Annotated in this window: 52 protein-coding genes, 1 tRNA gene and 5 pseudogenes (1 of these 58 only partly in view); 26 read left to right on the top strand and 32 right to left on the bottom strand. The window is 57.9% G+C overall.

Going from position 1 to position 55,266, the window contains the following annotated elements; translation table 11 throughout:
* A protein-coding gene (locus BSF40_RS25325; RefSeq protein ID WP_095967295.1) for an MFS transporter crosses the window boundary here: on the top strand, nt 1–1,126 show its 3' portion. Its footprint begins 80 nt before the window's first position; only the last 1,126 of its 1,206 coding nucleotides appear in the window; its start codon lies beyond the left edge, outside the window; its stop codon occupies nt 1,124–1,126.
* Nucleotides 1,127–1,585: 459 nt separating this feature from the next.
* On the opposite strand, the pseudogene BSF40_RS25320 reads toward BSF40_RS25325, so the two are convergent.
* Nucleotides 1,586–2,835: pseudogene (locus BSF40_RS25320) on the bottom strand (transposase).
* 96 nt (nt 2,836–2,931) lie between these two features.
* On the opposite strand from BSF40_RS25320, the pseudogene BSF40_RS33200 reads away from it, so the two are divergent.
* Together BSF40_RS33200 and BSF40_RS25310 are read left to right on the top strand one after the other, a co-directional pair.
* A pseudogene (locus BSF40_RS33200) lies at nt 2,932–3,085 on the top strand (2,4-dienoyl-CoA reductase); the annotation flags it as partial.
* 216 nt (nt 3,086–3,301) lie between these two features.
* Complete coding sequence (locus BSF40_RS25310) at nt 3,302–3,490, top strand: AbrB/MazE/SpoVT family DNA-binding domain-containing protein (protein WP_095967369.1); 189 nt, start codon at nt 3,302–3,304, stop codon at nt 3,488–3,490.
* 323 nt (nt 3,491–3,813) lie between these two features.
* Here the strand turns inward: BSF40_RS25310 and BSF40_RS25305 are convergent, their stop codons facing one another.
* From BSF40_RS25305 to BSF40_RS25290, 4 genes are all read right to left on the bottom strand, one after another.
* The gene (locus BSF40_RS25305; RefSeq protein WP_256589594.1) at nt 3,814–4,323 is read right to left on the bottom strand and encodes an antitoxin Xre/MbcA/ParS toxin-binding domain-containing protein; all 510 of its coding nucleotides are present in this window, start codon (nt 4,321–4,323) and stop codon (nt 3,814–3,816) included.
* A 211-nt stretch (nt 4,324–4,534) separates the two neighbouring features.
* Complete coding sequence (locus tag BSF40_RS25300) at nt 4,535–5,119, bottom strand: DUF6088 family protein (RefSeq protein ID WP_095967294.1); 585 nt, start codon at nt 5,117–5,119, stop codon at nt 4,535–4,537.
* 83 nt (nt 5,120–5,202) lie between these two features.
* A complete protein-coding gene (locus BSF40_RS33195) occupies nt 5,203–5,427 on the bottom strand; it encodes a BPSL0761 family protein (protein ID WP_305887522.1) in 225 nt (74 codons plus the stop codon).
* A gap of 72 nt (nt 5,428–5,499) precedes the next feature.
* On the bottom strand, nt 5,500–5,934 hold the full coding sequence (locus BSF40_RS25290) for a hypothetical protein (RefSeq protein WP_095967292.1): 435 nt from the start codon (nt 5,932–5,934) through the stop codon (nt 5,500–5,502).
* Between the two features lie 91 nt (nt 5,935–6,025).
* On the opposite strand from BSF40_RS25290, the gene BSF40_RS25285 reads away from it, so the two are divergent.
* Nucleotides 6,026–6,307, top strand: coding sequence for a helix-turn-helix domain-containing protein (locus BSF40_RS25285; RefSeq protein WP_095967291.1), 282 nt, complete (start codon nt 6,026–6,028; stop codon nt 6,305–6,307).
* A gap of 650 nt (nt 6,308–6,957) precedes the next feature.
* Here BSF40_RS25285 and BSF40_RS25275 read toward each other — a convergent pair.
* From BSF40_RS25275 to BSF40_RS25260, 5 genes and pseudogenes are all read right to left on the bottom strand, one after another.
* Nucleotides 6,958–7,344 (bottom strand): hypothetical protein, encoded by a 387-nt coding sequence (locus BSF40_RS25275; RefSeq protein WP_095967289.1) that lies wholly within the window; start codon nt 7,342–7,344, stop codon nt 6,958–6,960.
* A complete protein-coding gene (locus BSF40_RS32310) occupies nt 7,341–10,274 on the bottom strand; it encodes a hypothetical protein (RefSeq protein ID WP_141249797.1) in 2,934 nt (977 codons plus the stop codon). The genes BSF40_RS25275 and BSF40_RS32310 overlap by 4 nt, the downstream gene beginning before the upstream one ends.
* Nucleotides 10,271–11,797, bottom strand: a complete 1,527-nt coding sequence (locus tag BSF40_RS25270) for a tyrosine-type recombinase/integrase (RefSeq protein WP_172435750.1) — start codon at nt 11,795–11,797, stop codon at nt 10,271–10,273. The genes BSF40_RS32310 and BSF40_RS25270 overlap by 4 nt, the downstream gene beginning before the upstream one ends.
* Nucleotides 11,775–12,995 carry a site-specific integrase gene (locus tag BSF40_RS25265; RefSeq protein ID WP_095967287.1) on the bottom strand — a complete coding sequence of 407 codons (1,221 nt, stop codon included), beginning with the start codon at nt 12,993–12,995 and terminating at the stop codon, nt 11,775–11,777. Before BSF40_RS25265 ends, BSF40_RS25270 begins: the two co-directional genes overlap by 23 nt.
* 506 nt (nt 12,996–13,501) lie before the next feature.
* Nucleotides 13,502–13,720 (bottom strand): annotated as a pseudogene (locus BSF40_RS25260) (NAD(P)/FAD-dependent oxidoreductase); the annotation flags it as partial.
* 54 nt (nt 13,721–13,774) lie between these two features.
* On the opposite strand from BSF40_RS25260, the pseudogene BSF40_RS33190 reads away from it, so the two are divergent.
* Nucleotides 13,775–13,870, top strand: a pseudogene (locus BSF40_RS33190) (metal ABC transporter ATP-binding protein); the annotation flags it as partial.
* 146 nt (nt 13,871–14,016) lie between these two features.
* Here BSF40_RS33190 and BSF40_RS33185 read toward each other — a convergent pair.
* From BSF40_RS33185 to BSF40_RS25230, 7 genes are all read right to left on the bottom strand, one after another.
* Nucleotides 14,017–14,142: a hypothetical protein gene (locus tag BSF40_RS33185; RefSeq protein ID WP_256589592.1), complete on the bottom strand. Its 126-nt coding sequence runs from the start codon at nt 14,140–14,142 to the stop codon at nt 14,017–14,019.
* A gap of 51 nt (nt 14,143–14,193) precedes the next feature.
* Entirely contained in the window at nt 14,194–15,552 is a 1,359-nt protein-coding gene (gene chrA, locus BSF40_RS25255) for a chromate efflux transporter (RefSeq protein WP_095967286.1), read from the bottom strand.
* 83 nt (nt 15,553–15,635) lie between these two features.
* The gene (moaE, locus tag BSF40_RS25250) at nt 15,636–16,085 is read right to left on the bottom strand and encodes a molybdopterin synthase catalytic subunit MoaE (protein WP_095967285.1); all 450 of its coding nucleotides are present in this window, start codon (nt 16,083–16,085) and stop codon (nt 15,636–15,638) included.
* A gap of 3 nt (nt 16,086–16,088) precedes the next feature.
* Nucleotides 16,089–16,340 (bottom strand): molybdopterin converting factor subunit 1, encoded by a 252-nt coding sequence (moaD, locus tag BSF40_RS25245; RefSeq protein WP_095967284.1) that lies wholly within the window; start codon nt 16,338–16,340, stop codon nt 16,089–16,091.
* Nucleotides 16,337–16,843 carry a cyclic pyranopterin monophosphate synthase MoaC gene (gene moaC, locus BSF40_RS25240; RefSeq protein ID WP_095967283.1) on the bottom strand — a complete coding sequence of 169 codons (507 nt, stop codon included), beginning with the start codon at nt 16,841–16,843 and terminating at the stop codon, nt 16,337–16,339. The genes moaD and moaC overlap by 4 nt, the downstream gene beginning before the upstream one ends.
* 43 nt (nt 16,844–16,886) lie before the next feature.
* A complete protein-coding gene (fdhD, locus tag BSF40_RS25235) occupies nt 16,887–17,714 on the bottom strand; it encodes a formate dehydrogenase accessory sulfurtransferase FdhD (RefSeq protein ID WP_095967282.1) in 828 nt (275 codons plus the stop codon).
* 144 nt (nt 17,715–17,858) lie between these two features.
* Complete coding sequence (locus BSF40_RS25230) at nt 17,859–18,749, bottom strand: LysR family transcriptional regulator (RefSeq protein WP_095967281.1); 891 nt, start codon at nt 18,747–18,749, stop codon at nt 17,859–17,861.
* 298 nt (nt 18,750–19,047) lie between these two features.
* Between BSF40_RS25230 and moaB the strand changes: the two genes are divergently transcribed.
* Nucleotides 19,048–19,587 (top strand): molybdenum cofactor biosynthesis protein B, encoded by a 540-nt coding sequence (gene moaB / locus BSF40_RS25225; protein ID WP_095967280.1) that lies wholly within the window; start codon nt 19,048–19,050, stop codon nt 19,585–19,587.
* Complete coding sequence (gene glp, locus BSF40_RS25220) at nt 19,584–20,789, top strand: gephyrin-like molybdotransferase Glp (protein WP_095967279.1); 1,206 nt, start codon at nt 19,584–19,586, stop codon at nt 20,787–20,789. Before moaB ends, glp begins: the two co-directional genes overlap by 4 nt.
* A 698-nt stretch (nt 20,790–21,487) precedes the next feature.
* Here glp and BSF40_RS25215 read toward each other — a convergent pair.
* Both BSF40_RS25215 and moaA read right to left on the bottom strand, forming a co-directional pair.
* The gene (locus BSF40_RS25215) at nt 21,488–22,387 is read right to left on the bottom strand and encodes a bestrophin family protein (protein ID WP_095967278.1); all 900 of its coding nucleotides are present in this window, start codon (nt 22,385–22,387) and stop codon (nt 21,488–21,490) included.
* Nucleotides 22,388–22,392: 5 nt separating this feature from the next.
* Nucleotides 22,393–23,391 (bottom strand): GTP 3',8-cyclase MoaA, encoded by a 999-nt coding sequence (moaA, locus tag BSF40_RS25210; protein ID WP_095967277.1) that lies wholly within the window; start codon nt 23,389–23,391, stop codon nt 22,393–22,395.
* Between the two features lie 693 nt (nt 23,392–24,084).
* Here moaA and BSF40_RS25205 point away from each other — a divergent pair.
* The 4 genes from BSF40_RS25205 to BSF40_RS25190 all read left to right on the top strand — a co-directional run bounded on the left by BSF40_RS25205 (nt 24,085) and on the right by BSF40_RS25190 (nt 29,144).
* Nucleotides 24,085–26,409, top strand: coding sequence for an FdhF/YdeP family oxidoreductase (locus BSF40_RS25205; RefSeq protein ID WP_095967276.1), 2,325 nt, complete (start codon nt 24,085–24,087; stop codon nt 26,407–26,409).
* A 137-nt stretch (nt 26,410–26,546) separates the two neighbouring features.
* On the top strand, nt 26,547–27,968 hold the full coding sequence (locus BSF40_RS25200) for a cytochrome ubiquinol oxidase subunit I (RefSeq protein ID WP_095967275.1): 1,422 nt from the start codon (nt 26,547–26,549) through the stop codon (nt 27,966–27,968).
* 17 nt (nt 27,969–27,985) lie between these two features.
* Nucleotides 27,986–29,002 carry a cytochrome d ubiquinol oxidase subunit II gene (gene cydB / locus BSF40_RS25195; protein WP_015095531.1) on the top strand — a complete coding sequence of 339 codons (1,017 nt, stop codon included), beginning with the start codon at nt 27,986–27,988 and terminating at the stop codon, nt 29,000–29,002.
* Nucleotides 28,989–29,144 (top strand): DUF2474 domain-containing protein, encoded by a 156-nt coding sequence (locus BSF40_RS25190; RefSeq protein WP_095967274.1) that lies wholly within the window; start codon nt 28,989–28,991, stop codon nt 29,142–29,144. The genes cydB and BSF40_RS25190 overlap by 14 nt, the downstream gene beginning before the upstream one ends.
* 292 nt (nt 29,145–29,436) lie before the next feature.
* Here the strand turns inward: BSF40_RS25190 and BSF40_RS25185 are convergent, their stop codons facing one another.
* Nucleotides 29,437–30,288, bottom strand: coding sequence for a CAP domain-containing protein (locus tag BSF40_RS25185; protein ID WP_095967273.1), 852 nt, complete (start codon nt 30,286–30,288; stop codon nt 29,437–29,439).
* Nucleotides 30,289–30,430: 142 nt separating this feature from the next.
* Here BSF40_RS25185 and BSF40_RS25180 point away from each other — a divergent pair, with 142 nt between their 5' ends.
* The 5 genes from BSF40_RS25180 (at nt 30,431) to BSF40_RS25160 (ending at nt 34,852) form a co-directional block, all read left to right on the top strand.
* On the top strand, nt 30,431–31,051 hold the full coding sequence (locus tag BSF40_RS25180; protein ID WP_095967272.1) for a cell wall hydrolase: 621 nt from the start codon (nt 30,431–30,433) through the stop codon (nt 31,049–31,051).
* A gap of 198 nt (nt 31,052–31,249) precedes the next feature.
* The gene (locus BSF40_RS25175; RefSeq protein ID WP_095967271.1) at nt 31,250–32,227 is read left to right on the top strand and encodes an NAD-dependent epimerase; all 978 of its coding nucleotides are present in this window, start codon (nt 31,250–31,252) and stop codon (nt 32,225–32,227) included.
* 49 nt (nt 32,228–32,276) lie between these two features.
* Nucleotides 32,277–33,023 carry a glycosyltransferase family 2 protein gene (locus BSF40_RS25170; protein WP_095967270.1) on the top strand — a complete coding sequence of 249 codons (747 nt, stop codon included), beginning with the start codon at nt 32,277–32,279 and terminating at the stop codon, nt 33,021–33,023.
* Nucleotides 33,020–33,298: a lipid-A-disaccharide synthase N-terminal domain-containing protein gene (locus BSF40_RS25165; protein ID WP_007976061.1), complete on the top strand. Its 279-nt coding sequence runs from the start codon at nt 33,020–33,022 to the stop codon at nt 33,296–33,298. The genes BSF40_RS25170 and BSF40_RS25165 overlap by 4 nt, the downstream gene beginning before the upstream one ends.
* 3 nt (nt 33,299–33,301) lie before the next feature.
* Nucleotides 33,302–34,852, top strand: coding sequence for a glycosyltransferase family 39 protein (locus BSF40_RS25160; protein WP_095967269.1), 1,551 nt, complete (start codon nt 33,302–33,304; stop codon nt 34,850–34,852).
* Between the two features lie 388 nt (nt 34,853–35,240).
* On the opposite strand, the gene BSF40_RS25150 is transcribed toward BSF40_RS25160, so the two are convergent.
* Nucleotides 35,241–36,272, bottom strand: coding sequence for an NAD(P)-dependent alcohol dehydrogenase (locus tag BSF40_RS25150; RefSeq protein WP_095967267.1), 1,032 nt, complete (start codon nt 36,270–36,272; stop codon nt 35,241–35,243).
* 199 nt (nt 36,273–36,471) lie between these two features.
* Between BSF40_RS25150 and BSF40_RS25145 the strand changes: the two genes are divergently transcribed.
* The gene (locus BSF40_RS25145; protein WP_095967266.1) at nt 36,472–36,672 is read left to right on the top strand and encodes a YbdD/YjiX family protein; all 201 of its coding nucleotides are present in this window, start codon (nt 36,472–36,474) and stop codon (nt 36,670–36,672) included.
* A gap of 13 nt (nt 36,673–36,685) precedes the next feature.
* Here BSF40_RS25145 and BSF40_RS25140 read toward each other — a convergent pair whose 3' ends face one another.
* The gene (locus BSF40_RS25140; protein ID WP_095967265.1) at nt 36,686–37,453 is read right to left on the bottom strand and encodes a metallophosphoesterase; all 768 of its coding nucleotides are present in this window, start codon (nt 37,451–37,453) and stop codon (nt 36,686–36,688) included.
* A 738-nt stretch (nt 37,454–38,191) separates the two neighbouring features.
* Here BSF40_RS25140 and BSF40_RS25135 point away from each other — a divergent pair.
* Complete coding sequence (locus BSF40_RS25135) at nt 38,192–38,539, top strand: DUF6124 family protein (RefSeq protein WP_095967264.1); 348 nt, start codon at nt 38,192–38,194, stop codon at nt 38,537–38,539.
* A 156-nt stretch (nt 38,540–38,695) separates the two neighbouring features.
* On the opposite strand, the pseudogene BSF40_RS25130 reads toward BSF40_RS25135, so the two are convergent.
* The 3 genes and pseudogenes from BSF40_RS25130 to BSF40_RS25120 all read right to left on the bottom strand — a co-directional run.
* Nucleotides 38,696–38,869, bottom strand: a pseudogene (locus BSF40_RS25130) (helix-turn-helix transcriptional regulator); the annotation flags it as partial.
* Between the two features lie 59 nt (nt 38,870–38,928).
* Complete coding sequence (locus BSF40_RS25125) at nt 38,929–39,324, bottom strand: VOC family protein (RefSeq protein ID WP_095967263.1); 396 nt, start codon at nt 39,322–39,324, stop codon at nt 38,929–38,931.
* A gap of 23 nt (nt 39,325–39,347) precedes the next feature.
* On the bottom strand, nt 39,348–40,577 hold the full coding sequence (locus BSF40_RS25120) for an MFS transporter (protein ID WP_095967262.1): 1,230 nt from the start codon (nt 40,575–40,577) through the stop codon (nt 39,348–39,350).
* Nucleotides 40,578–40,711: 134 nt separating this feature from the next.
* Between BSF40_RS25120 and BSF40_RS25115 the strand changes: the two genes are divergently transcribed.
* A complete protein-coding gene (locus BSF40_RS25115) occupies nt 40,712–41,485 on the top strand; it encodes a helix-turn-helix domain-containing protein (protein WP_095967367.1) in 774 nt (257 codons plus the stop codon).
* A 41-nt stretch (nt 41,486–41,526) separates the two neighbouring features.
* Here the strand turns inward: BSF40_RS25115 and phnX are convergent, their stop codons facing one another.
* The 4 genes from phnX to psrA all read right to left on the bottom strand — a co-directional run bounded on the left by phnX (nt 41,527) and on the right by psrA (nt 45,884).
* The gene (gene phnX, locus BSF40_RS25110) at nt 41,527–42,354 is read right to left on the bottom strand and encodes a phosphonoacetaldehyde hydrolase (protein ID WP_007980567.1); all 828 of its coding nucleotides are present in this window, start codon (nt 42,352–42,354) and stop codon (nt 41,527–41,529) included.
* Between the two features lie 86 nt (nt 42,355–42,440).
* A complete protein-coding gene (locus BSF40_RS25105) occupies nt 42,441–43,313 on the bottom strand; it encodes a LysR substrate-binding domain-containing protein (protein ID WP_007980564.1) in 873 nt (290 codons plus the stop codon).
* 54 nt (nt 43,314–43,367) lie between these two features.
* On the bottom strand, nt 43,368–44,663 hold the full coding sequence (locus tag BSF40_RS25100) for an MFS transporter (RefSeq protein ID WP_095967261.1): 1,296 nt from the start codon (nt 44,661–44,663) through the stop codon (nt 43,368–43,370).
* A 129-nt stretch (nt 44,664–44,792) separates the two neighbouring features.
* A complete protein-coding gene (gene psrA, locus BSF40_RS25095; RefSeq protein WP_095967260.1) occupies nt 44,793–45,884 on the bottom strand; it encodes an iron-containing alcohol dehydrogenase PsrA in 1,092 nt (363 codons plus the stop codon).
* 284 nt (nt 45,885–46,168) lie between these two features.
* Between psrA and BSF40_RS25090 the strand changes: the two genes are divergently transcribed.
* The 3 genes from BSF40_RS25090 (at nt 46,169) to BSF40_RS25080 (ending at nt 49,778) form a co-directional block, all read left to right on the top strand.
* Nucleotides 46,169–46,792: an NIPSNAP family protein gene (locus tag BSF40_RS25090; protein ID WP_095967259.1), complete on the top strand. Its 624-nt coding sequence runs from the start codon at nt 46,169–46,171 to the stop codon at nt 46,790–46,792.
* A gap of 117 nt (nt 46,793–46,909) precedes the next feature.
* Nucleotides 46,910–47,290 (top strand): RidA family protein, encoded by a 381-nt coding sequence (locus BSF40_RS25085; protein WP_007980523.1) that lies wholly within the window; start codon nt 46,910–46,912, stop codon nt 47,288–47,290.
* 499 nt (nt 47,291–47,789) lie between these two features.
* Nucleotides 47,790–49,778, top strand: a complete 1,989-nt coding sequence (locus BSF40_RS25080) for a U32 family peptidase (RefSeq protein ID WP_095967258.1) — start codon at nt 47,790–47,792, stop codon at nt 49,776–49,778.
* A gap of 162 nt (nt 49,779–49,940) precedes the next feature.
* Here the strand turns inward: BSF40_RS25080 and BSF40_RS25075 are convergent, their stop codons facing one another.
* Nucleotides 49,941–50,369: a hypothetical protein gene (locus BSF40_RS25075; RefSeq protein WP_015095502.1), complete on the bottom strand. Its 429-nt coding sequence runs from the start codon at nt 50,367–50,369 to the stop codon at nt 49,941–49,943.
* Between the two features lie 322 nt (nt 50,370–50,691).
* On the opposite strand from BSF40_RS25075, the gene BSF40_RS25070 reads away from it, so the two are divergent.
* Together BSF40_RS25070 and BSF40_RS25065 are read left to right on the top strand one after the other, a co-directional pair.
* Nucleotides 50,692–50,766 (top strand) — tRNA-Gln (locus BSF40_RS25070).
* Nucleotides 50,767–51,044: 278 nt separating this feature from the next.
* Nucleotides 51,045–51,473: a molybdopterin-binding protein gene (locus BSF40_RS25065; protein ID WP_008021531.1), complete on the top strand. Its 429-nt coding sequence runs from the start codon at nt 51,045–51,047 to the stop codon at nt 51,471–51,473.
* 100 nt (nt 51,474–51,573) lie between these two features.
* On the opposite strand, the gene BSF40_RS25060 is transcribed toward BSF40_RS25065, so the two are convergent.
* Complete coding sequence (locus BSF40_RS25060) at nt 51,574–52,236, bottom strand: glutathione S-transferase family protein (protein WP_095967257.1); 663 nt, start codon at nt 52,234–52,236, stop codon at nt 51,574–51,576.
* A gap of 156 nt (nt 52,237–52,392) precedes the next feature.
* Between BSF40_RS25060 and BSF40_RS25055 the strand changes: the two genes are divergently transcribed.
* Both BSF40_RS25055 and BSF40_RS25050 read left to right on the top strand, forming a co-directional pair.
* Nucleotides 52,393–53,325, top strand: a complete 933-nt coding sequence (locus tag BSF40_RS25055; protein ID WP_095967256.1) for a GlxA family transcriptional regulator — start codon at nt 52,393–52,395, stop codon at nt 53,323–53,325.
* 101 nt (nt 53,326–53,426) lie between these two features.
* Nucleotides 53,427–54,401, top strand: a complete 975-nt coding sequence (locus BSF40_RS25050) for a nitrilase-related carbon-nitrogen hydrolase (protein WP_095967255.1) — start codon at nt 53,427–53,429, stop codon at nt 54,399–54,401.
* Between the two features lie 198 nt (nt 54,402–54,599).
* Here BSF40_RS25050 and BSF40_RS25045 read toward each other — a convergent pair whose 3' ends face one another.
* A complete protein-coding gene (locus BSF40_RS25045) occupies nt 54,600–55,106 on the bottom strand; it encodes a DoxX family protein (RefSeq protein WP_095967254.1) in 507 nt (168 codons plus the stop codon).
* Between the last annotated feature and the right edge of the window lie 160 nt (nt 55,107–55,266).

The raw sequence follows: 55,266 nt of genomic DNA, 5'->3' as shown, positions 1-55,266 counted from the left end.
CAATTTTATCTCGTACATGTGCAGTGGCTTACCGTTGGCGGTATTGCCCGGCTTCGTCCTTAATGACCTTGGACTGACCTCGATATTGGCCGGTGTGGTCATCAGTTCGCAATACCTGGCGACGCTCCTGGCCCGTCCCTTGGCTGGCGCCGTGGCTGATCGCTTGGGTGCCAAATACGCGGTTGTATGCGGACTCATTGGCCTGATGCTAAGCGGCACACTAACGGTGTTCGCCATCGTCCTGCCCACACACCCCTGGTCGACCCTGACGTTGTTACTGCTGGGTAGGCTGGTACTGGGGGCATCCACAGCCATGATCTCTACACCTTGTTGCACCTGGGCGATTGGATTGTGTGGTTCATCCAGTTCGCCACAGGTCATGTCGTGGAACGGAATAGCCGCGTACGGAGGGACGGCGGTGGGCGCGCCCCTAGGCGTGCTGCTCAGCCATTCGCTGGGTCTGTTCAGTGTGGGACTGTGCACCGTTTTGCTGGGTTTGCTTTTTCTGCTGTTAGCAACAGGCAAGCGCCCGGCGCCGATTGTTGCAGGTGTCAGGCTGGCATTTCATCGTGTGTTATTCACGGTCATGCCCAATGGCCTGGTGCTGGTGTGCAGCTCGGTGGGCTTCGGCGGGCTGACGGCGTTCGTGGCGCTGTATTTCGATAGCCAGGGCTGGGACCACGCCGCCTATTGCTTGACTGGTTTTGGCGTGGGCTTCATTTTTGCCCGATTGACTTCGCCCGGATTATTGCAGCTATTTAGGGGCTACAAGGTGGTTGCTGGCTGCCTGCTTGTCCAGACTTTGGGCATGCTGCTGATATGGCTTGCGCCGTCGCCAGCGCTGGCGATTGCGGGTGGCGCGTTGACCGGCGTGGGGGTGTCCTGGGTTTATCCGGGGCTCGGGGTGGAGACCCTGGCGAGCACGCCGACGGCAAACCGCAATTCGGCGCTAAGTGCTCTTTCATTGTTTTTCGATATCGCAGTGGGTATGGCCGGGCCAATCATGGGGTTGATTGCTGTGGGTTTTGGTTATGCCGCCATTTTTCTCTGTGCTGCGCTGATGTCGATGAGTGGGTTTGTGGTAGTGACATACCTGTATTGGCGAGGAACGACGGTACGCAACTAAAGCTCAGGGAGAGGCGTTTCCTGAAGTGTAGGAGTGTTGCGAGGCTAACCTTAGGCGACGCAGTACGAGACAGTTTATCCAGGGCTCGGCGTAAACGCCTTCTAGCACCTGAAATTCCTGTTGATAACATTGTCATCACACCCATAAAAATAAAGGTGACCTGAAACGCTGTTCGTGTGACTGGTTTAGAGGGAGGTGCTGGCTTCGGTCCTTTTTTTGCCGATGGTAAAGTAAGAAGCAAACCTTTATGGCTTTTATCCATTGGTCGGTTGCTGTCTACCGCCAAGGGCTGCAACCGGCCGATTCTGTTGAAAAAGTCGGATTTCAGCTGGCCCGGACTCAGGCACGGCCACCAGCGGAGAACCTCCTCACCACATTGAGTGGTTTCTCGGCCCTTCGTTGACCTTTGCTGCTCGGTTATTGGGTTGGTGTGAGGGGTTTTGCTTGGTGTAGGCGTACCTAGCCCGTGATCGGTGGCCCTTGAGAGGTAAATTTGGCCATCCGACGCAGGTTCTGCACCGCAGCGGCCAGCGTGAACTCATCGGTCGCGCCACTCATGCCACGTAGCCGCAGGCGATCCAGTTTCAGGATGCGCTTGAGGTGGGCAAACAACATTTCGACCTTTTTACGTTCGTGGCGAGAGCGCTGATATGCCGGCGTCGCGGCGATGCGCCGAGCCACATCACGAGCGGATTCATGGACGCTGCGAGCGATCTTGCGCAACGCAGTGTTCGGGCAGCACTTGGCTTTCATCGGACACGTCGTGCAGTCGGTCTGCCGGGATCGGAAGATGATGGTGTTGGCTTTGGTGACGTGTGAGCGCTCGTTCTTGAAGTCTCGCCATTCGCTGTGCAATGGGTTGCCGGCCGGGCAGCGGTATTCCTCAGCCTCTTCATTCCAGTGGAAATCGAGGCGTTCCGGCTTGATGTCGAACTGCGCTTCGACCCGGTCGATCATGGTCTTGGTGCTCTCGACCTCGGCCGTGCGATGAGCCGGTGTGGGTTCCACATCCACGATGACGCCGTGCTCGGTATCGATCAGATAATTCGTGGAGTAAGCGTAGAACGCTGGGCCGCCCGGAGCGGCCGTCCAGCGGGCTTGAGGATCAGTCAGTGACAAACGCTTCGGCAGCGTTTCGGTCAAAGCCTCGTCATGAGTGCCTCAAGGTATTCACGTACGGCGCGACTGCTCAGGGCCAGATCGCTCCAGTTGATCTGTTCGTCACCCGGTACGCCGCGCTGCGGGCTGGCATCCGCCTTGATGATGCTGGCGTCCACGGCAAACCCTTCGCCCTTGACCAGGCCGGCGTCCATACAACGCCTCAGTACCTCGTTGAACAACCCGCGAAACAGATCGCTGTCCCGGAAACGGCCGTGCCGATTTTTGGAAAAGGTCGAGGGGTTGGGGACTTCATCTTCAAGGCTCAATCGGCAGAACCAGCGATACGCCAGGTTCAAATGGGCCTCTTCGCACAACCGCCGCTCTGAGCGAATGCCGTAGCAATAGCCCACGATCAGCATGCGGATCATCAGTTCAGGATCAATCGACGGGCGCCCAATCGGGCTGTAGAAATCGGCGAGGTGATGACGCAAATCGCTCAGATCGAGACACTGATCAATGCTGCGCAGAAGGTGATTGGCTGGGATGTGATATTCAAGGTTGAACGAGTAAAACAGTCGCTCCTGCCCACTCGATAACGGTCCCATCATGCTGCGTGCATCCCTGCCGGCCGATGCGCGGATTTTTCCGCAGGCCAGACAGGGGAGCTACTTTTTCAACAGAATCGGCCGAAAGCAGTCGTTTGCGTGGCGGTGGTGAAGTTTTAGCTGCGCAAACTCAGTCAGGCGAAAAAGGCCTGATCCGAGCGTTTCACCGTTATGTGCGTTGATTTTGCAGCAGATCGCCACGGCATTTCGCGCGCGGCAGTACCGGAGGTGGGTAGAAAAGTGTTCCATCTGAATTGCTTCCTGTTCAACTCAGAAAGCTATTGGCGCATTCTACATATGCCAGCCCTCTACCGTTGGAGGAAAGTCAGGTTTTGGCCGGGTTCTGCCTGTCGCCAAGGGCCACAACCGAGCAGAAGAAATCATCAGCAGTTAGCATCACGCTTCAACTGGCGAAGAAATTGCGATCATAATGAATCATCCCCGCCAAGACCAAAGTGTGAGTAACATCATGACCGAAGCCCAGCGCTGGACAGTGAAATGCCACGATCCTGCGGATGGAAGCGGTGACGTCATCATTGACTTACCGTCTGACCTACTCGCCAGTTTTGGATTGAGCATCGGCGACGTACTGACCATTGAAGTGATCGACGGAGCGATAGTTCTGACGCCGAAGTCGAGCGACTCAGCTACACCCTGAATCGCGCCGGCGCGCATGACCTAATCTCCAAACGGGCATATGTGAACGGTACAACTGAGCGGCAGCGATCGGGCAGATTTTACGTAGCGACTCAGACTTCAAAGCAGTGGCTACTTTTTTACACAGCTACGGTCGATTGCGGCCCGTCACGACAGGCAGAAATCGGCCAATTTCAGCCAATGCTGACCGGTAGCTATGGGGAAAGGGCGGGATTTTACCCGCCCCAATTTTTTAGCTCCGTACGAACGCTAGCCTGACCCCATCTGAAGAGAGTGTAGATCTTCAGCTGGAGTTGGCGGAGCGCTTGCAATCCGATTCAAATTCTAGACAGTACCTCCCCATTCCAGCGCCTGAAGTACCCGACGAACCTGCTTGCCTCCGATTTCAGTTCCACAGAGCATGACCGGCGTATCTCCGCCGAGGGCATTGTTTGGTTTAGACATCCAGCATGCGGCCGCATTTCTGTTTTGGAACACCCTTTCAGCTAAAAGACAAACAAAGGCAACTCGATCTAGCCGTTCTGATGCGATGGAGTTGAGGGGCATTTGTTCACGGCTACGTCGCTTGAGTGTGGAGATTGACGAGTCGAGGAGCTGCTCCAAGCTGCATTTCTGAAGCACAAAGGCTATGCGAACCACTTGTAAAAGCTGAGAGGAAAAGCCTGCTTTGATCTGAAGCAGCCGCTCTGAATCTTCGAGCGATACGCAATTGGTGCTGAAATCCCAAAATACGGCGATCGCGGCGTTGCGCAATTCGGCTTTTTTATTTACCTGACGATTAGCAGTGGTTTGGGTGTTCATCAGTTCGGAATAGGCGAGCAACGGGACGCTCAAATGAGAGTCTGCGGGGGGAGGTGACAGTGAACCGTCACCAACAAATCCCACAGCACAGGAGGCAAGATTAGCAGGGCACACCGATCTCGTAAATTCGGGGCAAATCCCATTTTTTGCGTGCCTGGCGCTGAGCAGTCTTTGAAGAGTTCATCGCGTCTCCATTGTAAAACCAGGTGAATCCAACAGAGCGTACACCTGGGACCAAGTGGATTTAAATAGCTTGACGAAGCGCGACCTGCATCCAGACGGGAACATCACTGTCTGCGAGTTGCTTGAATTCATACGGGGTCATCTTGGCTTTGATACTGGTTATGACGGTGTCATTCAGACCTTTTTTGCCTAAGTAGAAGAGGGCGCAAAGTGCTAATCCAACGTGGGTCCCGGCATGCTGCAGTTTCCTAGGGGAGACGTGGAGCAAGCGTATATGCCTCGCCCCAACTTTCACCTGGCGACTCGCACCGCTCGTGTAAAAAACTGGTTTGATTTGCATCTGGGTACTCAACCCGAAAGCCCTGACCGCTTCTGCACCATGCACCTGAATAATCTCGCGATTACGTCTAGCGATTATTCGGAGAACTGATTGGGCACTTGGTCGCACATAACCAGCAAAATGACTGAGCTTTGGTCGCATATAAATACCGCGACTCAATCGCTCCAACTCACCTGATGCAGCTAGGCGAGATAAGGTTTTGGCCACAGCTGTGCGGGAACCTGCGTCAACAAATCGACCGATGCCGAATGGCTGCCCTTTGGGGGTGTACTTGATGCGCTTGACGATATTGGCGGTAACAGACATACACACTCACCAGTGTTGAGCGAAAAGCTAGCAAGTTCTTGCCTTTTTCAAAGGCTTAGCTGTCGAGACGGCGTCGCGGGGATTTAGACATATCTACCTTCAGTCGTAGAGCTCAAGAAGGGCGGAGTGAGCCGATTCGTCATTTGCTCTTCCACTTTTCCAGCTAGCAAAACCTCATTTGAAGTGGGGTAATGACGCAAGAGCCGCCGAGCCTCGTTGCGTATGGACTCGGGCAACGCTTGGTCATGGGATAGATCAACCAGAAAGTCTCGGGCCTGAATTATCGATCGCGTACGTTCATGCGGCATTGTCATCATTGACTCCTTAGGTAGGGGAACAAATAACGCCACCGCCAGCACATTCCGGAGAAGCGCTCGATGTCAGTCGCGCTTTCTTTTGACGGCTGGGAACAAAACCCTAACGCTTTTTAGGTCCACCTCGGTGTTCACACCCAAGTGTGAGTAGGTTCGGTCAGGAACCCTGAAAAGCGGCACCCGCTCACCCTGTTGATTAATCGCCTCACTTGCCTCAAGGAGCGGCTCCATTTTCCATTGGCCGGTTTCATTTACAAAACCTGGAGTTACGTACTGAATGGAACGTACCCGAAAGGACTCGTGTTGGACCTTGAGAATGTCTTTCAACGCCTCAAATGAGGACACCATGAGCATTTCTCCGACGAATTCCTTACCGTATCGAACGTGGGCTTCGAGGTAAAACCAAGGGATCATGACCGTCTGCCGCATGAACGGACGCCCCAGAAAATCGGCATTGAAAAGGCTGGAAATGATCGTCGGCCCTTCATGATCCTTGCTCATCGCTGGTACCTCAGTATTTCGAATGCACAATATATGTTGTAGTCATATATTGCGCAATGTCGCCTTATCGTTCCTTTTGTGAGAAAGCAAAATGGAACTGAAAGAAGCATTTGGGGCGACGCTCCGGCAGGCCCGCCTTCAGAAAGGCCTGACGCAGGAACATTTTTCGTTAGTGAGCAGCCGCACAAATGTCAGTTTGCTCGAGCGAGGGGGCACCAGCCCGACGCTGGTGAAGCTCGAGGAGTTGTGCAGTGTTTTGGGGGTTCATCCCGTCAGCCTAATTACGGCGTGTTACATGCGAAAGGAAAACATCACGGATCTCCAGGCTTTTCTGGCTCAAGTACGGAAAGACCTAAAAGCCATTGATTCGTAAAAAACCAGTGAAGGAAGGCTAGGTGGCGCGCCCAGTGATCGAAGGAATGTCAGAATTCAATGTACGAAAGGTTGGGGCACTGGCACTGTCCGACGTTTCTTCGTCAGATATTCCTTGTGTAGGTGGGGTACCGAGCTCTCCTCAACGTTTCTGCGCCGTAGTAAAGGCCGACATCAATGAGATCGACTCCTTCCTCAATCTCGTTATCACTTTCGCTGGCTGAGGGGCCTTCAACAGTAACGGACACGAGGTCGCCCGATCCCGGCAGTAGGGCAAGACACTGCCTCGCGGCCCAGTGATAGTGAAACTGATCCCCATCGCGGCTTGGTCGCACCAAGTCGTTGTTTGCCATTGTGACTCTCTCGCGATCTTTCGATACCGGAGAGCTTACAGCACCTAAGTGCAGGTTTCGCTGGAAAGTCTCGGGAGTAGCACAAACCATGTTCAGCGTTACGGGGCAGAAGAGGGCAGAAGAGGGCAGAAGAGGGCAGATACTAGAATTGTTATCTGCCGTGTATGAAGTCCCTACAGCAGCGGTGACACGTGTTTTATAGGTGTCAGCAGATTACTGACGAATAGCTAAAAAGCTCCGTGCCACATCCGCGACTGAACGTACTGAAAGTTTGATCCTTAAAGTACCACTTTTCGCTTTAAGAAAGGTGAGGGGTAATATCATTTTCATATAGAATTTTCAGATATTCGGTATGCAACTGAAGTAAGCTTAGGTTCTGAGAGCGAAGTTTATCTACCTCGTGCCTCAGATTGGTATATGCCACTAGTAAGCTTTGCCTTGACATGGTTTCTCCCTTAGTTTTAGGTCCGGATTTTATGTGGTCTTTAGCAATCTCAAATTCCTTGTGGATTGTTCCGTTCTTCGTTTTGTATAATGATGTTCTTTCATATAAGTAACCTGTAACGCTTTGAATTTTTTTTATGAAGCTATTCCAGCTTAGATCGCCTTCTGTTTCGACATCCCAGTTTCTGAGTATTTCAATAAAAGCCGTAGTGTCCTGGTCTGTGATTCTTCTACGCTTCATATGCAATTCCTATTTTGGAGAGCTTTCAGTGCTCTTAGAACAGCACCGTAAGAAATTTTTATGCTTGGATGCCGTGCTAAAATGTTTTCGTATATTTTAGATGTGTCGCAATCGATTTCGAACCCGTCTTCACTTGCGCAGCAAGATAGTATCAGTCGGTCTATGTTCCAAAGTGGTTTGTTTGCGCCGTTGAATTTTATTAGTCCGGTTTTTGCGCTCTTCTCTCTGATATGATTAAAGCTTTTTAATAGCGTATTGTCTGAAAAAATGTATGTTTTATTGAATGTAAACCCTGTTTTTTTTGCAAATTTCGCTAAAACAGATTCCACGGTAGGAAGCCCATCTTCAATTCTCCATTCTCTAGCGAATTGAGAGAAGCATTCATAAATGTTTTGATGATTGCCATCTGGTAGTGCTGATTTCCTTTCGCAAACTAAGTCTCCATGAGTAGAGATGAATATCAAACCAATGTCGTGCAAATGTTTACGTTTTTCTAATAGTTTGTTGCGAATTTCAGAATTTTTCTGAAGCGCAGCGAGAGTTATTTTTGCATATGAAAAATTTGTTTTGATTTGTTTTGCTACTTTTGGGAGTGTAGGGCAGCCATTAAGTTTGAAATTCCAGTGTTCCAAAATTTGTGAAACTATGTATTTATTGTTCCAGTACCATCTTAAGGATGAGTCTCTCTTAATTAGATCCGTACTGAGCATTCGATTACCAAGGCCCTCATAAGCGCGCTGCATGGTGTCGTTATTTAATATGGCTTGATGTCGAATCAAAGTGTTATATTTAGCCTTGAAACTACTGCAAACATTTTCCCAGGTGGGAAGTCCATTATCTACAGTCCACGAATCCATTAGCGATTCAAATGCTTCTAAAATATTGTTGTCAATGCTGCGAATTAGAATTCTACCATGCTTATAAGCCTGTTTTTTAACTTGATCTGCGTTTAGGGTACGAGAAATAATCGCCTTTGAAACTATGTTGTCTGTTGGGGTGTCTGGTGCTAGTGCGCATAATGCGTTGGCGGGAACCGAAGTGTCCGAGCAAATTTCTATTTGCTTTTTGTATCTTGATATTTTGTTTTTATGTGAATTAAGGAATTTTTCCGCGCCGGGTTCTCCTTTGTCTACTGCAATTTGAGCGGCGGCTATTACTGGTTGTAGTTTCTCTACCATTCTATGTGCTGCTAATAATGATTTGTCGTCCCCTCTTTTAAAGCAATGTTCAGAACAGTCAATGCATTGAAAGACATTGGGGCACGGACCTGAATTATAGTTGTGTCGGCATAGGCCAAGTTCTGTTACGTGAAGCGATCCAATTTTTATTTTGAAAAATTGCTCGGTTGATACCCCAGTTTGTTTGTGTTCCTGCTCGTATAAATCATCTAAAAAACCGCCGAACTCAAATCCTGCCCCAATGGCATTTTCATCAATGAGATCAATTTTTTCCAAAGGAGTACGATGATCATAATCGTCATTTTGTTCCACTGAGCTTCTACCAGACCACATGGCAATCAATCGCTGGTCTATGTGTTTGCTCTGCGCCAACGTATTAAGTAAATGACGCATAGCATGTGTGCCTAAGGAAAGGTCTTCACGCTCGCGGCCTCGGAAAAATAATCTACCAAACCATGATTGGAGCTTGTTTGTCGAAAAAAAACAAGGTACGTAATGGCACTGCCAATAAATTTTGAAGTTGGGAGTTTTAGAGGAGTATGGATATACAAATAAGCAATCCTTGAATTCAACATTGGAAACGCCATCTACGAAAGGGAAGGTAGGTGATAAATTTTTGATAACCCACTCATAAAGGTTAGTCGCGCTGATAAAAGCCGTGCTCTTCAGTAAAATTTTTTCATTGTGGCGGTAATAGTTTGAAGATTCTGACTGAAACAACCTGCCTAGTCCAGGAGGTAAAATTGCGGCAGGTAATGAATTGTTTCTGTTCGCATATAGTTTTTGAGAATACACTCCATCGCTTCGCTCATAGCCGATTAAGGCTAATGCCTCTTGAACACTATATGTTTTCCGGTCTCTTAAATGCTCGAGGCCTTTCGGGATGTAAATGACGTTGTTCTCTTTGTACCAGGCTGACGCGTCTCTTGCGGATTTGCCAAATTTGATAAGCTTATGGACTGCTTCCCCAACAACCTCCTCAAACTCGGCACAAGGTGGCCTCTTTACGACGGACTTACCGTTTTTGGCTGGCATAGGAAAGCGTAAACCAAATCCATCCAGAGACGTAATACAGTCGTGACTCAACGTGACTATCTCAGAGGATCTAGAAGGCGCATAGTTCAATAGTGCGAACGCTGATGAAACTATCGTTTCAAAACCATTCTGAGGAAGCCTGAATGATTCAGCCAGCATTTTGCATGCTTCGAGATCTGGCAAGAGTGCCTTTGTTGAGCGGGGTGGCCTAGTATGAGGATTCTCAAGATATTTTATATTTTCTGGAGATAAATTATATTTCTTAAAAGTTTTACCTATGTTAGCAAGTCCGGCCCCCGTACGATACTTTACTCCCAGTGAGAGGTTGTTTTTATTTGAGGCGCGAAGAAAGTCTGAGTTGGTGATTTCCCATGGTTTTTTAAATGCAGGTAGAGAATCAATAAGAAAATAGAATCCAGTCGCAATATCTCGAGATTTCTTTTTTTCTTCCAGTGAGCGGATAAGATGAAATAGTTTAAGCGTGACAATCCAGTCCTCGTCTGCGCAGACGAGTTTGAATACGTCGCTTTCTTTTTTATAAGTGGGGGGTAGCGCATGGGAAAAATCACACGGGTCGCCTTTGAGCATCATGTTGTTCGGGAGTTTGTATTTCAATGCTAGATTGATATTTTTTCCGCTCATTATTTGGTCTTGGAATAGCGGTATAAATACTTTCTTGAATGAGTCGAAGTTTAGCTGAGGTGTGTTTTTACTCATGAGGCGCGCTCTTGGTTGACACTCAATTTTGAGATCCACATGTCGCATGCCTCTACATATTCCAATACCGTATCTTTAATTTTAATGTCAGGTTGGTTTTCGTATTCGCTGATTAGATATTCTTTATATTCGCCAAACGGTGCATCTCGAAATGGTTCAAATTTCGAGCAAAGCAGGCATGCAATTGGTGCATGATCTGTACAGTTTGCCATGGTTCCGCAAACGCCAATTGGCTTTGCTTGTGCAATTCCATAGTGGCGTTGTATCGAGTTGGGCATTTCCAAAACGGCTTTTTCATATCCACCCTCATAAGGTGAACCTAGAAATAATTTCGCAATGGAGGTAAGTGCCGGTCCTAATTCCTCTTTGATCCTGGCTTGTGCTTCAGGTATAGAATCGATATAAGAATTTGCCGAGGAAAGATTGTTGTGCAAACCTAAGTACATAAGTTCATGTGCGCTTGCTCCATTTACGGCTGCGCGTGTTAGCAAAGTGTGTTTAAATCTAATGAAATTTAAATTTACTCTTCCTCCAGTAACTCTGCTACTCCTAACACCCATTTCATAAATGACATTCTTAAGTCTTGTCATTAGGGAAGTAGCATTGCAACGAGTATTGGGCAGTTTTTTTATTTCCTCTTCGGTAATCGTAAGCCCAGCGACCCCAGAGGAATTATGGATTAAATAAGTTCTATTCCTGCTAATGCAAATAGGTACCATATAATCGAGCAGGGTGTTCACCAGCGGTGGAAGTCTGACATTGATGTAGATAGGTTTGTTTTTTCTTTTCTGCTTGATTATTTCAATTTTTAGTGTCCAGTTTTTCTGGGGTTCACTGTAAGTTAAGTCATCTAGCTTTATGTTGAGAATTTGGCTTTGCCTATATCCGAGTACCAGAGCCAAAAAGAAAACGGCTAAGTGTTCAATTTCCAGCAGACCATTTTCGTAACCTTTGCATATAGCGAAGGTTACATCTCTTACCTCGGTTTCGGTCAGTGCTCCATTAACAGGGTCGGCCGAGCTTATGGCGCTCCCGTTTTTTCTTGACGATGTACGGATTATATCAACTGCTAAATTATACTCGTCGCACCACAGAACTTCTTTATCTCCGTTGCATGCAACTAAAAAGGCTTTCATATTAGGGTTGCCCTTTAACCAGTTTATGAAAGAGGACCATAGCTCTTTACTTTCACTTATCTTGTGTATTGTGCGTCCTTGGCTGAGGGTGGCTTCACTAAGCAGCTTGCAAAGCTCTTTGAGTTTCGTGCAGAACGTCTTAATGGAAGATAGGGCATAGCATTCTGCTATGCGTGAGCAAATTTCATGGCGAAATGACTCTATGATGTCGTCGCCTAGATAGTTCTGCATCTGCTTGAAATCTATCGTGCACTGGCCACTCAAGGTCTCATGTTTAATTGTTAGTTTTGATCCAACAATAAAATCAAGTTTTGTCTTTTGATGGTATACAGTTATTTCTTCAAATGGCTGGTTTAATTCTTTTTTAGTCGTTTGACTGCGCGCCATAACTAGCGTCCTTGCTAAGTTTGTTGTGGAGAGATCGGTCTTCTGATAGTAATCGTTCATTGCCAATTTTTTGAAAAGCATATTTTGCATAGTGTTCTGGCATTGAAGATTTCAAACTCCATCCCATCTGAATTCGAAGGACGCTTAATGCGTTGGAGATGATTCTCTCTTTTTCTCTTCCAGTGACAAAAGATGCTTTTTCATATTCGTTAAGAATAAAGTTGCATGCCCAAGAGTGTCGTAGGCTATGAGGAGTGATCTTTAATTCGATTTGCTCGCTCAGTGTTTTGAAAATCTTGCCTACAGCATCGTTTGATAGCGGTTGCCCAGAAATACCGATGATTAAGAATGGGTGTTTGATACTCGCTTTTATTTTTTTTCTTTCGATAATATATCTTTCGATAAGTCCCCATAATGAATCCGAAATTTTCAGCTCTCTGTTAAATGTCTTCACGGTTGCGGGCGACGTTCTAGGGTCCAGGCTCATGTCAGTACTCGCTTCAATTTTTGTAGTTACATATCCTCGATTTTTTCGTTGAAATCCGTCCACTCTTATACCGAGTAACTCACTGTTCCTGATGCCTGACTCACGCAGAAGATGAAATACAACTAGATCCCTATGTACTAGAAAGTTTTCTCTGTTTTTTGGGTTTGATTTTATTGTTAAATCCATTTTTATATAGTCTTCATTTGTCCACGGCTGAACAATATTTTCATTATCAGAGTTGTGGCTTCTAAGTTGATTTTTGAGTCTGTCTGTGAAGTCGCTAAGGGATTTTTTTTTATCCTTGTTTGTGCCGAGTATTAATTCTTCAGCGATATATTCTAGAAATTTTTTTGCTATACCGCATCTTCTGTCATAAGTGGAGTTGGATACTTTTTTCGAATTTATAATGCCTATTCCAGCGATTCGATTTTCGAGGGTCGATTTTGTTTCCGTAAGGTGGCTGCGTAATTTTGTAAGCTCTCCATTAGTGAGAAAGCTTTCGTTTGAAAATCTTCTTATATAGTCAATTTTTTTATATTGAAAAAACAGTATGACTAGACAAAGGTCATAACTATATGTAACTAATGATTTTGGTCTAGTTGTGGGGTGTTGATTGATAAGCCAATAGTTTGCCCAAAACACAGGCTTATCATTGTTAAAAATCAGTGCTGTGGGATTGCCGCTTGGACTTTTGAATTCAAATACTTTCATGCTGACTCCTTCACTGAAAATAGTGAAGGGGCGGTTGGTGTCTTTGAATTATTTTTTAACTTGAGGAAAAGATACCCGTCAGCGATTACTGACGCAGTAGCTTCAATCTGATTTGGTGGGATGTTAAATTTATAGCTTTCACAAATAGCAGGTGCCCGGCGCATATCAACGATTCCTTGATAAAGTAAACATCAAAGTCAACGCTGATCACTCGCACACTGCCAAATTTCTTAGGGCTTTAGTGTTTCAAGTTGAACTAGCTGATGGACCAGGCAGACCTACGCCGGGGCTGCCAATAGGATCAATTATGCACAGGAATTTAGATGAATCAACGGGTGATTCGTGCTTCGGCTAAATTTATATAGTAGTCAACACGTTGTATGCTACGTATAAAGTCCATGTTGACTTCACGGTTTCCCTCACTTTGTTGACCGGACAACCCAATTTTTCCCCGTTTACATTGGAGAATATATAAATAGTCAACAAAAGGTTCTTCGGGCGGATAATACCTGGCCGCCGTTGCGCCCGGTGGCGCCCCAGCCGATTTTGTGGCTTTCGACGATGGCGACCTTCAGGCCTTTTTCCGCCAGCTCGACGGCGGTGGCCACGCCGGTGAAGCCGCCGCCGATGATCACCACGTCAACCTTGTGCCGGCCTTGCAGCGTCGGGTAATCGGTGTCCTGGTTGAGGGTGGCGGTATAGTAGGAATTGCAACGTTGAGTCATGTCGGTGTCCAGGCAGAATGGGGAAAAACCAATGCCGGTCAGGCGAGCGCAGTCATTGTGGGAGCGGGCTTGCTCGCGAAGGCGTACTTTCAGCCGACATCACTGCTGAATGACACACCGCTTTCGCGAGCAAGCCCGCTCCCACAGGTTCTGTGTATGGCTAAGCAGGGTTCACGCGGACCGGGATAGCGAAAGGAAAGGGCTCGCCGATCAGGCGAGCAGGGCGCTATCCGGCGGACGTGCGGAGTGACGCAACTTGGAACGGCGCAGGGCCATGGGCAGGTTGACGATGCGCTTCATGCAATGCCGTCCACGGCCAGCAGCGAGGTGGCCTGGATCGAAATGTTCAGCAGTGACGGCAAGGTACGCATGGCGCAGGTTTCCGGCGGCGGAAATCGTCGGTGGCGAGTAGCACAAGCCATCCGGGGATGGCTGGATACTAGGGAGGATTGGGGCGCGTGTAAATAATTGATTCAGAACATCAGGTGCACCACCAGCCCGATCAGCCCGCAGCCGATCAGCACCTCGATCACCCCGCGCTTGAACCGCAGCAAGGCAATGCCCGCCACGATGGCGATCAGCAGCGAAGGCCAGTCCAGTGTTCCTTCGAAGCCTGTGGGCCACAGCACGTGATAGGCAAAGAAGCACGCCAGATTGAGAATCACGCCCACCACGGCGGCCGTAATGGCCGTCAGCGGCGCGGTGAAGGTGAGTTCGTTGTGCGTCGATTCCACCAATGGCCCGCCGGCGAGGATGAACAGGAACGAAGGCAGGAAGGTGAACCAGGTCACCAGCGTGGCGGCCACTGCACCGGCGACAAAGGCTTGATCCGGGCCGAAGACCTGCTGCACATAGGCGCCGATGAAGCCGACGAAGGCGACGACCATGATCAACGGACCTGGGGTGGTTTCTCCGAGCGCCAGGCCGTCGATCATCTGCGTCGGCGTCAGCCATCCGTAGTGACCGACCGCGCCCTGGTACACATACGGCAGCACCGCATAGGCACCGCCAAAAGTCAGCAGCGCCGCCTTGGTGAAGAACCAGGCCATCTGGGTCAGCGTGCCTTCCCAGCCGTACAGGGCGGTGAGCGTGGCCATGGGCAGTGTCCACAAGATCGCGCCGATCACCGCCAGACGCGCCAGTTTCAAACCGTTGAACCGGGCGTGTTCAGGGGACGGGGTGTCATCGTCGATCACCGCCGGGCCGTAGGATTTTTTCGCCGCGCTGTGGCCACCGGTCCTGAATTTTTCCGGTACCAGTCGTCCGCCGAAGTAACCGATGATCGCCGCCCCGAGCACGATCAACGGAAACGGCAAGTTGATCACGAAGATGGCCACGAAGGACGCGGCGGCGATGCCCCATAACCAGCCATTCTTCAGCGCCCGCGAGCCGATCCGGTGAGCCGCCTGCACCACGATGGCCGTGACCGCCGGCTTGATCCCGTAAAACAGTCCGGCGACCACGGGCACGTCGCCAAAGGCGATGTACACCCAGGACAGCGCGATCAGGATGAACAGCGACGGCAGCACAAACAGCACGCCGGCGATCACGCCGCCCCAGGTCCGGTGCATCAGCCAGCCGATGTAGGTCGCCAACTGCTGAGCCTCGGGCCCGGGCAGCAACATGCAGTAGTTGAGGGCGTGCAGAAAGCGTCGCTCGGAGATCCAGCGCCGGCGTTCGACCAGTTCCTGATGCATGATCGAAATCTGCCCGGCCGGCCCGCCGAAACTGATGAAGCCAAGCTTGAGCCAGAACAGGAAGGCTTCGCGCAGGCTGATGGTCCGGGGCTGGGGCACAGCCTGTTGCGTGATCGGGGAGGGCGTGGGGCTCAAGCGCGGGTTCCTTGTGCAGGGAAACGTTGAGCCCGTGACTGTAGCTACGCGCGAGCGTGTTGGATAGCCACCTGTTGCTGCGCCTATGCCCAGCGCTCGACAGCGGATCGGTCGCTGTCCCGGGCATCGACCCAGCGTGCGCCGCCGGCCACGTCTTCGCGCTTCCAGAACGGCGCGTCGGTTTTCAGGTAGTCCATGATGAACGCACAGGCCTCGAAAGCGGCCTGGCGATGCGGGCTGCTGACGCCGACAAACACGATCGGCTCACTGATCGACAACGGGCCGATCCGATGCACGACCTCTACGGCCCGCAGAGGCCATCGAGTCCGGGCGTTGTCGATGATCTTTTGCAACGAGCGTTCGGTCATGCCCGGGTAGTGCTCCAGAAACAACCCGGCGACCGCCTCACCCTGATTGATGTCGCGCACGTAGCCGACGAAGTTGACCACGGCCCCCACGCCCGGATCGTTGGCCTGCAGGCTGGCGATCAACCGAGTGATGTCGAACACATCACGCTGGACCCGAACCGTCATGTCTCAGCCCCCGGTGACCGGTGGAAAAAAGGCGATCTCGTCAAAGTCCTCGATCACCCGGTCCGGATGGCACAGCTCCTGGTTCAGCGCGCACATCAGGTTGTTTTCACCGAGCACCTGGCGCCACAGCTCGCCGCGAGCCATCAGCAAGCGGCGCACGTCTTCGATGGTCCTGAGGCTGTCGGTCAGGGGCAGTTTTTCACCGCCCAGGTTGAGCTGCTCGCGGTAACGGGCGAAGTAATTGATCAGGATCATTGTGCGTCCTCGAACTTGAAATGACCGGAGCGGCCACCCTGTTTACTGAGCAGGCGGATGTCGTCGATGACCATGCCCCGGTCCACGGCCTTGCACATGTCGTAGAGGGTCAGGGCCGCCACACTGACGGCGGTCAGGGCTTCGAGCTCGACCCCGGTCTGGCCCTCGACGCGGCAGGTGCCGAGGATCTTCACGCTGTCCGGTGTGCAGGCCTTGAGTTCGACATGGATCGAACTGAGCAACAGGGTGTGGCACAGCGGGATCAGCTCATGGGTCTTTTTCGCCGCCATGATGCCGGCGATCCGCGCCACGGCAAAGACGTCGCCCTTGGGGTGGCCGTCGCTTTGAATCAGCTTCAGGGTTTCCGGGCGCATCCGCACCCAGGCCTGGGCCTGGGCTTCACGCTGCGTCGGAGGTTTTTCGCTGACATCGACCATGTTGGCGCGACCCTGGTTGTCGAGGTGGGTCAGGCCGTTGGGAGATGCATGTGAAATGTCTGTCATGGGAGGTTCCTGCGCGGGCCGGCGCGGTGATCGGGTGAAGGCATCATGCCGGGCTGTAAATGCGTGGTGCGTTGCGGTGGGGGACGTGAATCAGGTTGAGGCGATGCCTGATCGCCCATTGCACGGTCAGGGCGGTGGGCGCCGACAGGCTGACCAGCGTGCCGAGCCTGGCCCTGACGGCCTTGTGGATCAGCTCCAGACTGCAACGGCTGGTGACCACGGTGAAGCCGCTGCGGCTGTCGATGCCGGCGTGTTGCAGGGCACCGATCAACTTGTCCAGCGCGTTGTGGCGGCCAATGTCTTCGCGGCAGATCAGCGCGTTGCCTTCGCTGTCGAAGTACAACGCTGCGTGCAGCGCGCCGCTGCTGCGGGCCATTTGTTGGGCCTGTTCGATGCGGTGGCGGATGTCGATGAAATGCTCGGCGGGCGGCAGGGCGACCGGCTCGAGAATCTCCAGTTTCGGCAAGGCCTGCTCCAGCGCTTCCACACCGCACAGCCCGCAGCCACTGGTGCCCGCCATTTGCCGACGATGGTTCTTCAGTGCCCAGAACGCGCGGCTGGAGATCTGCACGTCGGCTTGTACGGCCTGGTCGAAGTGGGTCAGGCGCAGGTCGTAGATTTCATTCTGGTCCTCAACAATGTCGTTGCTGACGCTGAAGCCTCGGATGAAATCTTCGAGGTTGCCCGGCGACACCATCATCACAGCCTGGCTCAAACCGTTGTAGGTGATTGCCAATGCGATCTCTGCGGCCAGTGCCGCCTGGCAGACTGATGCGGCGTTGTCGTACTCGCGAAAGTTCACACTCAAGGGGTTGGGGGCGGGTGCGTTAGTGTCGCTTCGATATTCGGCTTGTTCAACTTTGCACAACATGAAAAGAACCTCGAAGCGCTGAATTAAGTTCAGGCTACGGGTAACTTTTCAAAGCGTCCAATCGCTTGTTCCGATGCGCCGATTGGTGATGTCTATCACGCCGGGCAAACATCTGTGTTTCGGTTTTATAAAGCCGAAAGTTGCTCAGTCGGTGCGGCTGAATAGCGTTCGCGCTTCGGCGAAACACTTCTCGGCAATCGCCGAACGTGGCTCGGTCTTGCGCATCACCAGGCCCAAGGGCGCAAGCACGCTGGCATCGGGCAATTCGATGAACGACAGGTGTTCGATGGGCTCTTCCAGGCCACTGTCCAGCGGCATGATCGCGCAGCAGAAACCTTCGTGGATCGCCTGCAGCAACTGGTAGGTCGAATCGCTTTCCAGGATCGGCTGCGGGTCCAGTCCGCGGCTGCGAAAGCTCAGGTCGATGGATTTGCGGTAGTGCATGCCGTTGCTGAGCATCCCCAGCGGCAGTTCGGCGGCGTCCTCCCAGCTCATTTGCGTGCCGTCGAAATGGAAGTGGCGGGTGTCGTACAGCAGGCCTACGCGGGTTTCGCCGATCTCGAAAAACTCGAAATAGTTCGGGTTGACGTGATCGAGGTAGCACACGCCCAGGTCCAGCTGATTGTTGCCCAGGCCCTCGATGATCTGGTCGGAACTCAGGGACGACAGGCTGTACTTGAGCTCGGGAAAGCTGCGGGACAGGCCCTGGATGTAGGTGACCGGGTTGAAGCTGCTGAGCGGCACCAGCCCCAGGCGCAGGTTACCCACGAGCTGGCCCCGGCACGCGGCGGCCTCGGCGAACAGCCCGTCGTGGGCCGCCAGCAGGGTCCTGGCCCACGCCAGTACACGCTCGCCGGCTTCGGTAAAACCTTCGAAGCGCTGGCCCCGGGTGACCAGCACCAGGTCCAGTTCATCCTCCAGGTTGCGCAGGCGCATCGACAGGGTGGGCTGGGTGATGTGGCAGCGCGCGGCCGCCTGGCCGAAGTGGCGGGTCTGCTCCAGGGCGATCAGGAACTTGAGTTGTTTGATGTCCATGACGGCACCTGCTGGCGGGGGAGTGAAGGGTTAAGTATTGACTCAGGTGTGCAAGACACAAGGCGAGGCGCAAACGTGAGGTGCGGACGATCTCACTGTCTTTGGCGTGCGTCCAATCACTGTTGTTTAAGGGGTTATCGACGGGCTCTATCACTGATGTTATTTCTGGCCGTTTTATATTGATAGAGCGCCTCGATAGTCTGGTTGGTTAGAGTGATTAGACACGGTTTGATTTGTCGAATTAGTCTCCGGAAGTCATTTAACTTAGCTATCTAATTCATGCCTGCCGGAGAACCCCATGAGCGTCAAACCGGATGCCTTGTTTATACCCTTGAATATTGCCGTACTGACCGTCAGCGATACCCGTGAATATGCCAATGACACTTCCGGCCAATTACTTGTCAGCCGTTTGCTGGAAGCCGGTCACACCCTCAGCGAGCGCAACCTGCTCAAGGATGACCTGTACAAGATCCGCGCACAGGTGGCGAACTGGATCGCCGACGACGGCATCCAGGTGGTGCTGATCACGGGCGGCACCGGGTTCACCGGCCGCGACAGCACCCCCGAGGCAATCGCCTGCTTGCTGGATAAACAGATCGATGGCTTCGGTGAGCTGTTCCGGGCGATCTCGATCCTCGACATCGGCACCTCCACGGTGCAGAGCCGGGCGCTGGCCGGGCTGGCCAATGGCACGCTGGTCTGCTGCCTGCCGGGTTCCACGGGCGCCTGCCGCACCGCGTGGGAAGGCATCCTCGCCGAGCAGCTCGACGCGCGCCACCGGCCGTGCAATTTCGTGCCGCACCTCAAGCCTGTGCAAGCCTGCGGAACGCGCGGATGAGCGCTTCGCCCTTGATGCCGGTAGAGCAGGCCATCGACCGTTTACTGACAATGGCCGAGGCGCAGTGGATTGAAGGCAGCGAAGCCGTGCCGCTCGATGCCGCGCGGCAACGGGTATTGGCCAACGACCTGCTGGCGACCCTCGATCTGCCGCCATGGCCCAACAGCGCCATGGACGGCTATGCCCTGAATGTCTTGGGTTGGGACGGGGCACCGCTGGCCGTGTCACAGCAGGTGTTTGCCGGTCAGGCCCCCGAAGCCCTGGCACCGGGAACCTGCGCGCGCATCTTCACCGGCGCCCCGGTTCCTCCGGGTGCCGACTGCGTGGAGATGCAGGAGAACACGCAGGTACTGGATGACGGACGTATCCGCTTCAAGCAGCCCCTGAGCGCCGGCAGCAACATCCGCCCGCAAGGCCAGGAGAACCGCGTCGGCGATGTGCTGCTGCGCGCTGGCAAGCGTCTCGGTCCGTTCGAACTGGCGGTCGCGGCGGCGCAGGGCTGCACCCATGTGCAGGTGGTGCGCCGACCTCGGGTGGCGTTGCTGTCCACCGGTGATGAACTGGTCGAACCGGGCAATCCCCTCAAGCCCGGCAGCCTCTACAACAGCAACCGGACATTGTTGAGCCATTGGTTGAATGCGTTGGGTTGCGAGGTCATCGATGCCGGCATTCTTCCCGACGAACCACGCCAGACGCGACTCAAGCTCGAACAGCTGCAACACACGGCAGACCTGATGCTCAGCACGGGCGGTGTGTCCGCCGGTGACGCCGACTGCCTCGGCCAGGTACTGCGCGAGTGCGGCAAGCCGTTGCTGTGGAAACTCTCGATCAAACCCGGCAAGCCATTGACCGTGGGCCACTTCGGCCGCGTGCCGGTGATTGGCCTGCCGGGTAATCCGACATCGGCGTTGGTCACTTTCGGCCTGTTGGCCCGGGCTTATCTGTTGCGGATTCAGGGTGTGGAAGAGGTCGAGCCGTTGAGCTTCCCGGTCAGCGTCGGCTTTGCCTGGCCCAAACCCGGGAGCCGCCGCGAGTACCTGCGGGCGAAACTCGAAGACGGTCGAGCGGTGTTGTATCCGAACCAGAGCTCAGGTGTTTTGCTGGGGGCATCCTGGGCCGATGGACTGGTGGAAGTGCCGGAAGGTTGCACGCTGGGCGAGGGTGATACAGCGCGGTTCATACCCTTCAGCGAACTGTTTTGAATACAGTAAACATATTGTGGGAGCGGGCTTGCCCGCGAAGAGGCCGGCATATCCAACAGAGATGTTGGCAGACAGACCGCCTTCGCGAGCAAGCTCGCTCCCACAGTTTTGATCTTCAGCGAGTGCCAATCCCGGGACTAGCTGCCCGCGAAGAGGCCAGCATATCCAACAGAGATGTTGGCTGACCCACCGCCTTCGCGAGCAGGCTCGCTCCCACAGTTTTGATCTTCAGCGAGTGCCAATCCCGGGACTAGCTGCCCGCGAAGAGGCCAGCATATCCAATAGAGATGTTGGCAGACAGAACGCCTTCGCGAGCAGGCTCGCTCCCACAGTTTTGATCTTCAGCGAGTGCCAATCCCGGGACTAGCTGCCCGCGAAGAGGCCAGCATATCCAACAGAGATGTTGGCAGACAGACCGCCTTCGCGAGCAGGCTCGCTCCCACAGTTTTGATCTTCAGCGAGTGCCAATCCCGGGACTAGCTGCCCGCGAAGAGGCCAGCATATCCAACAGAGATGTTGGCAGACAGACCGCCTTCGCGAGCAGGCTCGCTCCCACAGTTTTGATCTTCAGTGAACGCCAATCCCGCGGCAGGCCACAATCCCTGTGGGAGCGGGCTTGCCCGCGAAGAGGTCGGCACATTCAACAGAGATGTTGGCAGACAGACCGCTATCTACAGGTCTTGTGTGTTTCCTGAAAATCAGTTCAGCACGAAATCCACCGGCTCCAGCTGCGGCGGCAGCTCCGTCACACCCAATGCCGCCAGTACATCGCGCTCGATGTTGCGCACGATGGCGTCGGTGGGCAGGTCGTTTTCGTCGCGGCCAAAGGGGTCTTCCAGTTCGTCGGCAATCGCATCCAGGCCAAAAAAGGTGTAGCTGACAATCGCGGTGAAGATCGGTGTCAGCCAGCCCAGGGGTTCGGCCATGGCAAACGGCAAAAGGATGCAGAACAGGTAGATGGTGCGGTGCAACAACAGGGTGTAGGGAAACGGCAGCGGGGTGTGCTTGATCCGCTCACAGACCGCCTGGGCGTGGGTCAGGCCGGCCAGGTGGTTGGCCATGAGCGTGTAGCGCCAGTCGTTGATCGCCCCGGACTCGTTGAGTGTCGAGCACTGCTGACCGACCTGCATCAGGATCTGCCCGCTGATGTCCGTGGTGTTGCCCTTGGGCATCGGGTGCAGCCAGTCGCCACTGGCGGCCAGTTCGTTTTCCCGGCGCAGCCGCGCGTTGAGGGCATGGGCGAAGCCGCACAGGTTGCTGAGGATCATATGCCGCTCATCCGTGTCCTTGATCACCAGGGTTTCACGAATCATCGAGCGGACTTCGACGATCACATCGCCCCACGCCTTGCGCGCTTCGTACCAGCGGTCGTAGCAGGCGTTGTTGCGAAAGCTCATGAAGATCGATAACGACAAACCCAGCAGTGTGAAGGGCGTTGCGCTGACCTTGGAAAAGTAGCTGGGATGCAAGGTTTCGATGAGCACGATGGCCGAGGCGAGCAACGTCACCATCAGGCTGCGCCAGGCAATGCGCTTGGCAATCGAACCCTTCAGGGACGTCAGCACGCCGATCAGGTTGGGTTTGGGTCTCACGATCATGGGTTTCAGCCGCCCGTCATGTTCATGAAGCGAATGACCTGGACATCGTCGTTCACTTCGAAGTTGTGTCGATAAGGCTTGAGTTTCATCGCCTCGATAATGGCTTGCTCCAGGCGCTCGGGCTGTCCGGGGTGGCTGCGCAAGACTGCCTTGAGATCCACCGAGTGTTCATTGCCCAGGCACAGCAGCAGGCGTCCTTCCACGGTCAGTCGCACCCGGTTGCAGGTGCCGCAGAAGTTGTGGCTGTGGGGGGAGATGAACCCCAGGCGAATCTGCGGCGCTTCGGCCAGGCGCCAGTAGCGCGACGGACCCTGGGTCGACTCGGCGGAATCAATCAAAGTGTAGCGTTCGGCGATGCGTTCGCGGACCTGGGCGCTGGCGAAAAACGATTCGGCGCGGCTGTGCTCGTCGATGGTGCCCAACGGCATTTCCTCGATGAAGGAGATGTCGAGGTTGCGGTCGATGGCGAAGCTCACCAGATCATTGATCTCATGGTCGTTGCGGCCCTTCATCACCACGCAATTGAGCTTGGTGTTGCGAAAGCCCGCCTGGTTGGCCGCGTCGATGCCCTTGATGACCTGCGCCAGGTCACCGGTGCGGGTCAGTTCGCGAAAGCGTTGCGGGTCCAGGCAGTCGAGGCTGATGTTGAGGCGCTTGACCCCGGCCTCGAACAACGGCACGGCCAGTCTGGCCAGTTGCGAGCCGTTGGTGGTCATGCACAGTTCGCGCAGGCCGGGCAGGGCGGCGATTTTCTCGCACAGCTGCACCACGCCCGGACGAATCAGCGGCTCGCCCCCGGTCAGGCGGATTTTGCGGGTGCCCAGCGCCACGAAGCTTTGCGCCGTTTGATAGATCTCTTCCAGGGTCAGCACCCGTTGGCGGGGTAGAAACTGCATGTCCTCGGCCATGCAATACACGCAACGGAAATCGCAGCGGTCGGTGACCGACATGCGCAGATAGTCCACGCGCCGGGAGAAGCCATCGATCAAGACTCGTTCTGACATGACACCCTCGCTTGGTACTGCATGCGTTGAAAGGACATTCCGTTAATCGGGTTTTGCCTTTTGTAGGAGCGAGCTTGCTCGCGATGGTCGTTAACGATGACGCGTGCTTACTGACAAAACGCGGTGCTCTTGAGTCCATCGCGAGCTCGCTCCCACAGGTATTGCGCAGATAACGGATCTGTTGAGCGCAGGTGTAGGAGCGAGCCTTGCTCGCGATGGTCGTTAACGATGACGTGTGCTGCCTGACTCAACACGGTGCTCTTGAGTCCATCGCGAGCGAGCTCCTACAGGTATTGCGCAGATAACGGACCTGTTGAGCCCTGCTCGCGATGGTCGTTAACGATTACGCGTGTTTACTGACTAAACGCGGTGTTCTTGAGTCCATCGCGAGCGAGCTCGCTCCTACAGGTATTGCGCTGATAACGGATCTGTTGAGCGCAGGCTAAGAGCAACTTTAACGGGCGTCCAATCACTATTAACAACCGGGTGATCGAGCGGGTCGATGATGAACTTAATTTTGGGATTTGAAGGGCTGAAAGTTATTTCAAGTAATTGAAAAATAACAATAAAAAACGATGATAAATATCCTCGATCATGTGGTCGCAAATAGCGATTAGACAATAATTTACCCCTGTTAATATGCTTTTCTCCGTCAAACGATCAATGGCCTGAATCAGGTCACGGAGAAGTACCATGTCTCAAGTCGACCGCTACAAACCCTACAAAGGTGCCGCCGCCGGTTGGGGTGCACTGATTGCTGTCACCAAGAACTGGCTGGGCAGTGAAAACGCGCTGAAGAACATTCGCGCCATGCTCAAGACCAACCAGAACGGCGGCTTCGACTGCCCCGGTTGCGCCTGGGGCGAGTCGCCGGAAAACGGCATGGTCAAGTTCTGCGAAAACGGCGCCAAGGCGGTTAACTGGGAAGCCACGGGGCGTCTGGTCGACCCGGCGTTCTTCAACAAATACAGCGTCTCGGCGCTGGCCGAACAGAGCGATTACTGGCTGGAGTATCAGGGTCGCCTGACCCACCCGATGCACTATGACGCGGCCACCGACCGTTACGTGGAAACCACCTGGGACGAGGCCTTCGCGCTGATCGCCCGGCACCTCAACGCGCTGGAATCGCCGGACCAGGCCGAGTTCTACACCTCGGGCCGGGCCAGCAACGAGGCGGCTTATTTGTACCAGCTGTTCGTCCGGGCCTACGGCACCAACAACTTTCCGGACTGCTCCAACATGTGCCACGAAGCCAGCGCGGTGAGCATGATCGAAAGCCTCGGCGTGGGCAAAGGCACTGTGGTGTTTGACGACCTGGAGCATGCCGACGCGATCTTCGTCATCGGCCAGAACCCCGGCACCAACCACCCGCGGATGCTCGAGCCCTTGCGCGAAGCGGTCAAGCGCGGGGCCCAGGTGATCTGCATCAACCCGCTCAAGGAGCGCGGACTGGAGCGCTTCCAGCATCCGCAGCACCCGATCGAAATGCTCATGAACGGCTCCGAGCCGACCAACACCGCGTACTTCCGCCCGGCCCTGGGTGGCGACATGGCGGTGATGCGCGGCATGGTCAAGTTCCTGCTCCAGTGGGAGCGCGAAGCACAGGTCAGCGGCAGCGAGCCGGTGTTCGACCATGCCTTCATCGCCGAACACACCTCGGGAATGGGGGCCTACCTGGGCGAAGTCGACGCCACCAGTTGGGAGCACATCGAGCAGCAGTCGGGCATGCCCCTGGCAGACATCGAACTCGCCGCCCGCATGTACGCCCGGGCCAAACGGGTGATCATGTGCTGGGCGATGGGCCTGACCCAGCACACGCACTCGGTGCCGACCCTGCAGGAAGTCATCAATCTGATGCTGCTGCGCGGCAACGTCGGCCGTCCCGGCGCGGGCCTGTCGCCGGTTCGCGGCCACAGTAACGTGCAGGGCGACCGCACCATGGGCATCAACGAACTGGCGCCCACCGAGTTGCTCGATGCCCTGGAAAAACGCTTCTCCTTCAAGCCGCCGCGTGAGCATGGCCACAACACCGTGATGGCGATCGGCGCGATGGAGCAGGGGCGTTCGAAAGTGTTTATCGCCCTGGGCGGCAACTTCGCCCAGGCCACCCCCGACACGCCGCGTACCCACGCCGCGTTGCGCAAGTGCGACCTCACCGTGCACATCGCCACCAAGCTCAACCGCAGCCATCTGGTCACTGGCCGTGAAGCGCTGATCCTGCCGTGCCTGGGCCGCACCGACATCGACATCCAGGCCGAAGGGCCGCAAGGCGTCACCGTGGAAGACACCTTCAGCATGATCCACATCTCCCACGGCCAACTGAAACCCAAGTCCAAACACCTGCTGTCGGAACCGGCGATCATCGCCGGCATCGCTGCCGCGACACTGGGCAAGCACCCGATCGACTGGAACTGGGCCATCGGCGACTACGGGCGCATCCGCAACATGATTGCCGACACCATTCCCGGTTTCGAAGATTTCAACCGGCGCTTGCTGCACCCGGGCGGTTTCCACATGCCCAACGACGCAGCCAAACGCATCTGGAAAACCGCCAGCGGCAAGGCCCAGTTCACCCCGAGCGTGCTGCCGGAGCACCTGATCAGCGAGGGCGTGCGCAACCTGGCGGTCAAGCCGCACCTGATCCTGCAGACCATGCGCTCCCACGATCAGTACAACACCACGCTCTATGGCCTGGATGACCGCTATCGCGGGGTGTACGGCATGCGCGACGTGGTGTTCGCCAACGAGCAGGACATTCGCCGGCTGGGTTTCGAACCGGGGCAGAAGGTCGACCTGGTGGCGCTGTGGGACGACGATCGCGAGCGTCGGGTCAGCGGCTTCACCCTGATCGCCTACGACATTCCGGCCGGTCAGGCGGCGGCGTACTACCCGGAGACCAATCCGCTGGTGCCGCTGGAAAGTTACGGTGACCGCACCTTCACCCCGACTTCCAAGTTCGTCGCCATCCGGCTGGAGCAGGCCAGGGCCAGCAACCTGATTTCGACCTCCGCTGCGTAGTACCGATCACTCAAGACTTTGTGGGAGCGAGCTTGCTCGCGATTGCAGGGTGCCAGGCGCCATTGATGTTGAAGGTGCCGGCCTCATCGCGAGCAAGCTCGCTCCCACAGTTTTAAATCCGCGATGAGGATATCGACATGTTTAACCTGGAGGCACTGGACCTGGCGCGGATGCAATTCGCGTTCACGGTTTCGTTCCACATCATCTTTCCCGCCATCACCATCGGGCTGGCCAGTTTCCTGGCGGTGCTCGAAGGGCTTTGGCTGAAGACCCACAACGATACCTACCGCGATCTCTACCATTTCTGGTCGAAGATCTTCGCCGTCAACTTCGGCATGGGCGTGGTCTCGGGGCTGGTCATGGCCTACGAGTTCGGCACCAACTGGAGCCGCTTCTCCGACTTCGCCGGCAGCATCACCGGGCCGTTACTGACCTATGAAGTGCTCACGGCGTTCTTCCTCGAGGCCGGTTTCCTCGGGGTCATGCTGTTCGGCTGGAACCGGGTAGGGCGCGGCTTGCACTTCTTCTCGACGGTGATGGTGGCCATCGGCACGCTGATTTCGACCTTCTGGATTCTCGCCTCCAACAGCTGGATGCAGACGCCACAGGGTTTCGAGATCGTCGACGGTCGCGTGATGCCGCTGGACTGGCTGGCCATCGTGTTCAACCCGTCGTTCCCGTACCGCCTGGCGCACATGGCGATTGCCGCCTTCGTGGCCACGGCGTTCTTTGTCGGCTCGTCGGCGGCCTGGCACCTGCTGCGCGGCAACGACACCAAACAAGTGCGCAAGATGCTGTCGATGGCGTTGTGGATGGCCTTGATCGTCTGCCCGATCCAGGCTGTGGTCGGCGACGCCCACGGCTTGAACACCCTGGAACATCAACCGGCGAAGATCGCCGCGATCGAAGGGCACTGGGAAAACAACGGTAGCGAAGCGACGCCGCTGGTGCTGTTCGGCATCCCGGACATGCAGGCTGAGAAAACCAAGTACGCCATCGAGATTCCGTACCTGGGCAGCCTGATCCTGACCCACAGCCTCGACAAGCAGATCCCGGCGCTCAAGAGCTTCCCGAAAGAGGATCGCCCCAACGCGACGATCATTTTCTGGAGCTTTCGCGTCATGGCCGGGCTGGGCATGTTGATGGTGCTGGCCGGTGTGCTGGGCCTGGTCCTTCGTCGCAGCGGTGCCATCTACCGCAACCGCTGGTTCCTGCGCCTGATGCTGTGGATGGGCCCCAGCGGCCTGATCGCCATGCTCGCCGGCTGGATCACCACGGAAGTGGGGCGCCAGCCGTGGGTGGTGTATGGCCTGCAACGTACCGCGAATGCTGCGTCCAATCACAGCGTCACGCAGTTGAGCCTCTCGTTGGCGCTGTTCGTGGTGATCTACTTCTCGGTCTTCACGGTGGGTATCGGCTACATGATGAAACTGGTGGCCAAGGGGCCCAAGCCCCATCACGAACATGCGCCTGCGGGGCATTCCGATCAAGTCATCACACCGCGCCGGCCGCTGTCTGCCGACGCTGAAATCCTCGAAACCGACGCCCGCGTCAATTGAAGGAAGGGAGTTGAGTCATGGGTATTCAAGGTATCGATTTATCGCTGATCTGGGGCGTGATCATCGCTTTCGGCGTGATGATGTACGTGATCATGGACGGCTTCGACCTGGGGTTGGGCATTCTGTTTCCGCTGATCCCGGATGCGCAGGAGCGCGATGTGATGATGAACACCGTGGCACCGGTCTGGGACGGCAACGAGACCTGGCTGGTGCTGGGTGGCGCGGCCCTTTACGGCGCGTTCCCGCTGGCCTATTCGGTGATCCTGGAGGCGCTGTACCTGCCGTTGATTCTGATGTTGTGCGGCTTGATCTTCCGTGGCGTGGCGTTCGAGTTTCGCTTCAAGGCCAGCCCTGAAAAGCGTCATGTCTGGGACATGGCATTCATCGGCGGCTCGCTGCTGGCGACCTTCTCCCAGGGCGTGGTGATCGGCACTTACATTGCCGGTATCCCGGTGGTCGACCGCCAGTTCGCCGGTGGTTCGCTGGACTGGCTGGCACCCTTTCCATTGTTCTGCGGAGTCGGCCTGATCGTCGCCTATGCGCTGCTCGGCAGCACCTGGTTGCTGGTCAAGACCGAAGGCATGCTCGAATCGCGCATGCGCCTGTTCACCCGGCCCCTGGCCTGGTTGCTGTTGGCGGTGATCGGCGTGATCTGCGTGTGGACGCCGATCCTGCATCCGGACATCGCCACCCGCTGGTTTGCCCATGCGCACCTGGCAGTGTTCGCAGGCCTGGCGGTGCTGGCCTTGCTGGCGATGTTCGGCTTGCTCAAGACCCTGCGCCAACGCCACACCCATTGGCCGTTCGCCTTCACCCTGATGCTGGTGTTCCTCGGTTACATCGGTCTGGCGTTCAGTATCTGGCCGAACATCGTGCCGCCGTCGATCAGCCTGTGGGCCGCGGCATCACCGCCAACCAGCCAGTTGTTTATCCTGATCGGGGCGTTGTTCATCCTGCCGATCATCCTGATGTACACGGTCTGGAGCTACTACGTGTTCCGCGGCAAAGTGAGGATTGGCGATGGCTACCATTGATTCCCGTAAACCGGCACCGGCGCCTTGGTACAAGCGCCTGGGGTGGCTGGTGTTGATCTGGCTGGGCAGTGTGGTTGCGTTGGGGGTGGTGGCGGGGGCGTTGCGGATGTTGATGCAGGCGGCGGGGATGAGTAGTCACTGAGGGCAAGTCGTTAGAGGGTTCCAGTTTGCTTTGAGGTGTTTGGATTGGGTGAATATCCATTTCTGCGGTCACGGCGACTATTGGTTCCACCCTTACGGCGGGTCACTTTGGAAAAGCCTGTAGGAGCGAGCTTGCTCGCGATGGACGTCAACGATAACGCGCGCTGTCTGAATGATCGCGTTGTTCAGACGTTTTTCGCGAGCAAGCTTCGCTCCTACAGGTACGATCTGCCCCGCGGCCAAGGACTTCAGTCTCACCGCAAAAACTTCTTGAAGGGCACAGAGTTTTGTTTTTACTGCGCCCCAAACATCGCCGTCCAGTAAATCCCCGCATCGCTCTTCGGATCGGTCGCATACGCCGCGCCCAGTTCGCGGAACTGCGGGTTCATCAGGTTGGCGCAGTGGCCGGGGCTGGACAGCCAGCCTTCGACCACTTTGTGCGGGGTGTCTTGCCCGGCGGCGATGTTTTCGCCGATCTGCTGGAAGTCGTAGCCGGCCAGTTCCGCGCGGTCGCCCGGGGTGCGGCCGTCGCGGTCCTTGTGGTCGAAGTAGTTGTTGTTGGCCATGGAGCGCGAGTTGCCTTCGGCGGCGCTGGCCAGTGTGGCGTTCCAGGTCAGCGCTGGCGCGGCGGCGAAGGATTGTGCGCCGCACTGGCGTGGGCGGGTGCGTGCGGCGTTGAGTTCGGTGAGCAGCTTCTGGCCTTCGGCCTGCGCGTCGCCCAGGCTTGCGCTCAACAATGGCCGAGCGACCACGATGCGCCATTGCCGGTCCTGGCGGAAGACGCCGACATCGACAAATTGCGGGTCGAGGACGATCTGGCAAAAACTCTCCTGGATCGCCTTCATCGCCGCGGCTGCATCGCGAGGTCCGGACAGGCTGATGGCCTGCACGTTTTTCATCGGATAACCGGCAGTGGCCATGGCCTGTTGCAGATCACCGATGCTCGGGGCGCTCAGCACCAGGCGCGGGTCGGCCGACAGTGGCGGCAGCTCCGATGACACCTGGCCGGCGCAGCGCTGCAGTTGGCTGCGGTAGACGTTGATCGATTCGATCAATTGCGCTTCGTCCGCCGCCATGGCGTTGGCGGCACATACCAGGCCCAGTGACAAACCGGCCAGGCGCATTGCGGATGAGATGAATCCCATGAAAATCCCCCTTGAGCAGATGGCGCCCATGATGCGCGAAGTTGACCCATCCAGGACAACGGATTTATCCAAAGTGTAGTGGGGTAAGCGAAATCATTTCACTACTACACTGAATCGAATCGCTCACCGAGTGACATCGACCATGCGCTTCGACTGGATCGCCACCTGCCTTGCCCTGACGCTGATCGCCGGCCCGGTATCGGCTACGGATCAAAAACAAAAAGAAGAGTCGGCCGAGAACAAGGCCGAGGTGCTGGAACAGAAGGCCGCCGAGAACAAAAGCCCCGCACCGGCGCCCGGGAATGAAGCCATTACCCAGTCCGAGGTCCAGGCCGTCGACCCGGCGGGTGCCGCGCCGCTGGACGATGCGATCACGTGCCTGGCCCGCTCCATTTACTGGGAAGCCAAGGGCAAGGACTCTGCCGACATGGAGGCGGTGGCCAATGTGGTCATGAATCGCCTGGGGCACGAGGGCTTTCCGGACACGGTGTGCAAAGTGGTCAAGCAGGGATCGGAGACCAAGAGCTGTCAGTTCTCCTGGTGGTGTGACGGCAAATCCGATTCGGTCCAGGAAGAAGTGCCTTACGCGATGGCCAAGGAAATTGCGCGCAAGGCCCTGAACAAGGAGCTGCCGGATCGCACCCAGGGTGCCCTGTATTTCCATGATCGTACGGTCAAGCCGGATTGGGCCAGGGAATACATCAGGACCGTGGATATCGGCCTGTTCCGGTTTTATAAACCCCGCGACGGATCAGCCAGGTAGCGGCGCTGATTTCGGCCGCGAAGTGTTTTTTGCAGAGGTCGTGCGCGGCGTTATCCAAACTGAAATGTGTCTGTTTTATAAGCTTCATGACGCAACCGTGCGTGAATGACGCGATAAGCAGGGACTACACATGAAGTTGACGAGGGTCCGGATCAGTAGCCTCGCGCCGATCGCGGCGCAGTCGCCGGCGTGCGTGCCATGACCGTCCTGGTCACCGGTGCCGCCGGTTTCATCGGTTTTCATACGGTCCAGCGCTTGTGCCGCGAGGGTCAGGACGTCGTCGGTATCGACAACCTCAATGATTACTACGACGTAGAGCTCAAGCACGCACGCCTCAAGGTGCTGGAGACGTTGCCGGGTTTTCGCTTCCGGAAAATGGACATCGTCGACAAACCGACCCTGATGGACCTGTTCCGCGACCACGGGTTTACCGAGGTGGTGCACCTGGCGGCGCAAGCCGGGGTGCGTTACTCGCTGGACAACCCGGATGTCTATGGGCAGTCGAACCTGGTGGGTTTCCTCAATGTGCTGGAAGCCTGTCGGCACCATCGCCCCGAGCATCTGATCTATGCCTCGAGCAGCTCGGTGTACGGCACCAACAACAAGATGCCGTTCAGTGTCGAGGACCCTGTCGAACATCCCGTTTCGCTGTACGCCGCCAGCAAGCGAGCCAATGAACTGTTGGCCGAAAGTTACTGCCATCTGTATGGCTTGAAAGCCAGTGGCCTGCGCTTTTTTACCGTCTACGGCCCGTGGGGCCGCCCGGACATGGCGCTGTTCAAGTTTACCGACGCCATCCTCAAAGGCCTGCCCATCGACATCTACAACCAGGGCCAGATGGCGCGCGACTTTACCTATGTCGACGACATTGTCGAAGGCATCGCCCGACTGCGGCCAAAGCCTCCGGTGCCGCAAGGCTCTGGCGCTGGCGTCAACCGGCTCTTCAACATCGGGCGTGGCATGCCGGTGGCGTTGCTGGATTTTGTCGAGTGCCTGGAATCGGCCCTGGATCGACAGGCCCGGCGTAACTACCTGCCGATGCAGGCCGGTGATGTGGTCAGCACCTGGGCCGATGTCTCGGTACTGGCCGAATGGGTGGGCTTCAGCCCGCAGGTGACGCTGGAAGCCGGCGTCGCAGCGTTTGTGCAGTGGTATCGGCAGTTCTATCGGATTTGAAGCGTTCGCCTCTGATCTCGAAAAAATCATGAAAGGCGAGAGGGACCCCATGAGCCAGAGCCAAGACATTTTTGTATCCGTACTGATTCCCGCCAGGAACGAAGCGAACAACCTCAAGCCGCTGCTTGGGGAAATCCGCGTGGCGCTGGCTGATGAGTCGTACGAAATCATCGTCGTCGACGATGGCAGTACCGATGCGACCCTGCAGGAACTGCGGCAGATCCGCCACGATGGCTTGAGCCCCCTGCGCATCCTGCATCACGAGCGGTCGCTGGGGCAGAGCACTTCGCTGTACCACGCCGCTCGCGAGGCCCGCGGGCAATGGCTGGCGACCCTCGATGGCGACGGCCAGAACGACCCGGCGGACATCCCCGACATGCTGGCGCTGGTGCGCGGCGAACCGGGCAAGGTCGATGTGCAACTGGTCGCCGGGCACCGGGTCAATCGCCGCGACACCGCGAGCAAACGCTACGCCTCGCGGTTCGCCAACAACCTGCGTCGGCGCCTGCTCAAGGACGCCACCCCGGACACCGGTTGCGGCCTGAAACTGATCGAGCGCGCGGCGTTCTTGCGCCTGCCGTACTTCGACCACATGCACCGCTTCATTCCGGCGCTGATCCAGCGTCACAACGGGCGCATGATCGTGCACCCGGTCAACCATCGGCCGCGCACGGCCGGGGTGTCGAAATACGGCAACCTCGACCGCGCGCTGGTCGGCATTCTTGACCTGATCGGCGTCTGGTGGCTGATCAAGCGCACGCGGCTGAACACCATTGCCCAGGAGCTCGAAGGATGATGCTGACCCGTGAAACCCTGTGGCTGGTGGTCGGTTTTGCGGGGCAGATCGCCTTTACCGGGCGGTTTGTCCTGCAGTGGCTGTACAGCGAATACAAAAAGCGCAGCGTGATCCCGACCAGCTTCTGGTACCTGAGCATCGTCGGCAGCTCCTTGCTGCTGGCTTACGCCATCTACCGTCAGGATCCGGTGTTCATTGCCGGGCAGGCTTTTGGCTCCATCGTCTATTTTCGCAACCTGCAATTGATTGCCAAAAGCCGCAGCGTGAAGGAATGAACCATGCGTAGATCGTTGTCGCCCCGGGTCGAGTGCCTGGGGCTGATGCTGCTTGCCCTGTTGCTGATCGGCGCGGGGCTGGGGCTGCGCCAGGCACAGAACGTGGATGAGGAGCGCTTCCTCGGCGTCGCCCTGGAGATGCTGCTAAACGGCTCATGGTTGATCCCGCACCGTGCCGCCGAGATCTACGGTGACAAACCGCCGATCTTCATGTGGACGGTGGCGTTCTTCACCTGGCTGACCGGCAAGCCCAACATCGCGCTTTACCTGCCGGGACTGTTTTCGGCCGTGACGGTCACGGCGATGGTCTATGACCTGGGCCGCCGCTTGTGGACCCAGCGTATCGGGCGCAACGCCGCGCTGTTGTACCTGGCGACCTACCAGACCTACAGCATCCTGCGCACCGGCCAGATCGACAGCTTTTTGATTCTGTTCACCTCGCTTGGCCTTTACGGTCTGGCGCGCCACCTTCTGCTCGGCCCGGCGTGGCGCTGGTTTTACGCCGGCTGCGCGGCCATGGGCATCGGTGTGATCACCAAGGGTGTGGGTTTCCTGCCGGCGCTGTTGCTGATTCCGTACGCCTACGCGGTGCGCAAAGGCTGGTCGGGTGTGGTGGCCATGCCTGGCGAGGCGCGCAAGTGGTTGCTCGGGTTGGCGCTGATGCTTGGCGCTATCGCGATCTGGCTGTTGCCCTTGGCCTTGTCAATTTTCTTCAATGGCAGCGCGGACGAAATGGCCTATGCGCGGGAAATCCTCCTGCGCCAGACCGCGGGCCGCTATGCCGCTGCATGGCATCACCGCGAACCGTTCTGGTACTTCTTCACCAAGGTGATTCCGCAGTATTGGCTACCGCTGGTGCTGGTGCTGCCATGGCTGGTGCCTGCCTGGCGCCGTCAGTTGCAAAAGCGCGACGGCCGGGTCCTGGTATTGCTCGGTTGGGTGGTGCTGGTGGTGCTGTTTTTCTGCATCAGCACGGGCAAACGCAAGTTGTACATCTACCCGGCGCTGCCCGGGCTGGTGCTGGTCGCGGCGCCGCTGATGCCTTGGCTGCTCAAGCGCTGGTTCAAAAAGCACCCGCGTTTGCGTCGGGTGTTCCCGGCACTGGTGGTGACCTGGTTCGCGCTGTGGTTTGCACGGGGTTTCATCGAACCGCTCAAGGACGGCACCAACATCGATCAGGTGCTGATGGCGCAGGCGGCGACCCTGACCCAGGGCGCCGATCTGGTGCTGGTCAACTGGGAGGAGGGGCACTGGTTGTTCGCCCGCCAGCCGATCGTGCATTTCGGCATGGATAACTCGTCCATCGAGAAGGCCGCGCTGTATCTGCGCGAACACCCCAAGGCCTACGCCTTGGTGCCGGATGACGTTTTGAACCAGTGCTTCAAAGCCGAAGCGGCCCGTGAGCTGGGCGAAAACGCCCGGGCGAACTGGTCGATCGTGGGCGCGGATGCCGACAACGGCAAATGCCAGCCGCCAGAAGCCGGCAAAGCCTATCGGTTCAGCTGGAATGACCCGCACATGCCAATGGTGCCGGCGCAGGTAGCCAATCCCTGAGGGTTAAAAAGGTCCTTCACGCAATCCCGGAAACCTGTAGGAGCCAGCCTGCTGGCGATGAGCTCAAGCGCGCCGCGTTCATCCAGCTCGCCCGCGTCATCGTTAACGACCATCGCTGGCAAGCCAGCTCCCACAGGGGACCCTGCCCACGCTGAACTGCTGGCGATGGACTCCCATGCGCCGCGTTCATCCAGTTCGCACGCGTTATCGTTGACGACCATCGCTGGCAAGCCAGCTCCCACAAAGGCCCCAGCCCACGCTGAAACTACTGTAGGAGCCAGCCTGCTGGCGATGGACTCAAGCGCGCCGCGTTCACCCGGTTCACCCGCGTTATCGTTAACGAGCATCGCTGGCAGGCCAGCCCAGGAGACCGCGTTCGGCTCTCCTGTCACTGGCTGGCGTCCAGCACCACGCGGTAGCGCGCCTTGCCGCTGCGCAAGTGATCGATGGCGTCGTTGATCCGGCTCATGGGAAACATCTCGACCTGCGGCAGGATCTGATGGCGGGCGCAGAACTCCAGCATCATCGCGGTGTTGGCCGGTGAACCCACCGGTGAGGCGGACAGGGTTTTTTGCTGGGGAATCAGGTTGAACACGTGCACCGGAATCGCGTCGGGCACGACGCCGACAAAGTGCAGGCGCCCCTTGCCGCGCAGGGTGGCGAGCATGGCGGTCCAGTCGAGGTTGGCGTTGGCGGTGACCAGGAGAAAATCCAGGGTGCCGGCAATGGCGTTGAGCGCATCGGAGTCGGTCGAGGCAACCACCTTGTGTGCGCCCAGGCGCCTGGCTTCGTCCTGCTTGCTCAGCGATGAGGTGAACGCCGTGACTTCGCAGCCCCAGGCGTTGAGAAAGCGCAGCGCCAGGTGACCCAGGCCGCCGATGCCCACCACGCCGACCCGGTCGGTGGGCTTGATGCCGAATTCCACCAGCGGGTTGAACACGGTCGAGCCGGCACAGAACAACGGCCCGGCCATTGCCGGGTCGAGCCCGGCCGGGATCGGCAGGGCCCAGGCCCAGTGCGAGCGGACGCGGTCGGCAAAGCCGCCGTGGCTGCCGATGATGGTCGGTTGCACCGTGCTGCACAGGTTATGCGAGCCTTTGATACAGGACGTGCAATGCATGCAACTGCCCTTGTACCAGCCGATGCCCACCCGTTGCCCCGGTTCCAGGCCTCGCACCTGATCGCCCATCCGCACGATACGACCGACCACCTCATGACCGGGAATGAACGGGTAGCGGCTGATACCCCAGTCGTCGTCGATCAGCGACTGATCGGAGTGGCAGACGCCGCAATACTCCACGGCGACTTCCACCTCATCGTTGCCCAACGGACCGGGATCGTAGCTGTAGCGTTCCAGTGGCGCGCCCGCGGTCGTGGCGGCCCAGCCGGTAAAGGTGGTGAGTTCGCTGCTGTCGCTCATGGGATACCTCCAGATCAGAAGTCAGGGGTCGTGGCCGCTCGGGTGCAGCGGCGGAGCGAGGAAAGTGTAGCGGGTTGCCGGCGTCGCATCGGGCGCGAGCCTGGATACTTGAAAATACAAAGGCGCCCGATCTGGACACAATGCCGATACATGAGCGCGGTTTCATGGGCCAGGTCCCACGACAACAGAGAGATCCGCCATGTTCGGCAAACTGCAGCAGGTCGCCAGAATGTTCAGCCAGAGCGCCCGATTGATGGTCGGCGTTCCCGAGTACGACAACTACGTGGCACAAATGGCCCGCAACCGTCCGGGCGAGCCAGTGATGAGTTATGAGGCGTTTTTCCGCGAACGCCAGGAAGCGCGTTTCGGTCGGGGCAAGTGCAATACGCGGTGCTGCTGACTCGAGCGTTACCTCAGAAATCCAGATCGATCACGAAGGCATCATCGAAATCGGGGTTTTCGTTGATGCCGTTCCTGGCATAGCCCCGAGGGTTGCAGACCACGCGGGTATTGCCCACCCGATAATCAAAACTGCCATGGGTGTGGCCATGCAGCCACAGCGCCGGCTGCCAGTCTTTGATCCGCGCTTGGAGGTCCGAGACAAAACTTGAGTTGATAGGCGAACCGGCAAACGTCGGGCTGATGCTCGATCGTGTCGGGGCGAAATGCGAGACCACCACCGTGGGCGTGCGGCTGTCGCGGGCGAAGCAGTCTTGCAGCCAGGCGACCGTCTGCAGAAACACCAGCTGGGAAATGGCCGGCGTGAACAGGTCGGGAAAGTCGGGGGCGATCTTGATGTGGCTGAAGTCGCGGATCAGTTGAGTCGCCAGGTTGATACCCAGCGCTCGGTCCTCGGGGCTGTCGAGCAGACGATAGTCCGACCACAAGGTGCAACCGAGAAAGCGCACGCCGTCGTGCACGTACTCCGAACGTTCCAGCACGTGGATCTGCGTGCCTTGCGCCAGGCTGTTCAGTTGTTCGTAGGTCGAGACCAGGTCACTGCCATAGAACTCATGATTGCCTGCCACGTACAGCAGCGGAACCGGGCACGCCCTGGCCCACTCGATGGCCTTGGCGGGTCGCGCGATGTCCCCGGCGAGCACGACAATATCGGCGTCCACGGCGGGAAAGGGGACCGCATTGACGGACAGGTGCATGTCGGACAGCAAGGCGATGCGCATGGATCAACTCCGGCGTGGCTTGGAGGGCTGGTCAATCAAGTTACGCGTTGTGAGCCCGTCGCCACAAGCCTGCTCCCACAGTTTTGATCTTCAGTGAACGCCAATCCCACGGCTGGCCACAACCCCTGTGGGAGCGGGCTTGCCCGCGAAAGCGGCGTGTCAGGCGCCATGTTTTTTGGATGTGCCGGCCACTTCGCGAGCAAGCCCGCTCCCACAGGGGGGCGGTTGACTGTTTACTTCAGGTACCACCCCACGGCTGGTCGCTGACGGCCTGCACCTCGCCATAGCGTTTGACCACATTGCGGTATTCGATATCGCTTGGGGGATAGGACCAGCTTCGAGCTTCAAGCCTGGATACAGGTGATGTGGAAATTCACTGTTTAAGCGTGCTTGTTTAAGCGCTGTCAGCGTTACTTCCCGCAAGCTACAACACCTTGCGTCGTTGCCTACAGCTACGCCAGAATCCGCCGGCTTGTGCGTCTAGAGCGTGGGTTTTATCGTTTGCCGGTCGCTGAAAAACAGCGATCGGGTTTGGTAGCCCGAGTTCGTTCTAGGCGCATTGCGTCACCTTAATACAGTCATTTTTTTGGACTGTGCTTTATATGGTGGCCATGCGCGGGGCTCCCTTGCGGGCGCCGGGTTCTAGTGCGACCGGTCTACCAACCCGCGTGTGGCCGCCACCTTTCGTTTGGTAGCGAAGGTGATGGCTCCTTACTATTCGCGCTAGAGGTCCATTCCATGTTCAAGCTCACACCCAACCCGCCGGACACCGATCCGGCATCCCCGTCCGAAAGCCTCGATTCAAACAAGCTCCACGAAGCCGCCGAGCGCGCCCTCAAACTGGGCCCCCACATCATGGCCACCCCTCACAAACCCAGCACGATGTTCATCGTCAATCCCGAACTCAATACCGAAACCTTGCTGGTGCATGCCTGCGAGTCGCTGGCGTCGGCCAATGTCATGGCCAACGATCTGGTGGATCATCTGGAGGGCACGAGTCGCAATGCGCTGTTGGGCATTGCGCAGGTGATCATGTTGGGCGAACTGGCGGTGAACCGCGCACTGGATCAGCTTGATCCGCCCTGACCACAATCTCCGGATCACCGACAGACCTGTGGGAGCGGGCTTGCTCGCGAAAGCGGTGTGTCAGGCAACTTATATGTCGGCTGAAATATCGCTTTCGCGAGCAAGCCCGCTCCCACAGGGTGTTGGGCTAGCTGACAGATATCTGGCTTGCAGCCTGAGGCCGGGCGCCTGCAACGGGTCCTCCGTCAGCTCCCGAACGAACAACCCCAGCAATTCCGACTGGCTGCCAATGCCCAGCTTGGCGTAGATGTTCTTGCGGTGAATCTTCACCGTGCCGGGGCTGATGTTCAGTTGTTCGGCCACCGAGGCGCTGGAGTGACCGCGCAGCAAAGACGCACCGCATTGGGGCCTGGTGTTACCGAGTGCTACAGGGTTGGTAGCAGAAATAATCAGGCGGTTGAGTGGTGCTGGACGATCTGGATGAGGTTGCCGCAGGTGTCGTCCAGTACCGCGAGGGTGACCGGTCCCATCACCGTCGGTGGGCGGGTGAACTGAACCCCGGCGGCGCTGAGCCGGGCATACTCGGCTTGCACGTCGTCGACACCGAAAAACGTGCAGGGAATGCCGTCCTGTTTGATCGCGCTCTGGAAGGTTTTTGCCGCGCCGTGGGCATTGGGCTCCAGCAGCAGCTCGACGCCATCGGGATCGCCAGGCGAGGTCAGCGTCAGCCAGCGATGTTCGCCCATGGGAATGTCGTGCTTGAGTTCAAAACCGAGTACATCCCGGTAGAACGCCAGTGCCTTGGCCTGATCATCGACGAGCACGCTGGTGACTACGATTTTCATGGGGTGTTCCTCCTTATGACCATTCACGCTCCCGAGGGGCGTTTACCAGTAGACGGCAACAGTATGGTCAGAATTCCCAGCAGCGGCAGGTACGAACACAGCGTGTACACGTACTCGATGCCATGGATATCCGCCAGGTGCCCCAGCAGCGCAGCACCGATCCCGCCAAAACCGAACATCAGGCCGAAGAACACCCCGGCGATCATGCCGACGTTGCCGGGCACCAGTTCCTGGGCGAAGACCACGATGGCCGAGAATGCCGAGGCGAGGATGAAACCGATGATCATGCTCAACACGCCCGTCCAGAACAGGTCGACGTAGGGCAGGGCAAGGGTGAACGGCGCTGCGCCGAGGATCGAGAACCAGATCACTTGCTTGCGGCCGATCCGGTCACCGATCGGGCCGCCAAAGAAGGTGCCCGCCGCGACAGCGCCAAGAAACAGGAAGAGGTACAGCTGCGAACTGGCCACCGACAGGTCGAATTTTTCGATCAGGTAGAAGGTGAAGTAACTGGTGAAGCTGGCCATGTAGAAGTATTTGGAAAACACCAGCAACGCCAACACCACCAGGGCGAAGGTCACCCGCCGTTTCGACAGACCGTGGGTGGCCTTGCTGCCTTGCTTGAGCCTGAACAGGTTCAGGTGATTGCGATACCAGCGGCTCAGGCCGTATTGCACGAGGATGGCGAACACCGCGAACAGGCCGAACCAGGCGACGTTGCCCTGGCCATAGGGAATGATGATCGCGGCGGCCAGCAAGGGGCCGAAAGCGCTGCCGGCGTTGCCACCGACCTGAAAGGTCGACTGCGCCAGGCCGTAGCGACCGCCCGAGGCCAGGCGCGCCACCCGCGAGGTTTCCGGGTGAAAGGTCGACGACCCAACCCCCACCAGCGCCGAGGCCACGAGAATCGCCGGGAAACTGCCGACCATCGACAGCATCAGGATACCGATCAGGGTGCAGACCATGCCGGCCGGCAGCAGCCATGGCTTGGGATGACGGTCAGTGTAGAAACCGATCCAGGGTTGCAGCAATGAAGCGGTGAGCTGGAAGGTCAGGGTGATCAGGCCGACCTGGGTGAAGCTCAGGCCATAAGTGGCCTTGAGCATCGGGTAGATCGACGGCAGCACGGCCTGGATCAGGTCGTTGATCAGGTGCGCCAACGCACAGGCGCCGATGACGCGTATGACCAGGGGGCTGGCCTGGCTGGCGACCGAGACGGTGGGTGAGGGCGAGCCGAGGGTGGTGGTCGACATAGGCAGGTTTCCGGATAAAAAACGCGAGCCGCGAACGCAAGGCGCAGCCCATTTCAGGGTTCGGCGTTATCCTATGGGCCTCAAGGACGCCCGTCTCGCGCAACTCGGGCATGGACCATCGCAAAAAGGGCATCATGATCAAGCCATTGCAGACATTTCTTGCGGAGATCGACCAGGGCGGCTGGAGCGTTCGCAGCAGTGCGACCGACTACCCGGAAAACTGGTTTATCGCGCCGCATTCCCATGAAAAGCATCAACTGATCTATGCCATCGAAGGCGTGATGGTGGTGCACGCGGCAAACAGCCAATGGACGGTGCCGCCGAGCCGTGGCATCTGGATGCCGAGTGGGGTCGTGCACTGGATTCGCTGTGTCGGGCCGATCAAGATGCGCATCGTGTTTGTGCACCCCGGCGCGTGCCCGGACCTGCCCGGCGAAACCCGCGCGGTGAGTGTGTCCGCATTGCTCAGTGAGCTGATCAAGGTCTCGGTGGATTTCGATTTCAATTGCGATCCGGACTCGCGGGAAGCCCGGGTGCTGCGGCTGATCCTGGATGAACTGACGATACTGCCGACCTTGCCATTGAACCTGCCGCAGCCCAGCGATCAACGGATCAGCCAGATCTGTAGCGCGTTGCAGCAGGACCCGGGCGATGGCTCGACCTTGTCGGACTGGAGCGCGCGGTTGAACCTGGACGCCAAAACCATCCAGCGCCGCTTCCGCAAGGAAACCGGCATGACCTTCGGCCAATGGCGCCAGCAAGCGCGACTGCTGCTGGCGCTGGAACGCATCGCCGTTGGGGAGAAAATCATCGACATCGCCGGGGCGCTGGGATACGACAGCCCGAGCGCGTTCACCACCATGTTCAAGAAGCAGTTCGGCAAGACGCCGAGTGATTTTTTCAAGTGAGGCGGCCGCCCGTGGGACGGCCGCTTGACGCCTGAACCCGTTCAGGATCCTTGCGGTGTTTCACCTCGCGCCAGTCGGGCATTGATGTCTTCGATGACCGCCGGCAGATCGACGATGGTGTCGATCAGGTAGTGCGGGCGGGAGCCTTCGAACATCTTGACGATGCGCGCTCGCTCACTGTCCAGCCTGTCGGAAGGCAGGGCCTTGTATTGCTCGTAGGTCAAGCCCAGGGCATTGCCGGAACAGGTCAGCGCGACCGTCCACATCCCGGCGGCACGGCCTTCGAGAATGCCGGGCCAGGTGTCGTCGACCTTGACGCAGGCGGCGACGTCGCTGATCCCCAGGGCAATCACGTTGGCCAGGGCCTGGGCCGGGTAGGGGCGGCCGTTCGGCACCTCGTCGGTGGCCACCACATGGTCCGCCACGTAGCCATTGTGCCGCGCCAGTTCGACCACCTTTTCCATGACCACGGCCGGGTAACCGGAACAGGAACCGATTTTCAGGCCCTTGTCGCGCAAGGCATCGATGGTGTTCAGCGCGCCGGGAATCAGGGCCGAGTGCAGGGCGATTTTTTCGATCTGCAGTGGCATGAAGCGTTCGTACAGTGCGGTGACATCGTCATCGGTCGGCAAACGGTCAAACACGGCACGGTAGCGCTCGGCGATCTGCGGCTGATTGCACAGGGTACGGATGTGATCCCACTTGCCCATGCCCATCGGGCCCCGGGCTTCTTCCAGCGAAACGGCGACGCCGAACTCGGCAAAAGCCTCGACGAAAATCTGCGTGGGGGCGAAGGAGCCGAAATCGACAACGGTGCCGGCCCAGTCCAGGACCACGGCTTGCAGTTGGGTCGGTTGTTGGTAGTTCATGGTGTTTCTCCATTTTTTGTTGTGGGCAGGCCGTCCCTCCTGTCGCCAGGAAGTAGGCCTGTGGATTGCTCAAGGGTGAGGTGAAATCAGGTGGCCGGCGTTGGGCTCGAGTCGAACAGCTCCGCGATCATCGGCCGGTTTCGGCGAATGCCCAGGCAGCACAGGTGGTAGTCGATGGAAAACGGGTGATTGACGAAGGTGATCGGTTTGGTGCCGGGCGTTTCGGCGTACTCGACGGCCGAGACGAAACCGATACCGATGCCCTTGGCGATGGCATGGACGATGGCCTCGCGGCTGTTCAACTGCATGACGCAATTGAGGGCGACGCCCAGGCGCTTGCAGCTTTCCTCTACCAATTGACGAGTGCGGGAGCTTTTTTCCCGCAGCACCCATTTCTCTTCGCTGATCTGCTCGACATGGACTTCTTTCTGCCGGGCCCAGGGGTGGTCCTCGCGCACCACCGCAATGATCGGATAGCGCCGGTAAAGCTGCGTGTCAAAACGCTGGTCGAATTCGGACAGGGCCAGGATCGCCACATCGATATCGAAGTTGAACAGGCGATCCAGGGTCTCTTTTTCCGGAGAAAACGAGGTTTCCAGCTCGATGTCCGGGTGCCGCTGCATCAGTTCGTAGGTCAGGTTCATCGCAATGGGCGGGGACACCGCGCCCAGGCGCAGCATGCCGGTCTTGCGTTGCTTGAAACTCTGCAGCAGTTGCACGGCTTCATCCTCCTGGCCGAACAGGCCCTGGGTGATCGCATAGAGTTGGTGCCCGGCGGCACTCATTTCGATAAAGCGGCCGCGGCGATGGAACAGCTCCACGGAAAACTTCTTCTCCAGGGCATTGACCTGCTCACTGACCGTGGGCTGGCCGACGCTCAAATACTCGGCGGCGAGGGTGAAGCTGCCGGTCTTGGCCACTGCATGAAATGAACGTAGCCACTTGTGGTACTGGTACATAGACGATCCTGTTCCTGAGCCGCTGCCATTGGTTCAATCTGTCCAGCCGGGCCATCAACGCCGGATGAACAGCGCCACCGACGCGCTACACAGACAGGCAGCGGTGACCACGATGAAGATCAGCGAGGTGTTGCCGGTACTGTCGAGCATACTGCCGATCAGCGGTTCCGCCAGGCCGGCGAACAGGTAGGACGAGAAGTTCATCACCCCGGTCGCGGTGCCGGCGCGCTTGGCGCCCACCAGGTCCGGGCACAGTGCCCAGAAGCTGGAAGCGGGGCCATACACGAAGAAGCCGCAGAGGAACAACGCCACAAGACCGGTTGCGCTGTGGGGGGCAAGGGTCCACATCCACATACTGGTCGCCGCGCCGAGGAACATGTAGAGCATGATCGCCAGGTAGCGCTTGGAGCCGAACAGCTTGTCCGAGATCCAGCCGTTGCTCAGCGCGCCGATGGCCATGCCGACCGGAAGGGCCACGGTGATCCATTTCGGATCGATCATGCTGTCGCCGCTTTTCCAGTTGGCGCCCAGAAAGTGCACCGGCACCCAGACGATCAAACCGTAGCGGGCAGCGTTCTGGAACCCCAGGGACACGGCGGCGATAATCAGGCGAAAGTTCTTCAGTACCGCTTTGTAGCGTTGCGCCGATGTTTCGGTTTCACCGTGCGCCACCTCATGGTTCTTGTCCTCGGCGTTGGCCACGCCCGTGTCGGCCAGCGGTTCGAATCCCAGGTCTTGCGGACGCTCGCGGGCCACCAGGTAGAAGAGGATGCCGCCCGCGAGCATGAGCAATACGGGCAGGCGGAAGATCCAGCGCCATTCAAGATGCATCACTTCCAGCACGACGATCGAGGTCACGTAGGAAAGAACGGAAGCGCAACCGGCTGCGAACACGTAGAAGCCGTAGACCTTGCCGCGCTCACCCGCGCTCCACCAGTTGGAAATCAGCCGACTGCCCGGTGCCCAGCCCAATGCCTGGAAGTAGCCATTGATGCCCCAGGGCAAAATCAACGCGGCAAAGTTACTGGCGAAGCTCGTCACCCAGTTAGCGCCGCACGACAGTACCGCGCCAAGGGTCATGATGCGTCGGCCACCGAATTTGTCGGCGAGGTTGCCGTTGATGGCCTGGCCAATCGCGTAGGCCCAGAGCATGGCGGCCGATACCCAGCCAAGGTGCTCTTTGGTAAAGCCGAACTCGGCCTGGATACCGGGAATGGCGAAACCGAACGTTTGTCGCCCGGTATAGAAAAACAGATAGCAAAACATGGCCGCCAGCAGCATGCGCCACTGGGCGACGCGAAACGATGCGCTGTGTACGGCGAGACCTGGCATGGTTTGGGCACGATTCATGATCTTTTCCTTATTCTTGTTCGTTCCCTGCGAGTTGCGGCGCAGGGTGCACTCTTTTTCAGGTGCGGCAGGAAATCGTCGCGGCTCGTTACGCCGCTGGCAGTGTAGTGTCTTGGGGGCTGTCGAGCCCTAGGCCGCTCGTGAGCCGATGAAGTTCTTGCCGCGTGCGCCCTGCAGGGCGAAGTCGATCATGGCTTGCGCCTTCTCGGGTGTTACGCCGTAGTCGGCGAATTCGGTCTTCACATCCAGGCTGTGCAGGAAGGCGCGCAAACGGGCCTGGGCTTTGTCCAGGTCCGGCCCGAAAACCCGTTGCAGGGTCTTGTCACGCGTTGCGTCGTGGCCCCAGGCGAGGCCCAACACCAGTGGCAAGGTGAAGGAGCAGGCGATGCCGTGGGGCAAGCCGTAGTGCAAGGTCATTTCATAGGAAATGGAGTGGGCCAGCGCGGTCTTGGTGTTGGAGAACGCCATGCCGGCCTTGAGTGCGGCGAGGGCCATCCGTGAACGCAGTTCCTGATTGGACAGGTCGCGCCGCAGCAAGGGCAGGCATTCGAGGATGTCTTCGATGGCAGAGATGGCGAAGGTGTCGGAAAGCGGGTTGGCGTTGATGTTCCAGATCGATTCCAGTGCGTGGGACAAGGCATCCAGGCCTGTGGATACGGTGACGCTGGCCGGCACCGTGAGCATCAATTGCGGATCGATGATCGCGACCTTTGGCCAGGTACAGTCCAGGTGCAGGGAATACTTCTTGTGGTTGGCCGCGTCCCAGATCGTGGCCCAGGGCGTGACTTCACTGCCGGTGCCTGCCGTGGTCGGGGCTGCGATCAGCTGTTTGCTGCGTACCGGAACGAAGGGTTTGCCGGTGGCCAGCAAGTCGAGCAACTCATCGAAGCGGCCTGACTCGGTGCCGACAATCAGCGCCTTGGCGGTGTCGATGGCACTGCCGCCTCCGACGGCAATCACCGCATGGCAATCGCCGGCTTCCTGCCAGAAGCGTTCATAGGTCGCGCGCAGTTGCGCGACATCGGGATTGGGCTGGACATCTTCGATCACGTAGACCAGACGTTTACCCAGCAGCGACTGGAGGCGATCCACCAGCCCCAGGTCACGGGCTTCGGGAAAGGTCACGACGGCAACGTTCTGGTGTTCGGTGATGGCGGCCAGGTCTTGCAGGCTGCCCCAGCCGAAACGGGTATCCACTGGGTTGTGAAATCGGGCGGTCATGGCGGGTCCTTGGTTTTTGTTGTTGGAAGTGACGCCATGCTCGCGGTCCAGGCACTGCTGCACAAATCGATAATTCGCAGGTTTGAATCGGCTGGGCCGATAGTGGGGCGAGCTCACGGGACACGTATCCAGCTGTGATTCGAATGAACGAACGCTGCCCGGCGTAAAGGAACTACCTAGAACACTGCGGAAAATGCCGTCACTGATGGGGGTAGTCTCAATATCCCGCCTGCGGGGGCTGCCTTAGGCTGTGGGCTTTTGGCAAACCAATGGGCGGAGTCGCCATGCGTTTTTTTGAACTGATCACTTTCACCGTGCGTGTGCGTACCGTCGCCGATGCCCTGGCGCGCATCGAGGCTGTACTGAACGACCCGAGTGTCGGCGGCATGCTGATGGGCTGTTGGGCCTCGGAGATCGGCCAGTTGAACCAGATTGCCGTACTGCGCGGCTATGGGAACGAAAGCCTGCGGCAGGCAGAGCGCGAGCGTTTCCTGCTGGGGGGCGGGGCGTTTGGCGTCAACGAGTTCATCACCGACCTGCGCATCGAAAACTACACGCTGTTTCCCTTCCTCGAACCCTTGAGCGCCGGCCGGCACGGTCCGTTCTATGAGTTGCGCGTCTACGACCTGGTCAGCAGCGGCTTGCAGCCGACACTCGACGGCTGGAGCAAAGCCATCGAGGCGCGAACCGCCGAGCAATATTCTCCGGTGTACGCGGCGTTTTACGCCACCGACGGCGCGCTGCCGCGCTATCTGCACATCTGGCCGTGGGCCAGCCTTGAGCAGCGCTTGCAGGTGCGCACCCAGGCGGTCACCGACGGCGTCTGGCCGCCGGAAAACTCCGGCCCGCAACTGCGTGACATGTGCTCGACGATCTATCTGCCGGCGAAGTTTTCCCCCTTGCAATGACGAGGGCTCGGCTCATGCGCAGCCGAACGGTGCGCATTAGCGACGCGCCGGAAATGGCCCTGTAAACTGGCGGCGCAAAAGGCGCTCGCCTTACCCTTTCAAGCAAGAGAAATTCCAATGGCAAACCACGACCTGACCTTTACGCCTGACCTCGATGCCGATTCGATTTCCTCCGACGTCGTCGGTTTCGGCGGTGTGCTGGTCTCCACCCAGATCCCCACCCGTGCCGACGGCAGCCTGGAGCTGGGCGACATCACCCTGCAAAGCGAATGCACCCTGCAAGCGCTGAAGGTCGCGCTGGAACGTGCCGGCAGCTCCATGGACCGCGTGATGCACCTGACCATCTACCTCACCGACATGGCCGACCGCGCCGCGTTCAACGAGGTCTACAAACGCTACTTCGCCAAGCCGTGGCCAGTGCGCGCCGCTGTCGGGGTTGCCTCGCTGGCGGTGGAAGGCATGCGCGTGGAAGTGACCGCGATGGCGGCCAAGGCCTGATTTCGGCAACACACACACCTGTGGGAGCGGGCTTGCTCGCGAAGGCGGCGTGTCAGCTTGCACAAGTGTTGACTGACCCAGCGCTTTCGCGAGCAAGCCCGCTCCCACAGTTGAATGTTGTTGTGCACAAGTTCTGAGTACGACATAAATCCCCTTGTGGGAGCGGGCTTGCCCGCGAAGGCGGCGTGTCAGCTTGCACAAGTGTTGACTGACCCAGCGCTTTCGCGAGCAAGCCCGCTCCCACAGGGGATGTTGGGCATTTGGCCGACGCCGATCAAATAATGTAGGAGCGAGCTTGCTCGCGATGAACACAAGGGCGACGCGTGCATACAGAATGCCCGCGTCATCGTTAACGTCCATCGCGAGCAAGCTCGCTCCCACAAGGATTCAGGCAGGGCAGATCTGCCCAAGGCCACCACCGGGCAGCATACGGGTGCCGGTCAGGCGTTTCGCCGCTACAATGCACGCCTCGACCGTGACAAGCCTGACTAAAAAAACTATGTCTTTGCCCAAACATCACCTGGAATTGCTCAGCCCTGCCCGCGATGTCGCCATCGCCCGCGAGGCTATCCTGCATGGTGCCGATGCCGTGTACATCGGCGGCCCGAGCTTCGGCGCCCGCCACAACGCCTGCAACGAGGTGAGCGAGATTGCCGAACTGGTGGAATTCGCCCGTCGTTATCACGCGCGGATCTTCACCACCATCAACACGATCCTGCACGACAACGAACTGGAGCCGGCCCGCCAGCTGATCCACCAGTTGTACGACGCCGGCGTCGATGCGCTGATCGTCCAGGACCTGGGTGTGATGGAACTGGACATTCCGCCGATCGAACTGCACGCCAGTACCCAGACGGACATCCGCACCCTGGAGCGGGCAAAGTTCCTCGATCAGGCCGGTTTCTCGCAACTGGTGCTGGCCCGCGAGCTGAACCTCAAGGAAATCCGCGCCATCGCCGACGAAACCGACGCGGCCATCGAGTTCTTTATCCATGGCGCCTTGTGCGTGGCGTTTTCCGGCCAGTGCAACATTTCCCACGCGCAGACCGGGCGCAGCGCCAACCGCGGCGACTGCTCCCAGGCTTGCCGCCTGCCGTACACCCTCAAGGATGAAAAGGGTGGGGTGATCGCTTACGAAAAGCACCTGCTGTCGATGAAGGACAACAACCAGAGCGCCAACATCCGCGCGCTGGTCGAGGCGGGCGTGCGCTCGTTCAAGATCGAGGGCCGCTACAAGGACATGGGCTATGTGAAGAACATCACCGCCTACTACCGCCAGCGTCTCGACGACGTCCTCGAAGACCGTCCGGACCTGGCCCGCGCTTCCAGCGGCCGCACCGCGCACTTCTTCCTGCCCGACCCGGAAAAGACCTTCCACCGTGGCAGCACCGATTACTTCGTCACTGACCGCAAGATCGATATCGGCGCCTTTGACTCGCCGACCTTCACCGGTCTGCCGGTGGGTGTGGTCGAGAAGGTCGCCAAGCGCGACATGCAGGTCGTGACGCACGAGCCGCTGTCCAACGGTGACGGCCTCAACGTGCTGGTCAAGCGTGAAGTGGTGGGTTTCCGCGCCAACATCGCCGAACCCAAGGGCGAATTCGAGGAGGACGGCGAGAAGCGTTATCGCTATCGCGTCGAGCCCAACGAGATGCCGGAGGGGATGTACAAGCTGCGCCCCAACCATCCGCTGAATCGCAATCTCGATCACAACTGGCAACAGGCGCTGCAAAGGACCTCGGCCGAGCGTCGCATCGCCCTGAGCTGGGTCGCTCGCCTGCGCGAAGAACAGCTGGAACTGACAGCGACCAGCGAGGAGGGCATCAGCGCCAGCGTCACCCTGGCCGGCCCGTTCGGCGCGGCCAACAAGCCAGAGCAGGCGCTGGAGCAGTTGCAGGATCTGCTCGGCCAGCTGGGTACCACCCAGTACCACGCCATCGATATCAAGCTGGATGCGCCGCAGGCGTTCTTCATCCCGAACTCGCAGCTCAAGGCCTTGCGCCGCGAAGTGATTGAAGCCTTGACCCAGGCGCGGGTCGCCGCCCACCCGCGCGGCAGCCGTAAAGCCGAAACCACGCCGCCGCCGGTGTATCCGGATTCGCACCTGACGTTCCTGGCCAACGTCTACAACCAGAAGGCTCGTGACTTCTATCACCGCCATGGGGTCAAGCTGATCGACGCGGCCTACGAGGCCCACGAGGAGGCCGGCGAAGTGCCGGTGATGATCACCAAGCACTGCCTGCGTTTCTCCTTCAACCTGTGTCCGAAACAGGCCAAGGGCGTGACCGGCGTGCGCACCAAGGTCGCGCCGATGCAACTGATTCACGGCGATGAAGTGCTGACGCTGAAGTTCGATTGCAAGCCATGCGAAATGCACATCATCGGCAAGATGAAGGGCCACATCCTCAATCTGCCGCAACCGGGCAGCGTGGTCGGTCACATCAGCCCCGAAGACCTGCTCAAGACCATCCCGCGCGCACCGCACTGAGTGACCGGCGAGCGCGCCGCAACGGCGCGCTCGCCTTTTGCTCAAGATCCAGCGAAAGGGCGTCCTCGTTTGTCGTTTTTTTGTTTTAAGCGCGGAGCATGGTTGCAGCCTGTTCTTGCTGGAATCCAGACGCTGGCGACAAATCCGTAGCTGCAGTCGACGCTACCCGCAGGTCTCGAGGACGGCTTTTTCAGCTCGTTTGAATTCCTGTTTGATGTCGGTGGGGATGCGTTGCTTTTTGAGTTCCTGGCCGAGGAAGGGTTGATCGCTGCGGGAGTGGACCTCGGCGTCTTCGGCCGTTATCTGTGCTTCGATGGCCGCGGCGTGCTTGTCGATGACGGCATTGACCTCTGCTTCGTTTCTGGCCGTATCAAGTGCCAGGACCAACTGGCCAGCCTCGGCTTTTTCGGCCTCGGCATAGGCTTCGACCGTCAACCCGGAGGCCAGGGCCCGCGCCTGGGTTTCCAGGCTGTTGAGATGCTCCCGGGCGGCCCTGCAGACCGCTTCCTGTCGCTGGCTCTCGATGTGTTCCCAGGTGTTCAGTCCATAAATCGCGGCCCCGACCACCAGGATGGTTGCAAAGGTGCCCATCAGTTTGCCTTTCACATTTTGCGCCCTCAAATGGCAAAGGAGGGGTGTTGAGCAAACGATTTCCGATTCCATCCCCTAAAGGAAAAGCGTAGCAGACGTGATCGGGCCGAATGTGCGCCGGGCACTTCCCGGGGACTTGGCTGAACACTAAGCATCTGTTTTAAAAAACAAATTGTTTTATTGGGGCTTCCCATACGAGGCAAAAGTTGGTAAATTGCCGCCCACACTTGCACAGGCCCTCAGGGAGTCTGTCACGCAAGCAGGCAACAGCGCTTGTTGCCACTCAAGAAAGCGAGTGCCTGGCACTCATCGCAACAGATACAGGGGCGTCGCCAAGCGGTAAGGCAGCAGGTTTTGATCCTGCCATGCGTTGGTTCGAATCCAGCCGCCCCTGCCATTTTTCTTCTTGCTCAATCAGAAAACACTCGACCGACGGTTGTTATTCGTCGATTCGTCGGTTTTTTGCGCTCGTTGTCCATGTCCCGGATGCTCCCTTGCAAACCAGCGTGCAGCCAAGGCTCGCGGACGTTCTTTGTGCGCGTCTGATGAAGATTTTCTGAGTGATCCGGCCGTCTGTCACTGAACCAGAGCTGCGCTGTAGTTGTTTCTACACAGCGCTTACACTGAAGATGCCCGTCAATTCCTAACTCTAAAGTCAAGAAAAGGACGCCTCAAATGAAAGTCAGTGCACGCAACGTATTCAAAGGCAAGGTCAGCCAGGTCCAGCCGGGCGCGGTCAACGCTGAAGTGGTGTTGACCCTGGCGGGCGGCGAGCAACTGGTTGCCGTCGTCACCATGGAAAGCATCAAGAGCCTGGGCATCGCCGTCGGCAAAGAAGCCGTCGCGCTGATCAAGGCACCCTGGGTGATGTTGATGACCGAATCGAGCGACATTCGCCTGTCGGCGCGTAACTGCCTGGAAGGCAAGGTACTGAGCGTGACCGACGGTGCGGTCAATGCTGAAGTGGTGATCGAGCTGGCTGGCGGTTCGAAGGTCTATTCGATCGTGACCCGCGATGCGGTGGCAGAGCTGGGTCTGGCAACCGGCGTCAGCGCCACGGCCGTGATCAAGGCTTCCCACATCATCCTGGGCGTTCCGGCCTGATCACACGCCGGCATTGTTCACTGATCCCCGTGATCCATTGTTTGATGGATCACGGGGATTTTTTGTTTCTGCCTCCCGCTCCCCGGCCGCGTGGGTGCCTCTAGCGAAAGCGCTCCGGGATGGCCTCGGCAAACGGATACCAGGCAAACCAGGGCCTTGCCTCGTCGATCACTCGCTTGACCGAGGGTCTTTCGGTCAACCTGTCGAAATAAGCGCGCAAGTGGCGATGATCGTCGGCAAAGGGAACGAGGGTGCTGGCGTAGAACAGCGCCGGGGCGGCGGCGCAATCGGCCATGCTGAATGCCGGACTGGCCACCCAGGTTCGTGCCGCCAGTTGCCGTTCAAGCAGGCCGTACGCCGTTGTCAGCGCGGCGCGCTCGCGGGTCAGGTCGCCGTTGGCGGCGTTCAGGCGGTCAGCGACGATCTTCTGCATCGGCACCTGGACGTGGAGGTCGAAAAAGCGATCCCACAGCCGCACTTCCAGGGCGGCTTCCCAATCGTACGGAATCAGGTGCGCCTGGCCGGTATGGAGCCGGTCCAGATATTCAATGATCACACTCGACTCCGGCACGTTCTTTTGCCGGGTGTGATCGCGAAGCACCGGGAACTTGCCGATCGGCCACAGCGCTTGAAGTTCGGCCCGGTCGGCGTCGTTGCCCAGGTCGATAATCCGTTTTTCAAACTCGATGTCCAGTTCATAGAGGGCGATCAGTGCTTTGTGGCAGAACGACGAGAGCGGGTGGAAATAAAGAGTCAGTGACATCCTTCCATTCCTCGGTGAGATGCAAGCCGCTTCATTATCCGTCGCCATCGGCCAGTGCGCGAGGCGCTCCATCATGATGTCCGGTGAGGGCTGTTCGGGTTAGAGTACGGGTCCTGGCCTGAATATCAGGCATGCCGCGTTCAGGGTCATACCGCCATGCACCAGATCGGACTCATTGTTTATCCCGGTTTTCAGGTTCTGGGGCTGGCCATGTGTGCCGCCTTCGAATTGGCCAACAGTGCCGGTGACGAACCGTTGTACCGCATTGCCTTGTTGTCCGAGCCGGGTGGCCTGGTGCAAACGTCCGCCGGTTTTGCCGTGCAGACCGAAGCGTTCGACCAGCGCGCGTTCGATACGCTGCTGGTCCTGGGCGATAACCTGATCCGCCCGACTACTGCGGGCATGCTGGCGTTTTTGCGCCGCGCCAGTCACGGCACCCGACGCCTGGGCTCGATTTGCACAGGGGCGACGGCTTTGGCGGAGGCCGGTTTGCTTGATGGTCGGCGGGCGACCACCCACTGGGCGCATGTGCCGGCCTTTCGCAAGGCGTACCCGAAGGTGAAGGTCGAGCAAGACCGGATCTTCGTCAATGATGGTCATCTGTGGACGGCGGCGGGCATGAGCGCGTGCGTGGACCTGGCGTTGGCGTTGGTGGAGCAGGACCTGGGTGCCGACCTTGCACGCCAGGTGGCGCGGCAGTTGGTGGTGTACCACCGGCGTTCCGGCGGACAGTCGCAGTTTTCAGTGATGCTGGAACTGGCCCCCAAGACCGATCGGATTCAGGCCGCGCTGAACTACGCCAGGCAGAATCTGAAGTCCGCGCTGTCGGTCGAGGAGCTGGCCAGCGCGGCCAATCTCAGCCCCCGGCAATTCAGCCGGGTGTTTCATGCCGAAACCGGCCAGTCCCCGGCCAAGGCCATCGAAAGCCTGCGGGTCGAGTCGGCCCGGTTGATGATGGAAACCGGGCGGCACTCCATCGATGTGGTGGCGACGGACACGGGGTTTGGTGATCGGGAGCGGATGCGCCGCGCTTTTATTCGTGCCTTCGGGCAGCCGCCGCAGGTGATTCAGCGGGCCAGTCGGGGTTGATTTGTTGATGTCCTGAAAAGTGGTATATACGACATTCAAGCCTTAATATTATTGGCGTAATCTTGATCTCGTTGAAATCCTCCCTCAGTGAGATCACCGCCATGACCATCGTCAAAGCCGCCGCCGTACAAATCAGTCCCGTTCTTTACAGCCGTGAAGGCACGGTCGACAAAGTGGTGCAGAAGATTCTCGAACTCGGCGAACAGGGCGTGCAATTTGCCGTGTTCCCGGAAACCGTCGTGCCCTACTACCCGTACTTTTCCTTCGTGCAGTCGCCGTTCGAAATGGCCGCCGAACACCTCAAGCTGCTGGACCAGGCTGTCACCGTGCCTTCGCCTGCCACCGATGCCATCGGCGCTGCGGCCAGGCAAGTCGGCATGGTCGTGTCCATCGGCGTCAACGAGCGTGATGGCGGCACGCTGTACAACACGCAGCTGCTGTTCGATGCCGACGGCTCGCTGATCCAGCGTCGCCGCAAGATCTCCCCGACCTACCATGAACGCATGATCTGGGGCATGGGCGACGGTTCCGGCCTGCGGGCCGTCGACAGCGCGGCAGGGCGAATCGGGCAACTGGCCTGCTGGGAGCATTTCAACCCGCTGGCCCGTTATGCCTTGATGGCCGATGGCGAACAGATCCATGCGGCGATGTACCCGGGGTCGTTTGCAGGTCCGTTGTTCGCCTCGCAAATGGAAGTCAGCATTCGCCAGCATGCCCTGGAGGCCGCGTGTTTCGTGGTCAACTCCACGGCGTGGCTGTACCCCGAGCAACAGGCGCAGATCATGGCGGATACCGGCTGCACCATCGGCCCGATCTCCGGCGGCTGCTTTACCGCGATCATCAGCCCGGATGGCACAGTGCTGGGTTCGTTGCAGGAAGGTGAAGGCGAGGTGATCGCCGACCTCGACATGGGCCTGATCGACAAGCGCAAACGCATGATGGATTCCCGCGGCCACTACAGTCGCCCGGAACTGTTGAGCCTGCTGATTGACCGTACACCGCACGCCCATGTGCATGAACGCAGTGCGCATCTGACGCTGGCCGAACAGACCGGGATGGAAGAAGTGATTGGGTAGGTTGTTCACGTAATTGCGGGGAATACCGATACCTGTAGGAGCGAGCTTGCTCGCGATGGAGGTCAACGATGATGCGGGGGGCCTGACACCCCGCGGTGCTCTCAGGTTTTTCGCGAGCAAGCTCGCTCCTACAGATATTTCGTGATCTGTGTGTCCCGGTGAAGTTTTCTTCTGTTTGTCCGCGTTGCAGATTGCGTTTCAGCGACGCCAGAAGTAACGCGCCAGCAGTGCGTCTAGGCTGAGCTTGCCGGCACCGGACAGCAACAGCGGAGTGAGGGTCACAAGGTAGATCAAGGGCAGCTTGAAGTTACCGTAACCCTTGTTGCTGATGGCGTAACCTTGGGCAAGTTCACTCAGGGTGTGCCAGTCGGCGGGCCAATGCACGGCGGCGGTGGCGACGAGGGTCACCACCATCAGGCTCAACGCCGAGAAGCGTGTGCCAAGGCCCACCAGCAAGGTCATGGCGAAGATCAGTTCGGCCCACATCGACAGTTCCCAGTTCAGCGTCGCTGGAAGGTGGTCGAACGGAAACGGGAAGCGCTCCTGGATATCGGCGAACCAGTTCTGGCCGTTGAATTTTTCCAGGCCCGATTCAAGGAATTCCCAGGCAAGGAACACTCGCAGCACCAGAGGCGCAACCCAGACGCCGGCACGGTCGAGGCTCAGGTTCAGGCCTTTGATGGCCGAGGAAATGGAGGTGTTCATGGACGATGATCTCCTTCAGGTCGGGGAGGCGGGGCGAGGGCATGCCCCGTGAGTTGTGCGCTTTGATCGGCCAGGCCAATCGACCGGCGTATTTCATCAAGGGGGTGTATCTGCGGTGTGTCGTTGGGGTGGGGTTTTGCGTGCGGGGTGTGTCAGGGGC

This window comes from Pseudomonas sp. ACN5, assembly GCF_002303975.1.
Taxonomy (GTDB): Bacteria; Pseudomonadota; Gammaproteobacteria; order Pseudomonadales; family Pseudomonadaceae; genus Aquipseudomonas; species Aquipseudomonas laurylsulfatiphila.
Note: the sequence above shows the minus strand (reverse complement) of the source record. Positions and strands in the feature narration are given on the sequence as shown.

What these genes read in the sequence shown, in the direction of transcription:
- BSF40_RS25310 (WP_095967369.1), top strand. Translation starts at nt 3,302, where the DNA reads ATGACCGAAGCCCAGCGCTGGACAGTGAAATGCCACGATCCTGCGGAT.
- BSF40_RS25300 (WP_095967294.1), bottom strand. Translation starts at nt 5,119, where the DNA reads ATGTCTGTTACCGCCAATATCGTCAAGCGCATCAAGTACACCCCCAAA.
- BSF40_RS33195 (WP_305887522.1), bottom strand. Translation starts at nt 5,427, where the DNA reads ATGCCGCATGAACGTACGCGATCGATAATTCAGGCCCGAGACTTTCTG.
- BSF40_RS25290 (WP_095967292.1), bottom strand. Translation starts at nt 5,934, where the DNA reads ATGAGCAAGGATCATGAAGGGCCGACGATCATTTCCAGCCTTTTCAAT.
- BSF40_RS25285 (WP_095967291.1), top strand. Translation starts at nt 6,026, where the DNA reads ATGGAACTGAAAGAAGCATTTGGGGCGACGCTCCGGCAGGCCCGCCTT.
- BSF40_RS25275 (WP_095967289.1), bottom strand. Translation starts at nt 7,344, where the DNA reads ATGAAGCGTAGAAGAATCACAGACCAGGACACTACGGCTTTTATTGAA.
- BSF40_RS32310 (WP_141249797.1), bottom strand. Translation starts at nt 10,274, where the DNA reads ATGAGTAAAAACACACCTCAGCTAAACTTCGACTCATTCAAGAAAGTA.
- BSF40_RS25270 (WP_172435750.1), bottom strand. Translation starts at nt 11,797, where the DNA reads ATGGCGCGCAGTCAAACGACTAAAAAAGAATTAAACCAGCCATTTGAA.
- BSF40_RS25265 (WP_095967287.1), bottom strand. Translation starts at nt 12,995, where the DNA reads ATGAAAGTATTTGAATTCAAAAGTCCAAGCGGCAATCCCACAGCACTG.
- BSF40_RS33185 (WP_256589592.1), bottom strand. Translation starts at nt 14,142, where the DNA reads ATGGCTTGTGCTACTCGCCACCGACGATTTCCGCCGCCGGAAACCTGC.
- moaE (WP_095967285.1), bottom strand. Translation starts at nt 16,085, where the DNA reads ATGACGGTTCGGGTCCAGCGTGATGTGTTCGACATCACTCGGTTGATC.
- moaD (WP_095967284.1), bottom strand. Translation starts at nt 16,340, where the DNA reads ATGATCCTGATCAATTACTTCGCCCGTTACCGCGAGCAGCTCAACCTG.
- moaC (WP_095967283.1), bottom strand. Translation starts at nt 16,843, where the DNA reads ATGACAGACATTTCACATGCATCTCCCAACGGCCTGACCCACCTCGAC.
- fdhD (WP_095967282.1), bottom strand. Translation starts at nt 17,714, where the DNA reads ATGTTGTGCAAAGTTGAACAAGCCGAATATCGAAGCGACACTAACGCA.
- BSF40_RS25230 (WP_095967281.1), bottom strand. Translation starts at nt 18,749, where the DNA reads ATGGACATCAAACAACTCAAGTTCCTGATCGCCCTGGAGCAGACCCGC.
- moaB (WP_095967280.1), top strand. Translation starts at nt 19,048, where the DNA reads ATGAGCGTCAAACCGGATGCCTTGTTTATACCCTTGAATATTGCCGTA.
- glp (WP_095967279.1), top strand. Translation starts at nt 19,584, where the DNA reads ATGAGCGCTTCGCCCTTGATGCCGGTAGAGCAGGCCATCGACCGTTTA.
- BSF40_RS25215 (WP_095967278.1), bottom strand. Translation starts at nt 22,387, where the DNA reads ATGATCGTGAGACCCAAACCCAACCTGATCGGCGTGCTGACGTCCCTG.
- moaA (WP_095967277.1), bottom strand. Translation starts at nt 23,391, where the DNA reads ATGTCAGAACGAGTCTTGATCGATGGCTTCTCCCGGCGCGTGGACTAT.
- BSF40_RS25205 (WP_095967276.1), top strand. Translation starts at nt 24,085, where the DNA reads ATGTCTCAAGTCGACCGCTACAAACCCTACAAAGGTGCCGCCGCCGGT.
- BSF40_RS25200 (WP_095967275.1), top strand. Translation starts at nt 26,547, where the DNA reads ATGTTTAACCTGGAGGCACTGGACCTGGCGCGGATGCAATTCGCGTTC.
- cydB (WP_015095531.1), top strand. Translation starts at nt 27,986, where the DNA reads ATGGGTATTCAAGGTATCGATTTATCGCTGATCTGGGGCGTGATCATC.
- BSF40_RS25190 (WP_095967274.1), top strand. Translation starts at nt 28,989, where the DNA reads ATGGCTACCATTGATTCCCGTAAACCGGCACCGGCGCCTTGGTACAAG.
- BSF40_RS25185 (WP_095967273.1), bottom strand. Translation starts at nt 30,288, where the DNA reads ATGGGATTCATCTCATCCGCAATGCGCCTGGCCGGTTTGTCACTGGGC.
- BSF40_RS25180 (WP_095967272.1), top strand. Translation starts at nt 30,431, where the DNA reads ATGCGCTTCGACTGGATCGCCACCTGCCTTGCCCTGACGCTGATCGCC.
- BSF40_RS25175 (WP_095967271.1), top strand. Translation starts at nt 31,250, where the DNA reads ATGACCGTCCTGGTCACCGGTGCCGCCGGTTTCATCGGTTTTCATACG.
- BSF40_RS25170 (WP_095967270.1), top strand. Translation starts at nt 32,277, where the DNA reads ATGAGCCAGAGCCAAGACATTTTTGTATCCGTACTGATTCCCGCCAGG.
- BSF40_RS25165 (WP_007976061.1), top strand. Translation starts at nt 33,020, where the DNA reads ATGATGCTGACCCGTGAAACCCTGTGGCTGGTGGTCGGTTTTGCGGGG.
- BSF40_RS25160 (WP_095967269.1), top strand. Translation starts at nt 33,302, where the DNA reads ATGCGTAGATCGTTGTCGCCCCGGGTCGAGTGCCTGGGGCTGATGCTG.
- BSF40_RS25150 (WP_095967267.1), bottom strand. Translation starts at nt 36,272, where the DNA reads ATGAGCGACAGCAGCGAACTCACCACCTTTACCGGCTGGGCCGCCACG.
- BSF40_RS25145 (WP_095967266.1), top strand. Translation starts at nt 36,472, where the DNA reads ATGTTCGGCAAACTGCAGCAGGTCGCCAGAATGTTCAGCCAGAGCGCC.
- BSF40_RS25140 (WP_095967265.1), bottom strand. Translation starts at nt 37,453, where the DNA reads ATGCGCATCGCCTTGCTGTCCGACATGCACCTGTCCGTCAATGCGGTC.
- BSF40_RS25135 (WP_095967264.1), top strand. Translation starts at nt 38,192, where the DNA reads ATGTTCAAGCTCACACCCAACCCGCCGGACACCGATCCGGCATCCCCG.
- BSF40_RS25125 (WP_095967263.1), bottom strand. Translation starts at nt 39,324, where the DNA reads ATGAAAATCGTAGTCACCAGCGTGCTCGTCGATGATCAGGCCAAGGCA.
- BSF40_RS25120 (WP_095967262.1), bottom strand. Translation starts at nt 40,577, where the DNA reads ATGTCGACCACCACCCTCGGCTCGCCCTCACCCACCGTCTCGGTCGCC.
- BSF40_RS25115 (WP_095967367.1), top strand. Translation starts at nt 40,712, where the DNA reads ATGATCAAGCCATTGCAGACATTTCTTGCGGAGATCGACCAGGGCGGC.
- phnX (WP_007980567.1), bottom strand. Translation starts at nt 42,354, where the DNA reads ATGAACTACCAACAACCGACCCAACTGCAAGCCGTGGTCCTGGACTGG.
- BSF40_RS25105 (WP_007980564.1), bottom strand. Translation starts at nt 43,313, where the DNA reads ATGTACCAGTACCACAAGTGGCTACGTTCATTTCATGCAGTGGCCAAG.
- BSF40_RS25100 (WP_095967261.1), bottom strand. Translation starts at nt 44,663, where the DNA reads ATGAATCGTGCCCAAACCATGCCAGGTCTCGCCGTACACAGCGCATCG.
- psrA (WP_095967260.1), bottom strand. Translation starts at nt 45,884, where the DNA reads ATGACCGCCCGATTTCACAACCCAGTGGATACCCGTTTCGGCTGGGGC.
- BSF40_RS25090 (WP_095967259.1), top strand. Translation starts at nt 46,169, where the DNA reads ATGCGTTTTTTTGAACTGATCACTTTCACCGTGCGTGTGCGTACCGTC.
- BSF40_RS25085 (WP_007980523.1), top strand. Translation starts at nt 46,910, where the DNA reads ATGGCAAACCACGACCTGACCTTTACGCCTGACCTCGATGCCGATTCG.
- BSF40_RS25080 (WP_095967258.1), top strand. Translation starts at nt 47,790, where the DNA reads ATGTCTTTGCCCAAACATCACCTGGAATTGCTCAGCCCTGCCCGCGAT.
- BSF40_RS25075 (WP_015095502.1), bottom strand. Translation starts at nt 50,369, where the DNA reads ATGGGCACCTTTGCAACCATCCTGGTGGTCGGGGCCGCGATTTATGGA.
- BSF40_RS25065 (WP_008021531.1), top strand. Translation starts at nt 51,045, where the DNA reads ATGAAAGTCAGTGCACGCAACGTATTCAAAGGCAAGGTCAGCCAGGTC.
- BSF40_RS25060 (WP_095967257.1), bottom strand. Translation starts at nt 52,236, where the DNA reads ATGTCACTGACTCTTTATTTCCACCCGCTCTCGTCGTTCTGCCACAAA.
- BSF40_RS25055 (WP_095967256.1), top strand. Translation starts at nt 52,393, where the DNA reads ATGCACCAGATCGGACTCATTGTTTATCCCGGTTTTCAGGTTCTGGGG.
- BSF40_RS25050 (WP_095967255.1), top strand. Translation starts at nt 53,427, where the DNA reads ATGACCATCGTCAAAGCCGCCGCCGTACAAATCAGTCCCGTTCTTTAC.
- BSF40_RS25045 (WP_095967254.1), bottom strand. Translation starts at nt 55,106, where the DNA reads ATGAACACCTCCATTTCCTCGGCCATCAAAGGCCTGAACCTGAGCCTC.